The organism is Glutamicibacter sp. NPDC087583, assembly GCF_044743685.1.
In the GTDB taxonomy this organism is placed as follows: domain Bacteria; phylum Actinomycetota; class Actinomycetes; order Actinomycetales; family Micrococcaceae; genus Glutamicibacter.
In genome coordinates this window covers 1-55,347 of the sequence record NZ_JBIUWY010000011.1, presented here as the reverse complement: position 1 = coordinate 55,347, position 55,347 = coordinate 1, and the positions used below count along the sequence as shown (strand labels likewise).

General features: G+C 62.6%; 57 protein-coding genes and 1 tRNA gene (1 of these 58 only partly in view). 23 read left to right on the top strand and 35 right to left on the bottom strand.

Annotated elements, in window-relative coordinates:
- Together ACIOU9_RS17550 and ACIOU9_RS17545 are read left to right on the top strand one after the other, a co-directional pair.
- Positions 1-954: the 3' end of an ATP-dependent Clp protease ATP-binding subunit gene (locus ACIOU9_RS17550; RefSeq protein WP_105659016.1), read on the top strand. The gene continues 1,560 nt to the left of window position 1, outside the view; only the last 954 of its 2,514 coding nucleotides appear in the window; the start codon falls outside the window, past its left edge; it ends in the stop codon at positions 952-954.
- 90 nt (positions 955-1,044) lie between these two features.
- Positions 1,045-1,512, top strand: a complete 468-nt coding sequence (locus ACIOU9_RS17545; RefSeq protein WP_402697722.1) for a hypothetical protein — start codon at positions 1,045-1,047, stop codon at positions 1,510-1,512.
- A 32-nt stretch (positions 1,513-1,544) separates the two neighbouring features.
- Here ACIOU9_RS17545 and ACIOU9_RS17540 read toward each other — a convergent pair whose 3' ends face one another.
- Genes ACIOU9_RS17540 through ACIOU9_RS17525 form a run of 4 tightly spaced genes read right to left on the bottom strand, consistent with a single transcriptional unit; the run spans position 1,545 to position 4,078 of the window.
- On the bottom strand, positions 1,545-1,991 hold the full coding sequence (locus tag ACIOU9_RS17540) for an iron chaperone (RefSeq protein WP_402697721.1): 447 nt from the start codon (positions 1,989-1,991) through the stop codon (positions 1,545-1,547).
- Positions 1,988-2,410: a VOC family protein gene (locus tag ACIOU9_RS17535; protein ID WP_402697720.1), complete on the bottom strand. Its 423-nt coding sequence runs from the start codon at positions 2,408-2,410 to the stop codon at positions 1,988-1,990. Before ACIOU9_RS17535 ends, ACIOU9_RS17540 begins: the two co-directional genes overlap by 4 nt.
- A gap of 48 nt (positions 2,411-2,458) precedes the next feature.
- A complete protein-coding gene (locus tag ACIOU9_RS17530) occupies positions 2,459-2,803 on the bottom strand; it encodes a helix-turn-helix transcriptional regulator (protein WP_219844379.1) in 345 nt (114 codons plus the stop codon).
- A 57-nt stretch (positions 2,804-2,860) separates the two neighbouring features.
- Positions 2,861-4,078: an MFS transporter gene (locus tag ACIOU9_RS17525; protein WP_400344113.1), complete on the bottom strand. Its 1,218-nt coding sequence runs from the start codon at positions 4,076-4,078 to the stop codon at positions 2,861-2,863.
- 130 nt (positions 4,079-4,208) lie between these two features.
- Between ACIOU9_RS17525 and ACIOU9_RS17520 the strand changes: the two genes are divergently transcribed.
- Positions 4,209-4,718, top strand: coding sequence for an amino-acid N-acetyltransferase (locus ACIOU9_RS17520; protein ID WP_105659010.1), 510 nt, complete (start codon positions 4,209-4,211; stop codon positions 4,716-4,718).
- 5 nt (positions 4,719-4,723) lie between these two features.
- On the opposite strand, the gene ACIOU9_RS17515 is transcribed toward ACIOU9_RS17520, so the two are convergent.
- Entirely contained in the window at positions 4,724-5,524 is an 801-nt protein-coding gene (locus ACIOU9_RS17515) for a DUF1206 domain-containing protein (protein WP_105659009.1), read from the bottom strand.
- 64 nt (positions 5,525-5,588) lie between these two features.
- Complete coding sequence (locus ACIOU9_RS17510; RefSeq protein WP_105659008.1) at positions 5,589-6,497, bottom strand: A/G-specific adenine glycosylase; 909 nt, start codon at positions 6,495-6,497, stop codon at positions 5,589-5,591.
- A gap of 123 nt (positions 6,498-6,620) precedes the next feature.
- Here ACIOU9_RS17510 and ACIOU9_RS17505 point away from each other — a divergent pair, with 123 nt between their 5' ends.
- Positions 6,621-7,238 (top strand): hypothetical protein, encoded by a 618-nt coding sequence (locus ACIOU9_RS17505; protein WP_105659007.1) that lies wholly within the window; start codon positions 6,621-6,623, stop codon positions 7,236-7,238.
- Between the two features lie 6 nt (positions 7,239-7,244).
- On the opposite strand, the gene disA is transcribed toward ACIOU9_RS17505, so the two are convergent.
- Genes disA through ACIOU9_RS17490 form a run of 3 tightly spaced genes read right to left on the bottom strand, consistent with a single transcriptional unit; the run spans position 7,245 to position 10,811 of the window.
- Complete coding sequence (disA, locus tag ACIOU9_RS17500) at positions 7,245-8,318, bottom strand: DNA integrity scanning diadenylate cyclase DisA (RefSeq protein WP_105659006.1); 1,074 nt, start codon at positions 8,316-8,318, stop codon at positions 7,245-7,247.
- A gap of 34 nt (positions 8,319-8,352) precedes the next feature.
- Positions 8,353-9,747 (bottom strand): DNA repair protein RadA, encoded by a 1,395-nt coding sequence (radA, locus tag ACIOU9_RS17495; RefSeq protein WP_105659005.1) that lies wholly within the window; start codon positions 9,745-9,747, stop codon positions 8,353-8,355.
- 35 nt (positions 9,748-9,782) lie between these two features.
- The gene (locus ACIOU9_RS17490; RefSeq protein WP_286134711.1) at positions 9,783-10,811 is read right to left on the bottom strand and encodes an aromatic acid exporter family protein; all 1,029 of its coding nucleotides are present in this window, start codon (positions 10,809-10,811) and stop codon (positions 9,783-9,785) included.
- 326 nt (positions 10,812-11,137) lie between these two features.
- Here ACIOU9_RS17490 and pstS point away from each other — a divergent pair, with 326 nt between their 5' ends.
- The 6 genes from pstS (at position 11,138) to ACIOU9_RS17460 (ending at position 16,139) form a co-directional block, all read left to right on the top strand.
- Positions 11,138-12,253: a phosphate ABC transporter substrate-binding protein PstS gene (gene pstS, locus ACIOU9_RS17485; protein WP_402697718.1), complete on the top strand. Its 1,116-nt coding sequence runs from the start codon at positions 11,138-11,140 to the stop codon at positions 12,251-12,253.
- Between the two features lie 119 nt (positions 12,254-12,372).
- Positions 12,373-13,308, top strand: a complete 936-nt coding sequence (gene pstC, locus ACIOU9_RS17480; RefSeq protein ID WP_105659002.1) for a phosphate ABC transporter permease subunit PstC — start codon at positions 12,373-12,375, stop codon at positions 13,306-13,308.
- Positions 13,308-14,447, top strand: a complete 1,140-nt coding sequence (gene pstA / locus ACIOU9_RS17475; RefSeq protein ID WP_105659001.1) for a phosphate ABC transporter permease PstA — start codon at positions 13,308-13,310, stop codon at positions 14,445-14,447. Before pstC ends, pstA begins: the two co-directional genes overlap by 1 nt.
- Positions 14,448-14,494: 47 nt before the next feature.
- Entirely contained in the window at positions 14,495-15,274 is a 780-nt protein-coding gene (gene pstB / locus ACIOU9_RS17470; RefSeq protein ID WP_105659000.1) for a phosphate ABC transporter ATP-binding protein PstB, read from the top strand.
- Positions 15,275-15,477: 203 nt separating this feature from the next.
- The gene (locus ACIOU9_RS17465) at positions 15,478-15,942 is read left to right on the top strand and encodes a hypothetical protein (RefSeq protein WP_105658999.1); all 465 of its coding nucleotides are present in this window, start codon (positions 15,478-15,480) and stop codon (positions 15,940-15,942) included.
- Positions 15,942-16,139: a helix-turn-helix transcriptional regulator gene (locus tag ACIOU9_RS17460; RefSeq protein WP_105658998.1), complete on the top strand. Its 198-nt coding sequence runs from the start codon at positions 15,942-15,944 to the stop codon at positions 16,137-16,139. Before ACIOU9_RS17465 ends, ACIOU9_RS17460 begins: the two co-directional genes overlap by 1 nt.
- On the opposite strand, the gene ACIOU9_RS17455 is transcribed toward ACIOU9_RS17460, so the two are convergent.
- The 4 genes from ACIOU9_RS17455 to ACIOU9_RS17440 form a co-directional block, all read right to left on the bottom strand.
- Positions 16,136-17,164: an inorganic phosphate transporter gene (locus ACIOU9_RS17455; protein ID WP_105658997.1), complete on the bottom strand. Its 1,029-nt coding sequence runs from the start codon at positions 17,162-17,164 to the stop codon at positions 16,136-16,138. The two genes, ACIOU9_RS17460 and ACIOU9_RS17455, sit on opposite strands and share 4 nt — an antisense overlap.
- Positions 17,165-17,169: 5 nt before the next feature.
- Entirely contained in the window at positions 17,170-17,784 is a 615-nt protein-coding gene (locus tag ACIOU9_RS17450) for a hypothetical protein (RefSeq protein WP_286134404.1), read from the bottom strand.
- Between the two features lie 237 nt (positions 17,785-18,021).
- Positions 18,022-19,233 (bottom strand): MFS transporter, encoded by a 1,212-nt coding sequence (locus ACIOU9_RS17445; RefSeq protein ID WP_332727355.1) that lies wholly within the window; start codon positions 19,231-19,233, stop codon positions 18,022-18,024.
- Between the two features lie 63 nt (positions 19,234-19,296).
- On the bottom strand, positions 19,297-19,962 hold the full coding sequence (locus ACIOU9_RS17440; protein ID WP_105658994.1) for a hypothetical protein: 666 nt from the start codon (positions 19,960-19,962) through the stop codon (positions 19,297-19,299).
- A 160-nt stretch (positions 19,963-20,122) separates the two neighbouring features.
- Here ACIOU9_RS17440 and ACIOU9_RS17435 point away from each other — a divergent pair.
- A tRNA-Lys gene (locus ACIOU9_RS17435) sits at positions 20,123-20,195 on the top strand.
- 90 nt (positions 20,196-20,285) lie between these two features.
- Here the strand turns inward: ACIOU9_RS17435 and ACIOU9_RS17430 are convergent.
- From ACIOU9_RS17430 to ACIOU9_RS17400, 7 genes are all read right to left on the bottom strand, one after another.
- Positions 20,286-20,876 (bottom strand): dienelactone hydrolase family protein, encoded by a 591-nt coding sequence (locus tag ACIOU9_RS17430; protein WP_402697716.1) that lies wholly within the window; start codon positions 20,874-20,876, stop codon positions 20,286-20,288.
- A gap of 18 nt (positions 20,877-20,894) precedes the next feature.
- On the bottom strand, positions 20,895-21,146 hold the full coding sequence (locus ACIOU9_RS17425) for a hypothetical protein (protein ID WP_105658992.1): 252 nt from the start codon (positions 21,144-21,146) through the stop codon (positions 20,895-20,897).
- Between the two features lie 72 nt (positions 21,147-21,218).
- Positions 21,219-22,826 carry an ABC-F family ATP-binding cassette domain-containing protein gene (locus ACIOU9_RS17420; RefSeq protein ID WP_402697715.1) on the bottom strand — a complete coding sequence of 536 codons (1,608 nt, stop codon included), beginning with the start codon at positions 22,824-22,826 and terminating at the stop codon, positions 21,219-21,221.
- A gap of 212 nt (positions 22,827-23,038) precedes the next feature.
- A complete protein-coding gene (locus tag ACIOU9_RS17415; RefSeq protein ID WP_402697725.1) occupies positions 23,039-23,821 on the bottom strand; it encodes a CPBP family intramembrane glutamic endopeptidase in 783 nt (260 codons plus the stop codon).
- A gap of 159 nt (positions 23,822-23,980) precedes the next feature.
- Positions 23,981-24,682, bottom strand: a complete 702-nt coding sequence (locus ACIOU9_RS17410) for a demethylmenaquinone methyltransferase (RefSeq protein WP_133835047.1) — start codon at positions 24,680-24,682, stop codon at positions 23,981-23,983.
- A 58-nt stretch (positions 24,683-24,740) separates the two neighbouring features.
- Positions 24,741-25,712: an SRPBCC domain-containing protein gene (locus tag ACIOU9_RS17405; RefSeq protein WP_402697714.1), complete on the bottom strand. Its 972-nt coding sequence runs from the start codon at positions 25,710-25,712 to the stop codon at positions 24,741-24,743.
- 11 nt (positions 25,713-25,723) lie between these two features.
- Positions 25,724-26,062: a helix-turn-helix transcriptional regulator gene (locus ACIOU9_RS17400; RefSeq protein WP_105658988.1), complete on the bottom strand. Its 339-nt coding sequence runs from the start codon at positions 26,060-26,062 to the stop codon at positions 25,724-25,726.
- Positions 26,063-26,565: 503 nt separating this feature from the next.
- On the opposite strand from ACIOU9_RS17400, the gene ACIOU9_RS17395 reads away from it, so the two are divergent.
- From ACIOU9_RS17395 to ACIOU9_RS17365, 7 genes are all read left to right on the top strand, one after another.
- Positions 26,566-27,165, top strand: a complete 600-nt coding sequence (locus tag ACIOU9_RS17395) for a TetR/AcrR family transcriptional regulator (RefSeq protein ID WP_105658987.1) — start codon at positions 26,566-26,568, stop codon at positions 27,163-27,165.
- The gene (locus tag ACIOU9_RS17390) at positions 27,165-28,943 is read left to right on the top strand and encodes an alpha/beta fold hydrolase (RefSeq protein WP_402697713.1); all 1,779 of its coding nucleotides are present in this window, start codon (positions 27,165-27,167) and stop codon (positions 28,941-28,943) included. Before ACIOU9_RS17395 ends, ACIOU9_RS17390 begins: the two co-directional genes overlap by 1 nt.
- A gap of 93 nt (positions 28,944-29,036) precedes the next feature.
- A complete protein-coding gene (locus ACIOU9_RS17385; protein WP_332488511.1) occupies positions 29,037-30,257 on the top strand; it encodes a GAF domain-containing protein in 1,221 nt (406 codons plus the stop codon).
- A 163-nt stretch (positions 30,258-30,420) separates the two neighbouring features.
- Positions 30,421-31,944 carry an aldehyde dehydrogenase gene (adh, locus tag ACIOU9_RS17380; RefSeq protein WP_402697711.1) on the top strand — a complete coding sequence of 508 codons (1,524 nt, stop codon included), beginning with the start codon at positions 30,421-30,423 and terminating at the stop codon, positions 31,942-31,944.
- A 149-nt stretch (positions 31,945-32,093) separates the two neighbouring features.
- The gene (adhP, locus tag ACIOU9_RS17375) at positions 32,094-33,125 is read left to right on the top strand and encodes an alcohol dehydrogenase AdhP (protein WP_332488507.1); all 1,032 of its coding nucleotides are present in this window, start codon (positions 32,094-32,096) and stop codon (positions 33,123-33,125) included.
- A 168-nt stretch (positions 33,126-33,293) separates the two neighbouring features.
- Positions 33,294-33,719, top strand: a complete 426-nt coding sequence (locus tag ACIOU9_RS17370) for a DUF779 domain-containing protein (protein WP_013347532.1) — start codon at positions 33,294-33,296, stop codon at positions 33,717-33,719.
- A 9-nt stretch (positions 33,720-33,728) separates the two neighbouring features.
- A complete protein-coding gene (locus tag ACIOU9_RS17365) occupies positions 33,729-34,181 on the top strand; it encodes a pyrimidine dimer DNA glycosylase/endonuclease V (protein ID WP_105658982.1) in 453 nt (150 codons plus the stop codon).
- Positions 34,182-34,201: 20 nt separating this feature from the next.
- On the opposite strand, the gene ACIOU9_RS17360 is transcribed toward ACIOU9_RS17365, so the two are convergent.
- From ACIOU9_RS17360 to ACIOU9_RS17320, 9 genes are all read right to left on the bottom strand, one after another.
- The gene (locus ACIOU9_RS17360; RefSeq protein ID WP_332728308.1) at positions 34,202-35,185 is read right to left on the bottom strand and encodes a diaminopimelate dehydrogenase; all 984 of its coding nucleotides are present in this window, start codon (positions 35,183-35,185) and stop codon (positions 34,202-34,204) included.
- A gap of 114 nt (positions 35,186-35,299) precedes the next feature.
- Positions 35,300-35,458 (bottom strand): hypothetical protein, encoded by a 159-nt coding sequence (locus ACIOU9_RS17355; RefSeq protein WP_166650877.1) that lies wholly within the window; start codon positions 35,456-35,458, stop codon positions 35,300-35,302.
- A gap of 23 nt (positions 35,459-35,481) precedes the next feature.
- A complete protein-coding gene (locus ACIOU9_RS17350; RefSeq protein ID WP_105658980.1) occupies positions 35,482-35,760 on the bottom strand; it encodes a metal-sensitive transcriptional regulator in 279 nt (92 codons plus the stop codon).
- A gap of 27 nt (positions 35,761-35,787) precedes the next feature.
- Positions 35,788-36,132 (bottom strand): thioredoxin, encoded by a 345-nt coding sequence (gene trxA / locus ACIOU9_RS17345; RefSeq protein ID WP_105658979.1) that lies wholly within the window; start codon positions 36,130-36,132, stop codon positions 35,788-35,790.
- Positions 36,129-36,998 (bottom strand): sulfite exporter TauE/SafE family protein, encoded by an 870-nt coding sequence (locus ACIOU9_RS17340; RefSeq protein WP_332488496.1) that lies wholly within the window; start codon positions 36,996-36,998, stop codon positions 36,129-36,131. The genes trxA and ACIOU9_RS17340 overlap by 4 nt, the downstream gene beginning before the upstream one ends.
- 3 nt (positions 36,999-37,001) lie before the next feature.
- On the bottom strand, positions 37,002-37,541 hold the full coding sequence (locus ACIOU9_RS17335) for a rhodanese-like domain-containing protein (RefSeq protein ID WP_105658977.1): 540 nt from the start codon (positions 37,539-37,541) through the stop codon (positions 37,002-37,004).
- A 32-nt stretch (positions 37,542-37,573) separates the two neighbouring features.
- A complete protein-coding gene (locus ACIOU9_RS17330; RefSeq protein ID WP_402697709.1) occupies positions 37,574-38,959 on the bottom strand; it encodes a rhodanese-like domain-containing protein in 1,386 nt (461 codons plus the stop codon).
- A gap of 119 nt (positions 38,960-39,078) precedes the next feature.
- On the bottom strand, positions 39,079-39,531 hold the full coding sequence (locus ACIOU9_RS17325) for a hypothetical protein (protein WP_332728309.1): 453 nt from the start codon (positions 39,529-39,531) through the stop codon (positions 39,079-39,081).
- Between the two features lie 4 nt (positions 39,532-39,535).
- The gene (locus ACIOU9_RS17320) at positions 39,536-40,204 is read right to left on the bottom strand and encodes a GntR family transcriptional regulator (protein ID WP_105662720.1); all 669 of its coding nucleotides are present in this window, start codon (positions 40,202-40,204) and stop codon (positions 39,536-39,538) included.
- Between the two features lie 130 nt (positions 40,205-40,334).
- On the opposite strand from ACIOU9_RS17320, the gene ACIOU9_RS17315 reads away from it, so the two are divergent.
- Entirely contained in the window at positions 40,335-43,166 is a 2,832-nt protein-coding gene (locus ACIOU9_RS17315) for an FAD-binding and (Fe-S)-binding domain-containing protein (protein ID WP_402697707.1), read from the top strand.
- A gap of 122 nt (positions 43,167-43,288) precedes the next feature.
- Here ACIOU9_RS17315 and ACIOU9_RS17310 read toward each other — a convergent pair whose 3' ends face one another.
- Positions 43,289-44,749 (bottom strand): HNH endonuclease, encoded by a 1,461-nt coding sequence (locus ACIOU9_RS17310; RefSeq protein ID WP_388063525.1) that lies wholly within the window; start codon positions 44,747-44,749, stop codon positions 43,289-43,291.
- Between the two features lie 334 nt (positions 44,750-45,083).
- Between ACIOU9_RS17310 and ACIOU9_RS17305 the strand changes: the two genes are divergently transcribed.
- Entirely contained in the window at positions 45,084-46,565 is a 1,482-nt protein-coding gene (locus ACIOU9_RS17305) for an amino acid permease (protein ID WP_105662734.1), read from the top strand.
- A 68-nt stretch (positions 46,566-46,633) separates the two neighbouring features.
- Here the strand turns inward: ACIOU9_RS17305 and ACIOU9_RS17300 are convergent, their stop codons facing one another.
- The 3 genes from ACIOU9_RS17300 to ACIOU9_RS17290 all read right to left on the bottom strand — a co-directional run bounded on the left by ACIOU9_RS17300 (position 46,634) and on the right by ACIOU9_RS17290 (position 48,216).
- The gene (locus tag ACIOU9_RS17300) at positions 46,634-46,819 is read right to left on the bottom strand and encodes a hypothetical protein (RefSeq protein ID WP_388026044.1); all 186 of its coding nucleotides are present in this window, start codon (positions 46,817-46,819) and stop codon (positions 46,634-46,636) included.
- A gap of 265 nt (positions 46,820-47,084) precedes the next feature.
- On the bottom strand, positions 47,085-47,393 hold the full coding sequence (locus ACIOU9_RS17295) for a hypothetical protein (RefSeq protein ID WP_332489301.1): 309 nt from the start codon (positions 47,391-47,393) through the stop codon (positions 47,085-47,087).
- Positions 47,394-47,934: 541 nt separating this feature from the next.
- Positions 47,935-48,216, bottom strand: coding sequence for a hypothetical protein (locus ACIOU9_RS17290; RefSeq protein ID WP_388026047.1), 282 nt, complete (start codon positions 48,214-48,216; stop codon positions 47,935-47,937).
- A gap of 461 nt (positions 48,217-48,677) precedes the next feature.
- On the opposite strand from ACIOU9_RS17290, the gene ACIOU9_RS17285 reads away from it, so the two are divergent.
- The gene (locus ACIOU9_RS17285) at positions 48,678-50,348 is read left to right on the top strand and encodes a thiamine pyrophosphate-binding protein (RefSeq protein ID WP_105662732.1); all 1,671 of its coding nucleotides are present in this window, start codon (positions 48,678-48,680) and stop codon (positions 50,346-50,348) included.
- A gap of 73 nt (positions 50,349-50,421) precedes the next feature.
- Entirely contained in the window at positions 50,422-51,459 is a 1,038-nt protein-coding gene (locus tag ACIOU9_RS17280) for an endonuclease/exonuclease/phosphatase family protein (protein WP_105658970.1), read from the top strand.
- Here ACIOU9_RS17280 and ACIOU9_RS17275 read toward each other — a convergent pair.
- Both ACIOU9_RS17275 and ACIOU9_RS17270 read right to left on the bottom strand, forming a co-directional pair.
- Positions 51,456-52,757, bottom strand: coding sequence for a D-arabinono-1,4-lactone oxidase (locus ACIOU9_RS17275; RefSeq protein WP_402697704.1), 1,302 nt, complete (start codon positions 52,755-52,757; stop codon positions 51,456-51,458). The two genes, ACIOU9_RS17280 and ACIOU9_RS17275, sit on opposite strands and share 4 nt — an antisense overlap.
- Entirely contained in the window at positions 52,754-53,944 is a 1,191-nt protein-coding gene (locus tag ACIOU9_RS17270; RefSeq protein WP_402697702.1) for an alanine racemase, read from the bottom strand. The genes ACIOU9_RS17275 and ACIOU9_RS17270 overlap by 4 nt, the downstream gene beginning before the upstream one ends.
- 113 nt (positions 53,945-54,057) lie before the next feature.
- On the opposite strand from ACIOU9_RS17270, the gene ACIOU9_RS17265 reads away from it, so the two are divergent.
- A complete protein-coding gene (locus ACIOU9_RS17265; protein WP_105658967.1) occupies positions 54,058-54,822 on the top strand; it encodes a hypothetical protein in 765 nt (254 codons plus the stop codon).
- Positions 54,823-55,347: the final 525 nt, after the last annotated feature.

Here is a 55,347-nt window from a genome sequence, read left to right as displayed (position 1 = left end):
GGCCAGGACTCGGCGATCAAGGCCATCTCCCAGGCGATCCGCCGTACCCGTGCAGGCCTGAAGGATCCGAACCGCCCAGGTGGTTCGTTCATCTTCGCCGGCCCAACCGGTGTAGGCAAGACCGAGCTGGCCAAGGCGCTGGCAGAGTTCCTCTTCGGTGAAGAAGACGCGCTGATCACCCTGGACATGTCCGAATACTCGGAGAAGCACACCGTTTCCCGGCTCTTCGGTGCTCCTCCGGGCTACGTCGGCTACGAAGAGGGCGGGCAGCTGACCGAGAAGGTCCGCCGCCGTCCGTTCTCCGTAGTGCTCTTCGACGAGGTCGAGAAGGCGCACGCCGACTTGTTCAACTCGTTGCTGCAGATCCTGGAAGACGGCCGCTTGACCGACTCCCAGGGCCGTGTGGTGGACTTCAAGAACACCATCATCATCATGACCACCAACCTCGGTACCCGCGACATCTCCAAGGGTGTGATGACCGGCTTCCAGTCGGCCGCGGATACCAAGACCGGTTACGAGCGCATGCAGGCCAAGGTCCAGGAGGAACTGCGTCAGCATTTCCGCCCTGAATTCCTGAACCGTGTTGATGACACCGTGGTCTTCCCGCAGCTGAACCAGGACGAGATCGAAGAGATCGTCGACCTGTTCATCGCACGCCTGGCCAAGCGCCTGGAAGAACGCGAGATTACCATCGAGCTGACCCAGGCTGCCCGCAGCCTGCTGGCTCAGCGCGGTTACGATCCAGCAATGGGTGCCCGCCCGCTGCGCCGCACCATCCAGCGCGATATCGAGGACCAGCTCTCCGAGCGCATCCTCTTCAGCCAGATCGTTGCGGGCCAGAAGGTCACCGTCGACGTCGAGGGCGAAGGCGAGAGCCGCAAGTTCGTCTTCCACGCTGAAGGCGGCACCGGCCAGCTGGAAGGCGAGCCGGCACCGGCAGCACTGGAAAGCTAGGCCGCAGAGGCATAACCCATAGCCGTGGAACTGGCAACGTTCAGTTCCACGGCTATGGGCTTTAATCCGGCCATGTCGTAGGCTCAACACATGAAGAAGCGAAGCAAAGGGCAACAGCTGATTGCCGCTTCCTGCCTCGCAGTCATGGCCTATTCAGCCCTGTACCTTCTCCTCCGTCTCCAGCTTCCTGGACAATTGGTGCGCCATGCCGGCACCGACGGAGCCGGGTACGGCCCAACGTGGCTGGTGGTGCTGGTGATTGGTGCCGCGGGCACGCTCCGTATTGCCATCGGCATCATTGCCTACCGCGACTTCACCTCATTGGGGCACTGGAACCCGGGACCGAAATCGATTGTGGTCTGCTTCCTGGCCGCTGGCTTCGGAATCCTCGGACTGGGCGCTGCCATGCTTCTCGCTGCCATGGGAGAAGACGCCGCGCAGCAAGGCACCCTGCCTATTGGCATGGGACTGCTTGGGCTGATCGGGGTCTTCGCGCTGTCCGCCTCGCTGCTGGCAGAGGCATTGCCCCAGGCGGAACAAGAAAGCCTCGACGCCTGAAGGGCAATCGAATCCCTCCGGGCGTGCTGGGCTTAGCCGGCCACCGCCTTGGCTACCAACTCGGCAAGCATTTCTTCGAGCTGCCCATCAAGCGCGGTAATGGCGAACGAGGTGGGCCATAGGGTGCCCTCATCCAGCTGCGCAACATCGTTGAAGCCGAAAGTCAGGTAGCGGGTACCGAACTTCTTGGCATCCTGCATGAAGCACAAGATCTTGCCGTCCAAGGCGTAAGCGGGCATGCCATACCAGGTTTTCGGCTCCAATTCCGGAGCCGTCTCGGTGATGATCCGGTGCAGCTTCTGCGCAAGCACCTTGTCGTTGCCCTCGAAGGAAGCAATCTTCTCTTCCACTTCCTTGCGGGCCTGTTCCGCCTTCTCGGCTTTGGTCATGCGCTTCTTCGAAGTGCGCACCTCAGCGGCCCGCTCTTTCATCGCGGCCTTCTCAGCGGCTGAAAAGCCTTCTTGTTCTGAACTGCTCATGCTTCTTCTCCCTGAACTGCTTGGTTGATACGGACCATATTTCCCGAAGGATCGCGGAAGGCGCAATCGCGCGGACCCCACGGTTGCTCCATTGGCTCCTGCAGGACTTCAGCGCCCGACGCGCTCAAAGTTTCAAAGACCTTGTCCAGATCATTGGTGGACAGCACCAGCGGGCCGATCGCTCCCTTGGCTACCAGCTCGGCCAGGGCCTGCGCATCGGCAGCTGACCGGCCAGCGCCCGGAGCCGAAAGCACCAGGTTGGTGCCGGTGCCGTCGGAGCCGCCAAGGGACACCCAGCGGAAGCCGCCGTTGGCGACATCGGAGACGACCGTGAAGCCCAGCGCATCGCGGTAGAACGCGAGCGCCTCATCGACATCGAGCACGGTCAAAGGGACATGATTGATTGAAATGCTTGCCATGACTCCAGCCTAGGGAGCGCCGACCAGATAGCGCTTCTTCAAAACTGCTCAGAATCTCTCGGGACGCAAAAGGATCTTGGCGATGCAGGCAGGGATCTGCTCGGTGGCTGAATGGTCCCGTTCCCGGTATGACGAGGGAGTTTCGCCGACCACTTCGGTGAAGCGCGTGCTGAAGGAACCCAGAGAGGTCCATCCCACTTGCATGCAAGCATCTGTTACCGAGACCGATGCGCGCAGCAGATGCATGGCGCGCTCGATACGGCGGGTGAGCAAATAGGCATGCGGGGTCTCGCCATAGGCCCGCTTGAACTCCCTGGAAAAATGAGCAGGAGACATGGAAGCACGCTGGGCCAACGCAGGCACATCCAATGGTTCCGCATAGTGCCGGTCCATCAGGTCCCTGGCCCGGCGCAAGTGCGCCAGGGTTTTCAGCGCTTCGGCATCCACCGGCTAGCCCCGGTTCCTGGCTCGCAGGACAAGGAATGCACCCAGCACCGTTGAGCACAGGTAGATCCCGGTGACGGTGATCCAGCCCGCGGTGAAGCCACCGGCCGAGCCGACCAGCAGGCCCATGGCCAAGGGCCCCACGGTGAAACCGCCAAACTGGCCCGCCGAGACGATTCCGCTGGCACTTCCCAGGCGGCTTGCGGGGATCACCCGCAGCAAGCCCGCCATCAGCACTACCGAAACTCCCAGGGCCGAGGCCCCGTGCAGGCAGACCGCTAGCCAGAGCAAGGCCACCGAGTGCAGCTGCTGGGCCATCAGGAAGCTGGCACCGCCCGCAGTGGCCAGCGACGCCAGCAGCAGCAAGAGCTTAGGCGCTGATACGCCGCGTGACATCATCTGCCCCCATCCGACGCGGGCGGAAACGCCAATGACGCCAGCGACCGCGGCGGTCAGGCCGCCAGCGACCAAGGAGAAGTCCAGCTCGCGGACCGCAAAGAGCGCCAGGTAGACGTTGGTTGCCTGTACGCCGACACCGTTGATGAAACCGAATAGGGCCAGCGCAAAAATGACGAACTTCGTGGAGGGGGCGGCCGCAGCCACCGGCTGGCTCGCGCCCGCTGCCGCCTTCTGCGGGGCAGGCGCGGCGAGCACGGGGGTTGCGCGGATAACCCGTACAGCGATCACCGCGAGGACCGCGGCGAGCACGGCGCCGGCCAGCGATGCTCCGTTCCAGCCAATGAATGCAGCCAGCAGCGGGAACCCCACGCTGCCTACGAGCTGCGAAACCTGCACGCCAGACTGCTTGATGCCAGTCCACGTGATGCGCTGGGCACTAGGGACGCGCTGGGCCAGAATGCGGTTGGTGACCCCGTTGGGGAATGACTGGGCGAAGCCGGCCAGGCCGGAAGCCGCCAGGAGCAAGACGTAGCCTGCGGGAATGGCTGCCAAGCCCAGCGCGACCGCCGTCGTGCCGAAGATCAGCAGGACCAGCCTGGTATCCGGTTGCCTGTCGGAGAACTTCCCGAAGACGGCGTTACCCAGTGCGGCGCAGCCGAAGCACACTGTCGCCAACAGGCCGAACTGGGATTCGGTGATTCCCAAATCCCTGATGACCAGGTCGCTGGTGGCGTTCAACCCGTAATTAAGCAGGGGAGCGATGCCGACGGCGGATAGGAGGATGGCAAGCAACCCGAATCCGGGGCGTGCTGTTCTAGCTGGCATCCTCATCCTTGCTCCAGTGCGACTTCAATGTTCAAGTTTATCTTGGCACACCGTGTTGCGGGATGTTCCTTCAATGACATATCCGGCATCTGCTTCGATTCTGCAAACGGTGGGGCATAGGATTTAGAACGTGAACTCTTTTACCGTCCGCTCAGCCAGAACCAGTGATGTCAACGCTATCCGCAATCTTGTGCGCCCGTTGGCCGAGGAACGGATCCTGCTGGATAAGGAAGCGGTCACCTACTACGAGTCCATCCAGGAATTCCTGGTCGCCGAGGACGCGGACGGCAATGTTGTCGGCTGCGGCGGTTTGCACGTCATCTGGGAAGACATCGCCGAAATCCGTACCTTGGCGACCTCGGGCGAGCTGCGTGGCAAGGGCGTAGGCCATGTCCTGCTCTCCGAACTCTTGGAACGTGCCCGGGAAGTCGGGGTTGGCCGCGTCTTCTGCCTGACCTTCGAAGTGGATTTCTTCATACGCCAAGGCTTCAAGGTGATGGCTGACCAGAGCGCCGTGGATCCAGCGGTATACCAGGAGATCCTGCTCTCCCGGGATGAAGGCGTTGCTGAATTCCTGGACCTCGCCCGCGTGAAGCCGAATACCTTGGGCAACACCCGGATGATCATTACGCTGGACTGATACTTCTAGTCCATCCGGTCGTAGCGCGCACGGAATACCAGGTACAGCGCGTAGCAAACCAGGCCCGCACCGATAGCAACCAGGGCAACCGGCCCAAACGGCTGATCCTGGATGGCCTTCAGCGCGCCATCGATGCCGCTGGCCTCTTCCGGGTCGCGCTGTACCGTGGCCACGATGAAGAGCAGGCCCACGGCACCGAGGACTACGCCTTTGGCAGGATAGCCCAGCATGCCCGAGTACTTGATCGCGCGCGATACCTCGGTATTTCCGGAACCGGAGAGATCCTTCAAGAACTTCCGGGTGGCACCCTTGTAGATGTAGTAGCCGGCCATGGCCAGCAGCCCCAGGCCCAAGGCGATCAGCAACCCCCGGCCAAGTCCGGTCTTCATCATTTCTCCGCTGAAGCTGGTGGCAGTCTTTCCCGAATCACTGGGAATTCCCACCGCAAACCGCCCAAAGGTGAAGCCGACAGCCAAGAAGGACACCGAGATGGCCGCGGACTTGAGCCTGCCCTTCAGCTCGTTTTCGGGCAAGAAGGCCTGCGCCAAGGACCATAGGCCCAGCAATAGTGCGCCGATTGCGCAGATCCACAGCAAGACCATGCCGAAAGGCTGCTCTGCCAAGGCGCCCATGGCTCCGCCCTGATCGGCTTCCGCCTTGCCGCCGGCAGCGACGAAAGCTGCGAGGATTCCCACGGTTGCGTGAAGTACGCCGTTGGCGACGTATCCCAGGCGTGCGGCGCGTTCGAACCATGGGTGCTTGGCTACGTGGCGAACAGCAGCGGCCGGATCAACTGAAGCGTTCATGGGCTAAGCATAGGTAGGCATCAGGGCATAAAGCTAGCCGCTTCTGGCTCGTTCCGGGCCGATGCTACGAAGGCAGGCGGATTCCATCTTCTTCGGCGATCGCCAGGCCATCTTTGAGCAGCCCGGCCAGTGCCCGTTCACGCTGCTCCAATGGTGATTGCAATTGGTCAAGCGCCACATACCTTGCATGCGATTCATGGGACAGCTCGGCCAGGAAGGACTGCTCTGGCACCGCCTGCTCATGCTCGCGCAGGATCGCCATGATGGCGCCGCGGACCTGCCGGTCCGTACCCTTCCAAGCTTGTCCCTTCGGGATGTAGTGCGGGGCCGGCTGCCCCTGGGCAATCCATGCGCACTGCTGGAAGACCGGGCATTGCTCGCACTTCGGGCTGCGAGCGGTGCACACCAGGGCACCGAGTTCCATTACCGAAATATTCCACAGATTCGCTGCCTGATGATCCTCGGGCTGGACTTCTGCAGCCCGGGCGAATTCACTGGCACGCGGGCTTGGCTCGGGTAATGCCATGCCGCCAAAGAGCCGTGCATGCACGCGGCGAATGTTCGTGTCCACGACAACGGTGCGCTCGCCGAAGGCAAAGCAGGCAATGGCGGCCGCGGTGTAGGAGCCGATGCCCGGCAAGGCCAGGAGCTCGGCTTCGGTGCGCGGGACTTCGCCGTTGTACTCGGTGGTGATCTCCACGGCGGCGGCATGCAAGCGCTGCGCGCGCCGCGGATAGCCCAGCCGTCCCCACGCTTTCAGTGCTTCGGACAGCGGTTCCGCAGCCAGATCCTGCGGCCGTGGCCAGCGGCGCATCCATTCTTCCCAAACCGGCAAGACACGAACTACCGGAGTCTGCTGGAGCATGAACTCGCTGACCATGACTTCCCAGCCGCTCACTCCGGGGCGTCGCCAAGGCAGGTCGCGGGCGTTCTCTAGGTACCAGGTGTTGATGGTGTTGTGGATTTGCTGCACCCCACCACTCTAAGCCAGCGCACCGCCCGCCCGGAATCAGCGGGAATGGATTGCAGAACGTGATTTGCCCTGGATCCTACGCCATTACCGGCTTCGGGCAGGCAAATGAATTAGCCTTAAGCCATGAGCAACGCATCAGGGGGGAAACCATCGGCCAGCGTCTACCGGCGCAGGCGGATCACCGTGGCAGTACTTGCCCTGGTGCTCGTCGGCCTGCTTGTCTGGGGCGTCGTTGCGCTGGCCGGATTGTTCTCCCCTGATGAGAAGAAAACTGCAGGCAATGAGCCAAGCGCCCAGCAAACCCAGTCGGTTCCTTCGCCATCGCCAGAGCCGGAAGACGACGAAGCTGCGGCCAAGAAGTGCAAGAGCGACGAGGTCGAGATTACTGCGACTACCGATGCGAAAAGCTACGCCTCGGACAAGAAGCCGACCTTGCTGCTGGGCATCGAAAATGTTTCCAAGCGCGAATGCGAATTGAACGTCGGAACCACGCAGCAGGAGTTCCTGGTTTCCAGCGGCGCGGACCGCATCTTCTCCACCATCGATTGCCTGGATGGCGCAGAAGATGTGAATCTGGCCTTCAAGCCGGGGCAGAAGGAGAACGCGCGCTTCACCTGGAACCGCGAGCGTTCGGCTCCCGGGTGCAAGTCGGTCAGCGTGCAGCCGCGTCCGGGAACCTACAAGTTCACCGCCGCTATCGGCGACTTCGTTTCGGAGCCGGTCACCTTCACCTTGGAGTGAAAACGCCTAGATGTAGCGATCCAGCAACGAGGATTCGGCCATGCGGGCCAGCCCTTCCCGGATGGAGCGTGCACGCTGCTCGCCGACGCCCTCGATTTCCATGAGCTGGCTGGTGGACGCTGCCATGAGCAGCTGCAAGTTATCGAAGGACGCCACCAGGCGGTCCCCGACCAGCTTGGGCACCGTGCGGATCTGCGAAAGCAGGCGGTAGCCCTTCGGGGTCAGCTGGTCGTCTTGGCCAATGGTGGAGTGCGGGAACAGGATCTTGGTCAGGCCATCAAGCTCAATGAGCTGGGCATCGGAAACTTCATGCAGCGTCTCCAGGGCACGCTCGATATCCAGCTCCTGGCCTTCAGCGTCGGAATAGTCCCGCAGGAGCAACTGGTTATCCGCCTGGATGCCGGAGAGCAATTCCGCATGCTGGGCCGCCAGCAGGCGCCCATCGATGCCCAGCTCCAGCACGTAGCGGGAGATTTCTTCGCTGGTACGGCGCAGCATCTCGGTGCGCTGCAAGACAGCGAGCACTTCCCGCGCGGTGGCGACATCTTCAATTTCCGCAGCTGACAGGGCGCTGGTGACCTGGTCCAGGCGGTGGCGGTACCGTTCCAAGGTAGCAATAGCCTGGTTGCCGCGGGCCAGCAGGCGCTCGGCTGGCTCGAGCACATGGCGCTCGCCGTCGGCATAGAGGGTGATGGTCTGCATGGACTGCGAAACCGAAATCGTCGGGAACCCGGTTTGCGCGGCTACGCGTTCTGCCGTGCGGTGGCGGGTGCCGGACTCCTGGGTTTCAATCTGCGCATCCGGCATCAGCTGCACGCCGGCCTGCTGGATCTGGCGTCCTGTGCCGTCCAGAATGATCGCGCCGTCCATCTTGGCCAGTTCGCGGATGCGTGTAGGCGTGTATTCGGTGTTGATCCTGAAGCCGCCGGAGCTGATCGACTCCACGAGCCTGTCATGGCCCAGCACTATGAGAGCGCCAGTACGGCCGCGCTGGATCCGTTCAAGACCCTGGGCGAGCTCGGTACCCGGGGCAATCTGGGCCAGAACGGCAAGGAATCCGGGGGTTGGGTGCGCTTTCAACTTGCGTCCTTTCGGCGGGCAGCAACAATCAAGTTTATCCTGCGGGCTTCTGTCGCTGGTTAAACGCAATATCCAGCGCCTGCGCGATGTTCTCCACCTGGAATACGCGGATGCCCTCGGGGATATTCTTCAACGGTTCCGGGGTGGCCGGAGCCATCGCGAAAGAGAAGCCCAGACGCTGCGCCTCGGTGATGCGCCGTGAGATTTCCGGTACTTGCCGAACTTCGCCGGCCAAGCCGACTTCGCCGAAGGCCACGAAGTCCTGCGGCAGCGGGAATTCATTCATCGAAGAAGCCAATGCCAGCGCGCAGGCCAGATCCGAGGCGGGTTCGGCAATTTTCACGCCACCCACGGTGGCGATATACGAGTCCATGGACGACAGATCCATATGCGCGCGGGCCTGCAGCACCGCCACAACCATTTGCGCCCGCGCGGCATCCAAGCCACTGGTGGCCCGGCGGGCAGCAGGGGCATTGCTGCGCGAGAGCAAGGTCTGCACCTCGGCAACCAGCGGCCGGCGGCCCTCCATCGTGACGGTGATGCAGGTGCCCGGCACCGGGGTGCGGGTTCGGGTGACGAAAAGCTTGGAAGGATCGGTCAGCGATTCAATGCCGTCTTCATTCAAATCGAAGCAGCCCACCTCGTCGGTGGCTCCGTAGCGGTTCTTCAGCGCGCGCAGGATGCGCAACCGCGAATGCTTCTCGCCATCGAACTGGCAGACCACGTCCACCAGGTGCTCGAGCAGCCGTGGGCCGGCGACCGAACCTTCCTTGGTCACGTGGCCGACCATGATGGTGGACATGGCTCGGGTCTTGGCCGCGTTGATGATCGAGGCAGCGACTTCGCGCACCTGGGAAACGCCGCCGGCAGCGCCGTCCACCTCTGCCGAGGAGAAGGTCTGCACCGAGTCCAGGATCAGCAGCTGCGGATCGATCTCCTGGATCTGGCCCAAGGCCAGAGCCAGGTCGGTTTCGGCGGCCAGGAACAGCGTATCGGCGATGGCGTTGATGCGTTCGGCGCGGGACTTTACCTGCGCGGCGGACTCTTCACCGGTTAGATAGAGCACGCGCAAGCCGGTTTGCGCGGCTTTCGCGGCAACGTCCAAGAGCAGCGTGGACTTGCCCACGCCAGGTTCGCCGGCCAGCAGGATCGCGGCTGCCGGAACCAGGCCGCCACCGAGCACGCGGTCAAGTTCGGAGACGCCACTGGGGCGGAAGGCCGCTTCGGAGCCGTCAATCTGCGCGATCGGCTTGGCTGGGTGGGCCACCTTGGCCGCGGCTACGGTACGGGCGGAGACGACACCCACTTCTTCGACAGTGCCCCAGGCCTGGCATTCGCCGCAGCGGCCCACCCACTTAATCGTGGTCCACCCGCATTCAGAGCATTTGAACGATGCGGAAGACTTGCTGCGAGTGGAGGTTTTGGCCATGGCTCAATGCTATCGAGCTATGCGGACATTTTCGTTCAGGACAGCTTGGGCAGCACTTCGATGGCTTCTTCGTGTTCGCGGCCTGCCGCTTCGAGCAGATCCACCACCATCGGGCGCAGCAGCAAGACCAGGCCTTCGCCCTGGAGCCCCTCAACTCCCAGGGCGCGCGGATCCAGCTGGGCGGCGACGCCTTCGAGCTGCAGCTGGGCGGCCTTCTCGTATTTGCGTTGGCCAGCCACCGTGGTTTCGCGCACCGAGTGCGCCAAGGTGTTGACCGCCTCGGATAGCTCGCGCATCAGGGGAGCCAAGGTTTGCGCGCCTTCCGGGGTCAGTGCGCTGTTGCTGAGCACGGAGGCAAGGCGCCGGGCGAAGACCCGCGAGTTGCGGGCGGCCCAGTCGTAGTGGTTGAAACGCTTGGATAGCCGGTTCAGTTCATGGCGGTGGCGACGCCCGGTGGGGGAAATCGTTGCGATTTCCTTCGAAGCGCGGAAGGCGGCTGGCAGCATATCCAGGTACTTCTGGGTTCCGCGAGCCTTGATCAGTGCGTGGAAGGCTGCGCGCCGGTCATCGTCGCGGATGGCCCAGGCGCATTCCAAAAGCGCTTCGGAGAGCTCCTTGAACAGATCCGATAACGCGGACACCGGGCTGCGCCGCGGGTCGGTAGGCCAGAAAATAATCACCAGCAGGGCAAGCAGGGACCCGGTCAGGGCATCGATGGAACGGGCAAATGGCCCATCCGCGCTGATGGGCAGCAGCACTACCAGTGCCGATTGCATGCCCAGCTGGGTGGAGAAGATGGCACCGGAATCCAAATAGCGGGCAATGACCAGACTCAGCGACATCACCAGTGCGGCCTGCCAGATCCCCTGCCCGAACCAATGCATGAGGGTATCGCCCAGCGCCACCCCCAGGGTGCACCCCAGGGCGACTTCGGCGGTTTTGCGCACGGTGGTGGAGGCGCCGAAGCCCAGGGAAACCAGTGCGCTGGTGGCTGCGAAAATCGGCTGGGAATGTCCCCAGATGCTTTCGGCGATCCAAAAGGCTCCGATTGCGCCAAGCGTCATGCGCAGGATTCTAGGCAGGGAGTTGCGCGAGCGTATCAGCCCAGCGCGATTGCGCTGCGCTATGAATCCGAATAGATGCGCTGGCATGCGCTTCACTTTCCGCCCAGTTGCCATGGCTTCAGTCTTCCACGTGTTCGGCGGCAGGTGGCAGAAGCTGCCGGGATATTGCGCTGGTGAGCAGGATCACTTGGCTTCGGGTATGTTGTTAACCTTATGTTCACCTTTGCCGGGGGAGCTGGTTACTTTCGATCTTTAACGTCGTAGATGAAGCGGGAAGAAGCCGCTGAAGGTTTTACATCGATCTACCAACATGGGGAGTAAATCTCGTGAAGCTCAATCGCTTTGGCAGCGCAGCTGCTGTTCTTTCCGTAGCGGCGCTCGCGCTGACCGCTTGCGGCTCGGATAACCCAACCGCCGCAGCAGGTTCTGAAGGTGCCGAGGCGTCGGCAGCATCCGGTGTCACCGGAACCCTGACCGGCATCGGCGCATCCAGCCAGAACTCGGCCATGGAAGCATGGACCACCGGCTTCAAGACCGCCAACCCGGAAGCCAACGTGCAGTACTCGCCAGATGGCTCCGGCGCAGGCCGCGAAGCATTCCTGGCCGGTGGCGCGCAGTTCGCCGGCTCGGATGCATACCTGAAGGAAGACGAAGCCGAAAAGGCCAAGGAAGTTTGCGGCCCAGAAGGCGCATTCAACATCCCGGCCTACGTTTCGCCGATCGCGATCGCTTTCAACCTCGAAGGCGTTGAAGAGATCAACATGGACGCAGCCACCATCGCCAAGGTGTTCAAGAAGCAAATCACCAAGTGGAACGATGAGGCTATCGCCAAGCAGAACGAAGGCGTTGAACTCCCGGACACCGCAATCACCGTGGTGCACCGCAATGATGAGTCCGGTACCACCGAGAACTTCGTCGAGTACCTGAAGGCCGCAGCGGCTGACGTTTGGAGCTACGATGTTTCCGGCGACTGGCCAAGCGACATCCAGTCGGAGAATGCCAAGGGCACCTCTGGCGTGGTTTCGACCACCACCTCCACCAACGGCGCAATCACCTACGCCGACTTCTCCGCAGTGGGCGGCCTGTCCACCGTGAACGTGAAGGTCGGCGAGGAATACACCAAGATTTCTGCTGAAGCAGCTGCCAAGGCCCTGGAGACCGCAACCCCAGTTGAAGGCGCAGCCGAGAACGACCTGGCTCTGGACCTGGAGCGCGACACCACCGAAGCGGGCACCTACCCAATCGTCCTGGTTTCGTACCACATCTTCTGCAGCAGCTACAAGGACCAGGCGACAGCCGATCTGGTCAAGGCCTTCGGCAACTACGTCATCTCCGAAGATGGACAGAAGACCGCGCAGGCTTCGGCAGGCAACGCCCCGATCTCGGCAGCCATTGCCGAGAAGGCAAAGAAGTCTATCGACGGCATCACCGTCGCCGAGTAGTACCCCGCCGGGCAACCGGCACCAGGTGCGGGTGGACGAACTCACCCACCCGCACCAGCAGTACCCCTCCACCCCCGCAGTGAAAACTGCACCACCCCCGTTTCGTAAAGGCTCTAGCCATGACTACCAATGCTTTGACAAGCAAGTCATCGACTTCCGGCCGCGCTGGTGACAAGATCTTCTCCGGTGCCGCCCTGGGCGCCGGTGTCCTGATCCTGATCACGCTCTTCGCGGTCGCGGTCTTCTTGCTGATCCAAGCCCTGCCGACGTTCTTCGCCGATCCGGCGGAGATTTCCGGCGGCGCAGGATTCTTCGCTTACATCTGGCCGATTGTTATCGGCACCGTGATCGCAGCGGCTATCGCGCTGCTGATCGCCACCCCGATCGGCATCGGCGTGGCGCTGTTCATCTCGCACTTCGCTCCACGCAAGGTCGCAGGCCCGCTGGGCTACCTGATCGATCTGCTCGCCGCGATCCCCTCGGTGATCTACGGCGCGTGGGGCTACATGGTGCTCGCTCCGGCTCTGGTTCCAGGCTACGAATGGCTGGCCAAGAATCTGGGCTTCATCCCCATCTTCGAAGGCCCCGCCAGCCAGACCGGCAAGACCATGCTCACCGCCGGCATCGTGCTGGCCGTGATGGTGCTGCCGATCATCACCTCGCTGAGCCGCGAGATCTTCTTGCAGACTCCCAAGCTGCACGAGGAAGCCGCGCTGGCACTGGGCGCAACCCGCTGGGAAATGATCACCACCGCGGTGATCCCGTTCGCCCGTCCGGGCATCATTTCCGCCGTCATGCTGGGTCTGGGCCGCGCCTTGGGCGAGACCATGGCCGTTGCGCTGGTGCTCTCCACCGGCAACCTGATCCCATCGCTGATCAAGACCGGCAACCAGACTATCGCCGCGGAAATCGCCTTGAACTTCCCTGAGGCCTTCGGCCTGCGCCTGGCAGAGCTGATCGCCGCCGGCCTGGTCCTGTTCCTGATCACCCTGGTCGTGAACATGATCGCTCGTGGAATCATCGCCCGCCACAAGGAATTCTCGGGAGCTAACTGATGAGCACCATGACTACTAACCAGAGCAACAGGCCCGGGGCCCCGACTCCACCGGTGCGCAAGCGCAACTCCTTGGCCAAGGGCAAGCTGCCGAAGTGGGCCATCTGGGCGATCGCCGCAGGCGCCATCATTGTCGGCGCGGCAGCGTCCACGCTGACCGGCTTCAACGTTGCCTCCTTCGCCATCTACTCGGCGCTCATCTTCCTGGTGGCCGCCTCCGTGATCACCACCGCAGCTGAAGGCAAGCGCCGCGGCAAGAACGCGATGTGGACCTACCTGATCTACGCGGCGTTCATCGTCGCCGTGATCCCGCTGGTATCCGTGCTCTATACGGTGCTGGAAAAGGGCATGCCGGGCCTGAACAGCCACTTCCTGTTCAGCTCCATGAACGGCGTGACCGGCGCGGTGGACAATGAATCCGTCGCCAATGGCACCCCGGTAGTCGGCGGCGCGTACCACGCGGTGATGGGCACCTTGCTGATCACCCTGTGGGCCACCTTGATCTCCGTTCCAGTGGGCATGCTGACCGCTGTCTACCTGGTGGAATACGGGCAGGGCAAGGCGCTGTCCAAGGCGATCACCTTCTTCGTCGACGTGATGACCGGCATTCCTTCGATCGTTGCCGGCCTGTTCGCAGCGGCCTTCTTCGGCATGATCCTGGGTCCGAACGCCCGCATGGGCATCGTCGCGGCGGTCGCGTTGAGCGTGCTGATGATCCCAACGGTGGTCCGCTCCACCGAGGAAATGCTCAAGATCGTTCCCAACGAACTGCGTGAAGCTTCCTTCGCGCTGGGCGTGCGCCGCTGGCGCACCATCTTGAAGGTCGTCATCCCGACCGCGATCTCCGGCATCGCCTCGGGCGTCACCCTGGCCATCGCCCGCGTGATCGGCGAGACCGCGCCAATCCTGGTCACCGCAGGCATCGCAAGCCAGATCAACATGAACGTCTTCGCAAACTGGATGTCCACGCTGCCGACGTTCATCTACTACCAGATCCTGACTCCGACCAGCCCGACGAACATCGACCCGTCGGTGCAGCGCGCCTGGGCTGCTGCCCTGCTGCTGATCTTCATGGTCATGGCTTTGAACCTCATCGCCCGCCTGGTCGCTTCGATCTTCGCCCCAAAGAAGGGCCGTTGAGCTAAGGCTCCGGTCCGGACAAACCCGAACTTTTCAAGGATTACATCATGGCAAAACGCATTGACGTCAACGACCTGAACGTCTACTACTCCAAGTTCCTCGCCGTTGAAGGCGTCTCGATCAACATCGAGCCGAAGTCCGTCACCGCTTTCATCGGCCCCTCGGGCTGCGGCAAGTCCACCTTCCTGCGCACCCTGAACCGCATGCACGAGGTCATCCCGGGCGGCCGCGTCGAGGGCCAGGTCCTGCTGGACGGCGATGACCTGTACGGCGCCGGCGTCGACCCGGTCACCGTGCGCAGCCAGATCGGCATGGTCTTCCAGCGTCCGAATCCGTTCCCGACCATGTCCATCAAGGACAACGTGCTCGCCGGAGTGAAGCTGAACGGCCAGCGGATTTCCAAGTCCGATGCCGATGCCCTGGTCGAGAAGTCGCTACGCGGCGCCAACTTGTGGAACGAAGTCAAGGATCGCCTGGACAAGCCGGGCTCGGGACTCTCCGGCGGCCAGCAGCAGCGCCTGTGCATCGCCCGCACCATTGCGGTCAAGCCGGACGTGATCCTGATGGATGAGCCTTGCTCGGCATTGGACCCGATCTCCACCCTGGCTATCGAGGACCTGATCAACGAGCTGAAGAACGACTACACCGTAGTGATCGTGACCCACAATATGCAGCAGGCTGCACGCGTGAGCGACAAGACCGCGTTCTTCAACATTGCGGGCACCGGCAAGCCGGGCAAGCTCATCGAGTACAACGACACTGCAGCCATCTTCTCCAACCCGGAGCAGAAGGCCACCGAGGATTACGTCTCCGGACGCTTCGGATAAAGATTTCGGATACCGCCGCTCCTTGAGCCGGCGGTAGACGGACCGGAAGGGGGGTCTTCCGGGGATCCTGGAGGGGATCACCGCCAGCGGCGCACCGATTACGGTGCGCCGCTGCACTTTAACTATTCATGTAAAGCACCCTTGACTGTAAAGCACGCTTGTCAGTAAAGTGTGGTTTACATCAATAGGGATAGGGGACAACGATGGATTCAAAAGCAGTTGGCCAGAGCAAATGGGGCCGTTCGCGCTTCGGTGGCGGGTCGGGCGCCCTGATTGCCGTCAGCCTCAGCGCAGGGGCAGTGCTTTCAGCCGGTGCAGGTGTGCTCTTCGCCCGGCTGAACGCCCCGGAGCATTTCGTCTTGGCAGCGTTGCTCATGGCCGCTGGCTTGCTGCCGGTGCTTTCTACAGCTTGCTGGGCGTTGCTGCTGGATCGCGACACCCTGCGCGGTGCCACAAGGAACCCCGAGATATCGGTGGAGAGCCAGTGGTATGACCGAGCTGCCATCGGAGTGTTCCAGGATTTGCTGTTAGTTTGCGGCCTCGGTGGTGCAGTGTTTTCGTTCATTCAGATCCAAGCATCACTTGGCCTCGTTCTGGCTGGTGTCGTGCTGCTGGCGTTGCTTGACTTCGGAATCCGCTATTTCATCATTAAGCGGGCAGAAAGCTAGTGGAGAACAATCTCAGTGCATACCGCAGGGAACGCGGGTTCTCCCAGCAAGCATTGGCCGACCTGCTGGGCGTCTCCCGGCAGACCGTCATCTCGCTTGAAAAAGGCCGCTACGACCCGTCCCTGCCGCTGGCATTCAAGCTCTCGGCGGTCTTCGGCTGCAAGATCGAAGACCTCTTCATTCCGGGCGAAGACTAGGCGTTGCCCAGCAGCGGGTGCACCGCCAGGGTGAGAATCGCGCCGCAGGCAACGCAGGCAATCGGGGTCAGCACCCAGTGCAGCAGCACCTTGGTGACATTGCGCCACACCACCGATTCGAAAGACTGGTTATTGCCGGCACCGACGATGCCGCTGGTTACCGCCTGCGTGGTGGACAGCGGCAGGTGCAAGACGAGCGAGCCGAGGAACAGCATTGCCGCGGCTACGCCCTGGGCGATCATGCCGCGCAGCGGATCGAAGTTCACCAGCCGGCGGCCGAGCGTATAGGTGATGCGCCATCCGCCCAGGAGCACGCCAAGCCCCAGTGCCGAGGCCGCGGCCAGCTGGATAGCCCATGTCACGGGCCCCGGGTCCATTGCATGACCGGTGATCAGCACCAGTGCGATCATCGCGCCGGTGCGCTGGCCATCTTGCAGCCCCAGTCCCAGAGCCACGGCGCAGGCGGTGATGGCCTGGCCTGCGCGCGAGCCGTTGTTGACCGAACGCGAGGAGTTGTGGCGCATCAGCCAGGTCGCCGGAATCACCAGCGCATAGGACAACAGGTAGGCGATGACCGGGGTGATCAGCATGGGCAGCAGCACCGAGCCGAGCAGCAGACCCCAGGCCCCGGACATCGACAGGTCGCCCATGAAAGCCGAGGCGCCGCTGGCGCCCACCAAGCCGGAGAACAGCGCATGGGTGGAACTGACCGGCAGGCCGCGCCACCAGCAATACAGGCCCCACGCGCCGGCGGTCAGCAGGCCGCAGATCAGCAGCTTCAATCCGACGACGCCATCGGGGAGATTGAAGTTCAGCTTGTCCACCAGCGCCACGCTCAGCCCCGAGGTCGCCAAGGTGCCGAGGAAGGCGAATACCGCCGCCACAGAGACCGCAATGGCCGGGCGCAGCGCCCTGGTGCGGACGGAGGCCGCAACGGCCGTAGAGGAATCCCTGAAGCCGTTGAGCACGCCATAGCCCAGGGTCAGGACGATCGCGAATCCGGTGAGGACCGAAAGGATGGTCATTTCCCCTAGGACTCCTTCACCAGCACGCGACCCAGGTGGTCGGCGAACTGGCGCAGGGTGTTGGCGGTAAGCATCAGGTGGTCGGCCACGCGCTGGTGGCGGTGGATGGTCCCTGGCTTGGCGAACTTCGCGATCTCATTGACCCACACCAGGTGGGTTCGGGCCGCGCGCTTGGAGAACTGCAGCATCTGCAGCCAGTTGTCTTCCAGGTCATCGAGGTTATGCAGGCGCTGGACCGAATCGGAGGCCAGCTCGGCCAGCTGCGAAATGAGTTCAAGCTGCTCCGAGGAACGCTCGGAAAGCGGGGTGGAGCCAACGGTCATGATCAGTTCGCCGGTGCCGCGCAGCTGTTCCATGGTTTCGTGCAGCAAGCGCGAAAGCGTGTACATGTCTTCGCGGGGAAGCGGGCTGATATAGCTGGTTCGCAGGTGGGTGAGCACCGCGTGCACCAGATCGGAGGCCTCGGCTTCCGCGGAGGCCAGATCCCGCAGCTGGTCCGCACGGGTATCGGGTGAGCCGATCATCTCGGCGACATTGGCAACGGAGGTGCGAATGGTCGTCGTCAACCCGCACAGCAACTCGATGCCGCGCGAGGCGGAGGGAAAGATCTGGAACTTCACTTTACGGCGCACCATTCGATTCGACGGCTATTGGTACCAACGCAGAACAGTTTACGACCTGGAAGTTAACACCGGGTATTTGAAGGTGCCGGACCGGGAACGCCTCTCGGCGGAAGGCCGCTCGAAGCGGCAGAATTTTGGAGCCCGGGGTTACCAGCGGCCCGGCACCGTTACCTAGTGTTCTCGCCCTACCGGTGTGCTGTCAACCGCAGGGCGGCGCTCGTGCGTTTTCTCACGCTAGCGGCGCACGCTCTTCTCCGCTCCGCTCAGGCAGAGCAGCGCGCAGCAGAACCAGATCGCTCCCGCCGGCCCCAAACCCGCGGCGACCGTACTCGAGATGATCGGCAAAGCTACTTGTCCGACCCGGTTTCCCATGAGCCGCACGGCCAATGCGGCACCGCGGTCCACCGCCGGCACCGAGGTGGAAATCATGGTCATGGTCATCGGCTGGCCCAGGCCCAGGAAGAAGCCGCCGACCAGCAACGCGGCCCCGGAGGCCCACAGCGAATCGATGAAGATCGGGGCCAGCGCGATGGCTATGCCCGAAATGTACAAACTGGTGACCAGCAGGTGGTTGCGTTCGAAGTGGGCCGAGAGCTTGGGGATGAACAGCCGGGAAACTACCGAAGCGAAACCTCGAATGGCCAAAAGCACACCAACATCTTCGGGTGTGACGCCATGTTTCTCCGCCACCAGCGGCAAGAAGGCCGTGAGGATGTCCAGCATGGCCAGCAAGGTCATCGAGGCGAACATGTGCGAAGCCATGCCCTTGATGCGCAAGACCGAGGGAATGGAGGCTTCGGACTTCGCCGGGCGGGTTTGCGGCGCCGTCTTGGAAATCCTCGGCTGCCAGCTCGGAAGCAAGAAGGGGACAGCTAGCAGCGAGCACCCGGCCGCAATCCACAGCGACAGGCTGATGCCGGCGATGCGCTCAGGGGAGACGGCATCGGTACCGGAGCCGAGCACCAATCCGCCAATCAGCGGCCCGATGAATTGCCCAGCCGCGTAGGCGGCCGTGAACCAGCCAAAGCCCTTGTCCAGATCGCTGTCGGGGAAGAACCGGGCGATGGAAGATTGCCCGCCAATGGTGAACATCAAGTGCCCGAGCCCGAGCACGGCACTGGCCAGCGCCACGGTCAAGGCATTCGGGGAGAAATTGATGCCGATGCCGCCAGCGGCCAAGAGGGCCACGCCGGCAACCATCAGGAACCGGATCCTGCGGATTCGCGAACTGGCCCGGCCCAGCATCATTGCGGTGAACAGCGGGAGGATGGCATAGGCCGCGGTCACCACGCCGACGGTGAACTCGCCGGAGCCAAAAGAGATGAGCTTATAGGTGGTCACCGGACGAATGAGGTTCAGCGCCGTTTGGGAAAGCAACGCCGTTGCGATCAAGATCAGCAACCAGCGTACCAGCCCTGAAGAGTTGGTCCTCGATGCGGCGCCCACACCCACCTGCCTAAAATTGAGGGGCAACTTCCTCAACCCATCCTAAGGGCGCGGGATCATGTTTCAGTCCAATGCGTCCTGGCGCCAAAGCCGGGCGCAGGCTTCCAGATCCACGGCGGTGCCCATCAGGGCCTTGGCCTGCTGGGTCAGCTTGGTTCCCCGATCGCTGCTGGAAAAATCCGCGGCATCGGCATGCTCGGTCATGCCCAGCGCCAGTACCCGGCAATAGGCGGCGGTGCGTTCCAAGGCGTGGGCGAAGTCGCCGTCGAAGGCGCCGGAGAGAATCGACCCGGTCATCTTCTTCATCTCCTCGGCGGTCGGCGGCTCGGCCACTCCGGCGACGATGCGTTCGACCTGGGCACGATGGGCTCCAGCCTGGAAGCGTGCAGAATGCACCTCGGGCTTGCTCATTGTTGCCGCGCGAACCGCATACAAGCGCCACAGGGCACCTGGCAGGGAGCGGGCCGGAGCCTCGCTCCACAGCTGCGCGAGCACCTCCAGCCCTTCTTCTTCGGCCACCGCAATCAGCCGGCGTGAAACTTCGGGGTCGTTGTTGGCAATGCCGCGCTGCACGAAAGCCTGGGCGGATAGATGGGCTGCCTCGGATACGCGCGCCGGATCAGCGCCTCCCTCGTAGGGCTCGAAATCTGCCGGGGCGAAGGGGCGTGGTTTGTGATGGCGGAATCCCGCATCCTGGGCAACTTTTGATCCTGCACGTGCACCTCTCATGCGCTCCAGAATACTCGCTGATCCTGAGTTCTGCGCCAACAAGTGATTTAGCTTGCAAACCCCAAGATCCAGCGGAAATTACGGGCTGCCGAATTGCGGAATACGCCGATTAATACTCATGCCGGTCCATCAGGTAGTATGGATTTTGGCCTTGTGCCGTGCGCCTTTAGCTCAGCTGGTAGAGCACTGGACTTTTAATCCATTGGTCGCGGGTTCGATCCCCGCAGGGCGCACAAAATGAAACCGGACCCGGCTTGCTAACGCAAGCCGGGTCCGGTTTTTCGATTTATTGTCCGGCATGGAACCAGCGGACTGCCCTCGTGCTAGACGTAGGGCTGAAGGAACTTGACCATGCGTTCCATCACCAACGCGCGAGCTTCTGGATCATGCGAGCGAAGCGAGCTGTCGGTGAACAGGTGCTGATTGCCAGGGTAGGTGAAGAGCTGGGCGATATCGCCGCCCTCTGCTTCAACGAAGCGCTGAGCTGCCTCCAGGTCGCCTTCCTTCGCGAAGAACGGGTCCTGGTCCATGCCATGGATCTGCACCGGGACATTTTCCGGCCACGGCCCGAAGCTCCAGTCGGCGTCCAGATCCACGAAGGATTCGAGCAGGATCGCGGCGATGGCGCCGGGACGTTGCTGCGCGCACTGCTGGGCCAGGGCCGCGCCCCAGGAAGTGCCGATGTAGACCAGCTCTTCGGGCAGTTTGCCAAATAGCTTGTCGACGCGTTCCTGGATCTTGTCCGCGGTCAGCTTGCCTGCCATGCGCATCCCGGCATCGAAATCCTTGGGCAGCTTGCCGGCGTACAGATCCAGTGCGTGCACGGTGTGGCCAGCGGCGCGCAATTCTGCGGCCATCTCCTGCACCCCGGGGGTCAGGCCCTGGACGTGATGGAAAAGAACAATCGTAGCCATGGGTGCTCCTAGCGGTTTCTAGCGTTCGTCGACCAGGTTCTCGATGCGCTGCGGCAAGTGCTCAATGGCCATGTCCCAGCCGGGCATCTGGCTATTGATCTCCACGCTGTACCCCTCGACCAGCATGAATTCTGCGCAGGTGAGGATTTCCTGGCCGGAACCGGTTTCATAGATGAAGGCACGTTTGATGTCCTGCCAGAGCAGGGTTGCGGACTGGTCGATCACGAGGCCGCTCTTGACGACTTCGACGGTGCGCTGGGGGTAGGACATACTCAACTTGCTTTCGGGGTCCTTGGCGGTGTGCTTTGAACAAGTCTAAACCGGCAGCACACCGCCGTGGGGTTAGCAAACTGGATTCGGGTAGGACTTCGCCAAGGTTCCCTGCGCATCCAGCTCCAGCAAATAGTCCAGATCCAGCTGCGACAGGAAATGCTGATCGTGGCTGACTACCAGCAACGCACCCTTATAGGCGCCCAGTGCTTCACTGAGCTGGCGCACGCTGTCCATATCCAGATTATTCGTCGGCTCATCGAGGATGAGCAGCTGCGCAGTTGGTTCTGCCAGCAGCAGCGTCGCCAGATAGACCCGGAAACGCTCGCCGCCGGAAAGCACCGCCAATGGCCGGTCGGCGCTGTCACCGCGCAGCAGCAACCGGGCAAGCATCTTGCGCACGTCGTTCGCGGTTGCTTGTGGCGCCACCGATGTCACGTTCTGCATGGCGCTCAGTTCCCCATCCAGGCCGTCCAGGCGCTGGGGCAGATACCCAACCCGGTCCAGGAAGAGCTGTCCGCCCAGTCCGGGGCCGGGAGCTTCGCCCGCGAGCATCTGCTGGAGCAGCGTGGTTTTCCCGGAACCGTTGGGGCCGACAAGGCCCACGCGTTCGGGTCCCTGGATGATGAACTGGTGATCCGCTGGACCCAGCGCCGCGACCTGCTTGCCCGAGGGCAGCCGCGGATCGGGCAACTCGATGTTGATGTGCTCTGCCTGCCGAACCCGCTGATCGGCATCATCGAGCCGGGCCTGTGCCGAATCGACCTTGCCATCCAGGTTGGAACGCATCTTCCCGGCGTTTGCCTCGGATTTCTGGCGAAGGTGGTTGGCCAGGATCTTCGGCATGCCTCCGGAAAGCTGGGTGGCCCGCCCCTTGCGTTTGGCACGCGCCAATTTCGTTTCGGCTTCTACCCGTTGGCGCTTTTCCACTTTCAGGGACGCCTGGGCGGTTCTGGCTGCCTGCTCGGCTGCCTGCTGTTCGGTTTCGAGCTGCTCCCGGTAAGCGCTGTAGGGCCCTCCGAAAACGCTGAGCTTCCCGTCGTAAAGCTCCACCGTATGCTCCATGAGCTCGAGCAGCTCGATATCGTGGCTGACCACGACCAGCGTGCCCTTCCAGGCGCGTACAAGGTCGTAGAGCAGTTCACGGGTGGGGCGATCGAGGTTATTCGTCGGCTCGTCGAGCAACGTGATGGGTGAATCGGCGATGCGCAAGCCGATCACTGCCAGCAGCATTGCTTCCCCGCCCGATAGCGTGGCTACCTTGCGGCCCAGATCCAGCCCGTCGAAGCCCAGCGGCGCCAGTTCAGCTCGAACCCGGGCTTCCACATCCCAGTTCGCGCCCACCGCATCGAAATCCGCTGGGTCGACACTGCCGGACTCGATAGCTTCCAAGGCCGCCAGGACCCGATGAACCCCCAGCAGCTGGGCGACGGTTGCGTCCTGTTCCAAAGCCAGCGTTTGCGGAAGGTAGCTCAGCGGCGCGCTCGTTTCTGCCGTTCCGCTGGTTGGGTGCAGCTGCCCGGCGATCAGCTTGAGCAGCGTCGATTTGCCGCTCCCGTTGGCGCCGATCAACCCGGTCCGTCCGGATGGAAACGTACCGTCCAGATTGGCCAGGGCGCGTTCTCCCGAGGGCCAGGCGAAGCTGAGGTTATTCAGGGTAATTGGTGGTGTCAAAGACATGCAGGTTCCTCCCGCAATTGCGAAGGGGCTGCCGGCTTGGGGGATCGCAGAATTGGCTCAACCCCGCAGGGGAGCCGGAAAGGAAAAGGATACCGAAGCCGGTAGCCGAAATGAACAAGATGCACCGGTCGGAATCGGTGCGGGGTCATTGGCTGGCTCAGTAGGTATCCATGCCAACGAGTGTAGCAGGGAGGAATTCAGGTGTTAACCCCTCAGTACAAGAAGACCGGGAGCCATTCCCGGTTGTGCGCGTGGACCAGCGCGAGGAACAGGACAAGGTCGAAGATCAGGTGCACGCTAACTACGTAGGACAGGGACTTCGTCAGCTTGAAGGTATACCCCTGCAGCAGGGCGAAGGGGAAGGTCAGTAATGGCCCCCAGGATTGGTAGCCGATCTCCCACAGGAATGACGAGAAGATCACCGCTTGCAGGATGTTGGCCTGCCAGTCCGGGAAGTGCTGGCGCAGCAATGAGAATGCCGTGCAGATGAAGAACAGCTCGTCCCAGATGCCCACCGCATTAACTCCGAGGAAGAGCCGCCAGAAGATGGCTGGGTCCGAGGCGTCCGGCCAGTTCTGGTAGACACCGGTGCTGATCAGGTACACCGGGAGGATGAAGAAGCCCAGGGCCACCACCCCCAGCAAGTACAGCTTCGCCGCCAGCGGCCACTTGCGGCCGGTATTCACCGGGAACTTGATGATCTGCTCGCGCAAGGCGAAGCGCGAGATCAGCCAGGGTAGCAGGGCTGCGGCGGCCAGCGCTGCGCCCATCAGCGCCATGTGGCCCAGGTCCAGATCGGCGTTGAGCGGAACCAGGCTGATGATCACCAGCCCTGCAGCGATCAATGCCAGATGCCGAGCGAGCCTGCGCTGGATGACCGCTGCGCACAGCAGGCTCAGGGCCAGCAGGCCGTAGCCCACCGGGTCGTTGCCGGCGCCGAAGAGCAGCACTGCGGACCCCGAGAGCAAGGAGGCAGGCAGCAGCTTCCAGCTCATAGCGGAGCGGTGCGATTCGGTAGGGGTCTGGCTCACGGACACCAGCATGCCAGCTGGGCGGGCAGAAAAACACCGTCCGGTTTCGCGGATCAGGCGCTTAAAGGATTTTGGCCCGCCTCCACCAGTGGATGCGGGCCAAAAGAGAACTCTGGGGAAGCGCTACTTCCAGGCGCGGTGGACGGCGACGATGCCACCGGTCAGGTTGCGGTATTCCACGTTCTTCCAGCCAACGTTGACGAACTTGGCACCCAGCTCGTCCTGGTCTGGCCAAGCCGCAATGGATTCAGCCAAGTAGGCGTAGGCGGTCGGGTTAGGGGAAACCAGGTAGCCCAGCGCGGGAATGGCGCGCGGCAGGAACTGCTTGTAGGCCACCTTGATCGGGGCGACCGTCGGGGTGGAGAACTCGGCGACGACGATGCGTCCGCCGGGCTTTATCACGCGGCGCATTTCGGACAGGGCCTTCTCGGTGTCTGCGATATTGCGCAGCCCGTAGGAGATGGTCACTGCATCGAAGGTGTTGTCCTCGAATGGCAGGTCGGTTCCGTCTCCGTAGACGAAGTTCAGCTGCGGGTAGCGCTTGCGCCCCTCATCCAGCATGCCGTGGGACATGTCGCAGGCGGTGACGTCAGCGCCGGCTTCCGCGAGCGGGACCGAGGAGGTGCCGGTGCCTGCGGCGAGGTCGAGAATGCGCTCGCCGGGCTTTGGCGCGATCGCTTCGGTGGTGATCTTGCGCCAGTAGTTCACGATGCCGCCGGTCATCAAGGTATTGAGCAAGTCGTAGCGAGGAGCCAGCTTGTCAAACATTTCCTGAACCTGATCGGCCTTCTTATCCAGGCCTGCGCGCGCATTCTGAGAACTCATGGGTCTAAGTCTTTCATATTTGCGCGCGCGAAGGCGCCGGATGTGGGGCGAATCGCCCTTAGAGAATCGATTCGAGCCGGGCGTAGCTGGCCTCCATTCCGTCGGTCATTCCGGTGGAGAGCACCATGTCGCGGGTTTGCGCGTCTGGGTAGGTGATCAGGATCGTCAGCAGGGTGCCGCCCTGGTTCGATGTCAGCGTTAATTCATTCACCGTGGCCGGGTACTCGGTGCCGATCATTTGCTCCGTGGTCCGTTCATAGGACTGGGGCAACGTTTCAAGCACGGTTCCGGTGAAGCCGAAGCCGGACCCGGCATCGGCAGATAGCGGTTCCCACCAGTATCGGTAGGTCTCGCCGACCTCTTGCGCCGTCACGCATTCAGCCAACTGCCATCCGTCGGGGCCGAGCATCCAACGTTTCATGAGCTGCTCGTCATGGTGAGCCTGCCAGACTTGCGCGACTGACCCGCGCACCAAGCGGGTAATGCGCACCTGGGTGTCCGACAGGATCTGTGCATCGGTGAGGAAATTTTCAGCGTAATTGCGCAGGTCGATGAGGACTTGCTCGATCTGGCTCATGGCCGAACGGGTGCCATCGATCATGCCCATGGAGACGACTTGTTCCAGCTCCTCAACGGAATCGAAAACTGCTGTAATCGTCAGTTTTGATCCTTCAGGCGTCGGGTCGAAGGAGAAAACCATGCGGTTGAGGGGCAGGTCGGGGTTCGGAGTGCCGTCGGCGTGCGCAAAGCCGTCGCTGACCTCAAAGAATTTGTGCTCGACGACTTCATTCCAGATCCAGTAACCGTGGAATTCTTCGCCTTCGGGAGAAGTCATGTGGTAGTTCGAGCGGCCACCAGGGGTGGCATCGTGCCGGGTGAAAGTTGCCGGGTATTCCACCGGCCCCCAGAATTTTTCAAGTTGCCGGGCGTCCAGGTAAGCATCCCACAGGCGGGAAACCTTGACCGGAAATTCTGCGTGGACAGTCAGTGAGAGTGCTTCGGAATCTTTGACAACGGATGTGACAGGCATGGGAATGCTCCTTATTTGTCCCCATCGGCGAGGAAATCATCGAGCCGGCTGATGCGTTGGCGCCAGATGTCTTCGAGGGAAGAGAGTAGCTCTTGCGCGTGCCGGATGGTATCCGGCTGCCCGCGAACTATGCGTTCGCGACCACGTGCGATTTTTGTGACCAGACCAGCGGATTCCAATGCCGCGACGTGCTTCTGAACTGCCGCAAAAGACATGTCATAGCTTGCAGCAATTTCCGAAACGCTCACCTCGGCGTTTAGCGTCCGCCGCACGATGTCTCGTCGTGTGGCATCTGCCAAGGCGCGGAAGACCTTGTTTGCCTGTTCTTCGCTCAACTCATATACAACCATTTGGTTGTATGTTACGCCCGGAATGGGCTGGAAGTAAAGAGGTGGATCAAAACTTTTGGAGGGTAGTGTACTTATCCCCTATACAATCGACATTGTATAGGTGATATGTCACCTGCGAATTTTAGCCTTGGGATTGCGCGCCGCGGGGCCGCCCCCATGCCACTCGCGAGCAGCCGTTCCCATGTCGGGAACAGGGTGCTGATGCGCATCGTGCGCGGATTTCCGATTTGCCGAACCCGAGGCGGTGGCCGATGCGATCGCATCCCTTGCCTCGGCGAGGCGTCGGGCATGAGCGGAGCGAATTCCCCAGTGCGCCCTGAGGCGACTGCTTGCGCAAAGCCTGGACGGGGCAAGCATCATCCATGGCTCCGGTGATCATGATTCAGCGCTTCTGCAGCGTCGCGCCCAGGATTGCTTGGGCGCGCGTGGCAAGTGGATGCGCTGCCCGGGGCGTTCGCGAGGCCGGATTGTAAAAATATATAGACTGGTCTATTTTTAATTGTATGACTTCCAAAGGAGACCTCACCAAGGCACGGCTCGCAGAGTCCATGCTTGAACTCATCCAGACCAGCGGATACAGCGGCACCGGCCTCAATGCAGTGATCGAGCACGCTGCAGCACCAAAGGGGTCGGTCTATTTCCACTTCCCCGATGGGAAAGAGGGGCTGGGCGTGGCCGCAGTAGAACTGGCCGCCAAGCAATTCGAGACCATGATTATCCAGGTCGCCCAGAGCGCAGGAGGTGCTGCCGAAGCCGCCAAGCTTGCTATCCAAGCGTTGGCCGCCATCATCAGCGATAGCGGCTTCCGCTTAGGCTGCCCCGTGTCAGTGGTGACCTTGGAAATGGGAGACTCAAGTGAACGCCTGCGGCAAGCCTGCGCCACCGCATTCGAGTCATGGATCACTCCGACCACTGCCCTGCTCGAAGCCGATGGCGTGGGCAATGCCCAAGCGAAGTCCCTGGCAACTGTTATCGTCTCGACCATCGAAGGGGCCGCCATCGTTTCCCGGGCGATGAAAAGCACCCGGCCGCTTCTCGCCGCCGCCGACGCGGTAGCCGACCTCATTGGCCTGCGCCAACAGGGCGAAGGGGACCAGAATTGATGCACGGAGCCAACCTTCGCCATGCGCTGGTTTTCGGGGCATCGGGACTAATCGGCAGGCATCTGATCCTTGCTCTCCTCGACGCCCGAACGCAGGTAACCGCAGCTGTCCGGAATGCTGAATCCGCAGCGAAGGTCAAGAATTGGCTGAGCCAGCACGGACTGGAACAAGAGATCAATACCGCGATCGTCGACTTCGACGCCCCCGAAATCCTGGCTGGCGGACCTGCGGCCTTCACCAGCGTCACCGAAATTCACAATTGCGCCGGCACCTACCGATTCGGCATGAGCCCGCAGGAAGCCCGCAGCGCTAATGTTGGCATCGTCGAGAAGCTGGTGGATTTTGCTGCAGCGCTGCCAGAGCTGCAGCGCATTGTGCATATTTCCGGCTACCGAGTCGGCGGGCAGGATCCCTCGAAGGTTCCGTGGCCGCAGGACTACCGCGATCATCTCTACCGGAAACTAGGCGCATACGAAGCCTCGAAAGTGGAGTCCGACGCGGTCTTCCAAGCCCTCGGCAAAGAACACGGAATCCCTTGGACCATCGTCAATCCGGCCAGCGTCATCGGCCACAGCATTACCGGGGAATCCGACCAGCACATCGGGCTGGCCGGCACCATTGAGCAGCTCTGGGAAGGGAAAACCGCAGCTCTTCCCGCAGGTGACTCGACTTTCTTACCGGTGCTCACGGTCGACTATATGGCTGCGTTCATGGCGGCCGTGGCCATTGCGCCGGAGGCGATAGGCAAATCCTACTGGCTGCTGGATGACGCCACTGCGCCACTGGGGCGCTTGCTGGCCGAAACTGGCCGGCATCTTGGCGCGAAAGTCCCCAAGCTGCGCTTGCCCGTGGGACTAATCAAGGCTCTTCCTTCGTGGATCACCAAAGCCGATCCGGAAACGCTCCACTTCATGTCCGCGGACCGCTATCCGACCGGGCCCGCGATCGAATTCGCCAACCGGCACGGAATCCAGATGCCTGACGTTGGTTCCTCTCTGGAGCGCTGGGCCGACTATCTGGCCGCCCACCGATTCGGGGCCGCGGCATCTGGGGCACGCCGCTATGTAGATGTCGGGGGAGTGAGAACTTTTGAGCTGGGCGACCGCGAGGAACGCCGGTTGATCTTCCCTGGCCTTCCGGTAAATGCCGATACCTGGGCCACAGTAGCTCAGGGCATTGGCGGACGGGCCGTTGACCTGCCAGGGCTTGGGCTCAGCGGCGGACGGGGCGTCCCGGATTGGGACCGGTGGCTTCCCGCTCTCCTGGCAGGCGGCCCGGTGGATCTGATCGGGCACTCCATCGGGGCAGCCGCCGCCACGCTCGCCGCGGGTCGACTGCCGGGCAAGGTCCGCTCGCTGACCTTGGTTGCGCCGTTTTTCTTGCAAGGGCCCGCAGGGAAGGCGCCAAGGTTCCAGCCGCTGGTCCGCGGCTATTTGCGCCATGCGACCGCGGAGCAACTCTCACGTCAATTGACCGGCAACGAGGCGAGCTCAACTGCCTTGGTCTCCAGCGTCAGCGATCTGAAGCGAAGTACCGCCGCCGCGGTAGCTGGCCATCTCGCCCTGGCGAGTTCCAAGCAGTGGCGCCGGCAGTTGCGGGAGATGCTCGATCGCTATGACGGTCCGCTCCGAATTATCTGGGGAGCCGAAGACCCATTGGACCCCGCCGCAATCCGGCAGCTGGAGTCCCGGCCCGAGGCTGGACTGCACTCCATTCCCTCCGCGGGGCACCACCCGCAGCTGACCCACGAGGATGCCCTGATTGAACTGTTGAAGTAGGGGTTGGAGCACGCCTCTTCTCAAGCATCCCCTCTTCGCCTAGTCTGGTTGGAACTGCACAGAACCATCTTTCCGACGGGGTGAAGGGGGAGCGTGAGCACATCTGCCATCGACTGGTCCAACGCAACTCGCCGCGCACAAAAAGCCCGCGAGCTGCTCTCCTCGCAGGAAACCGGACTGGGCGACCTCCCATTGCGCAATGACGTGCGCGAATCCTGGAAACGGTCGCTGGCCCAAACAGGCTCGGTTCAAGAACCGCCGGTTCTGAGCAACGACCGGTTGCGCCTTGCCCGCGAGCGCAGCGAGCTCCAGCGGATTTGGCCTGTTTTCGAAAAGCTCCTTGTTCCCGCCGCAACCGACGCCAATCTCTTGGTCGCCCTTGCGGATGCCGGCGGAACCTTGTTGTGGGTTGCGGGAAGCACCAGTTCGATGAGCCAAGCCGAGCACGTGGGCTTCATGGCAGGTGCCGACTGGGCAGAAAAGAGTGTTGGCACATCCGCGCCGGGAATGGCGCTGGCAACCGGGGCCGGTTCGCAGGTCTCGGGGGCTGAGCATCTCTATGAGCAAGCCCAGCAGTACAGCTGCTCGGCGGTACCGATCCGCGATCCGCGCACTGGTCAGGTAATTGGCGCAATCGACCTGACCGGTGGCCCGGAAGCCGTTGCCACGCACTCCTTGCCGCTGCTGCAAGCGGCGGTCATGGCTGCGGAAACGCAGCTGCTCTTGCCGGGTGTCGGAGTCGTGGCCGATCCCGACTACCTGGACTTGGGGCGCTCTGATGGGGCCCATCTGGGATCAGTGCCGATTTCCCTTCGCCATGCAGAAATATTGACCCTTCTGGCGCACTACCGGGAAGGCCTGAGCACTGCCCAGCTGGTGGAAGAGCTGTTCGAGCGTCCCGATTCCGCGGCCGAGGGCACGGTCCGCGCCGAAATCGTCAGGCTGCGCAAGGTACTCGCGGGCCCAGGCGGGCGTGCCTTGACTTCACGCCCGTACCGCCTTCAGTGGGACCTGCATACGACCCTTGGCCGCCTATGGCGTGCACTGGAGCAGGGCGATCTCGATTCCGCCCTGCCGCTGTACTCCCCGGGCCTGCTGGCCCGCTCCCAGGCGCCAGGCATCGTCTCGCTGCTGTACCGGACCGAGGCCGCGCTGCGTGAAATGGTGCTGGATCGAGGAACTGCGCATCAGCTGCTGAACCTGGGCCGCCAGTTGGCTGACCCTGGCCTCTTGCGAGCTGCCTTGCGCGAATTGCCTGCGCAATCGCCAGCGCGCTCACTTGTCGTCGCCGAGGTCCAGGCCCTCGAGAACTAGGTTCCTTGCCATTGCCGTTCCTCCCGCCAGGCACGAACATGCCATTGCGGTCATCTGGGACCCGTTGCAACCTGCCTGCAACCTTTATGTGACTAGAGTCACAAGCATGGTTCCGCGATGATGCCGTCGCGGCCAGGACATCCGATTAAGGAGACGTGGAGCAATGGCGGTTTACGCAAACCCGAATACCGATGGAGCACTGGTCAATTTCAAGCCGCGCTACGAGAACTACATCGGCGGTGAATGGGTAGCCCCGGTCAAGGGCATGTACTTCGAGAACATCACCCCGGTCACCGGCAAGGTCTTCTGCGAGGTGGCCCGTTCCACCGCAGAGGACGTCGAAGTAGCACTGGACGCGGCGCATGCGGCGGCTGGCGCCTGGGGCAAGACCAGCCCGGCCGAACGCGCAGTCATCCTGAACAAGATCGCGGACCGCATCGAGGAAAACCTTGAAATGCTCTCCGTGGCCGAGACCTGGGATAACGGCAAGGCGATCCGCGAGTGCCTGAATGCCGACCTGCCGCTGGCAGTTGACCACTTCCGCTACTTCGCCGGCGCCATCCGCGCCCAGGAAGGCAGCCTCTCCCAGCTCGACGAGGACACCACCGCGTACCACTATCACGAGCCGCTGGGCGTGGTCGGGCAGATCATCCCGTGGAACTTCCCGCTGCTCATGGCCGTGTGGAAGCTCGCCCCGGCCCTGGCTGCCGGCAATGCGATCGTGCTCAAGCCCGCCGAGCAGACCCCGGTCTCCATCCTGGTTCTCATGGAACTGATCGGCGACCTGTTGCCGGCAGGCGTGCTGAACGTGGTCAACGGCTTCGGCGTGGAAGCGGGCAAGCCGCTGGCCTCCAACAAGCGCATCCGCAAGATCGCCTTCACCGGCGAAACCACTACCGGCCGGCTGATCATGCAGTACGCGTCGGAAAACCTGATCCCGGTCACCCTGGAACTGGGCGGCAAGTCCCCGAACATCTTCTTCGAGGACATCGCTGCCAAGGATGACGCCTTCTACGACAAGGCGCAGGAAGGATTCACGCTGTTCGCGCTGAACCAGGGTGAAGTCTGCACCTGCCCATCGCGTGCGCTGATCCAGGAAAGCATCTATGACCGCTTCATGGGCGATGTGGTGGCCCGCACCAAGGCCATCAAGCAGGGACACCCGCTGGATACCGACACCATGATGGGTGCCCAGGCATCCAACGACCAGCTGGAGAAGATCCTCTCCTACATGGACATCGGCAAGTCCGAGGGCGCCAAGGTGCTGCTCGGCGGGGGACGGGCGGATCTGGGCGGAGAGCTCTCCGGCGGCTACTACGTGCAGCCGACCATCTTCGAGGGCACCAACGACATGCGCATCTTCCAGGAGGAGATCTTCGGGCCGGTGGTAGCGGTGACCAAGTTCAAGGACTACGACGACGCGATCTCCATCGCCAACGACACCCTGTACGGGTTGGGTTCGGGGGTGTGGAGCCGCAATGGCAACGTGGCCTATCGTGCCGGCCGCGCCATCCAGGCCGGACGCGTTTGGGTCAACCAGTACCACGCCTACCCGGCGCACTCGGCCTTCGGCGGATACAAGTCCTCGGGTATCGGCCGCGAGAACCACCTGATGATGCTGGACCACTACCAGCAGACCAAGAACCTGCTGGTTTCCTACTCGGAAGACAAGCTGGGCTTCTTCTAGGAGCAGTAGCTGCCACGAGCAGCATGAGATGACAACAGACCTCGAAGGTACGGGGCCAGCCGGGACAGCGTCCGGGGATCGATTGGCCTCATCCCCCGAACACCAGCCGGCACCCCGCACCTTCGAATGCCATGCAAAGGACAAAGTACATGAGCAAGATGAAAGCTGCAATAGTCGAGGGCTTCGGCGAAGAGTTCCAGGTGAAGGACGCCGCGATCCCCGAGCCCGGCCCCGGCCAGGTGCTGGTGAAGCTGATCGCCTCGGGCGTCTGCCACACCGACCTGCACGCCGCCGAGGGCGATTGGCCGGTCAAGCCGAAGCTTCCGCTGATTCCCGGGCATGAAGGCGTGGGCATCGTGGAAAAGCTCGGCGAAGGAGTCACCGAGGTCGCGCTCGGGGACATGATCGGCAACGCGTGGCTGGCTAGCGCCTGCGGGCACTGCCAGTACTGCCGCACCGGCTGGGAGACGCTGTGCGAAGCCCAGTCCAATGGCGGGTACTCCGTGGACGGTTCCTTCGGCCAGTACATGCTGGTGGATTCCCGCTATGCCGCGCACATCCCGGAGGGCTCGGATCCCCATGAAATCGCGCCGGTGCTGTGCGCGGGAGTGACTGTCTACAAGGGCCTGAAGATGACTGAGGTCAAGCCCGGCCAGTGGGTGGCTATTTCGGGTATCGGCGGACTGGGCCATATCGCGGTGCAGTACGCGGTGGCCATGGGCATGCGGGTGATCGCCATTGACGTGGCCGATGACAAGCTGGCGCTGGCCTCGAAGCATGGAGCGGAAATCACCGTCAATGCCTTCGCCCAGGACCCGGCCGAGATCATCCAGCAGAAGGTTGGCGGAACGCACGGCGTGCTGGTTACGGCGGTGCATCCAAAGGCGTTCGGGCAAGCGATCGGCATGACCCGGCGCGGCGGAACGATCGTGTTCAACGGGCTGCCCGCCGGTGATTTCCCCGCACCCATTTTCGACATCGTGCTCAAGGGCCTGACCATCCGCGGATCGATCGTGGGAACACGGCAGGACATGATCGAGGCGCTGGAATTCTATGCGGCAGGGAAGATCAAGCCGACCTTCCATACCCGCCCGCTGGAAGACATCAACGCCGTATTCGACGAAATGCGCCATGGCAAGATCGATGGGCGCGTTGTCATCGACTACGCCGGCAGGGCGTAGCCGGATCCGCAACGGTTGATGGCACGGTACCGGATGCGGCTTTTCGAAGCGGCATCCGGTACCGGTGCCCTGGCCGCCCTGGCCGAGCGATGGACGGTGCGGCCCAAAAAGAGGACACTGGCCACAACGAGATAAATCCGGACGTGGACAACGAGGCAGGAGCAGGACATGAGCACCGTAACCGAAACACGCGCCGCAATCGAGGGCGAAGAGTTCTCGCGGGTGGCCTTCACCTCCGAAGCCCTGGACCTGCTGCGCAAGCTGTGGGGGATCCATGGCCCGCTGATGTTCCACCAGTCCGGAGGATGCTGCGACGGGTCCTCGCCGATGTGCTATCCGGCCGGCGAGTTCCGCACCGGGGGATCGGACATCCGGCTCGGCGTGCTTTCCCTGGACGGCGCTGATGGCACCGCCCTGGGCGACATTGATTTCTGGATGTCCAAGGAGCAATTCGAATACTGGAAGCACACCAAGCTCACCGTTGACGTGGTCAACGGGCGGGGATCCGGTTTCTCCGTCGAAGCCCCGGAGGGCAAGCGCTTCTTGATTCGCAGCGAGATCATCGAGTTCCCGGCTGGCCCGAACCCCGACTAGGCTTGGCCCATGCGACTGTGGTCCCTGCACCCCTCATTGCTCGACGCCAAAGGGCTGGTTGCCTGTTGGCGTGAAACACTGCTGGCCCAGAAGGTGCTCGCCGGCCAGACCAAGGGCTATACAGGGCACCCGCAGCTTCTCCGGTTCAAGGCGCAGCCCGCCCCGCTGGTGCATATGGGCGGCTATCTGCAGGGCTTGTGGGACGAAGCGGCTGTCCGGGGCTATCGCTTCGACGCCGCGAAGATCCTGCATCCGGCAGCCGCCGCGCAGCTGGAAAAGATCCCGGTCACCCAGGGGCAGGTGCACTTCGAGCGCGAGCACCTGCTGCGCAAGCTCTCCGTCCGGGATCCCGCGCGCATCGCCCGCTTGGAACCGGCAGGGCAGGTGGCCCTGCATCCGCTGTTCGTGCAGGTCCCGGGGCCAGTGGAGGCCTGGGAGAAGGATGCGCTCGCCAGCGGGTGAGCTGCTGGCCCGGCAAAATCCTAGAGCAGCTCCGCGCGCAACTGTGCGGGGGATTTGGGCGAGAGCAGCCCCGGGGCCACATCGTAAACGGTCTGCGCACCGGTGATGCCGCGCTGGTTCATCCGGAAGGCGGCCCGGGCGTAAGCCACCAGCACGCTGGAAGTGAATTCCGGGTTGGAGCCAAGGGCCAGCGAATACTCGATGACCTGCTTCTGCTCGTCGCTGGTATTGCCCGAACGGATCACGAACCCGCCATGCGGCATACTCGAATGCTCGGCGGCCAAGGTCTGCTCGTCGATGAACTGCACCGTGGTGTCGTACTGGTCGAAGTAGTACTCCATGGTCACGATGGCTTCGCGCACCGACTCCGGATCGGCACCGTCTTCGAGCACGACAAAGCATTCGCGCTGGTGCTTCTCGCGGGTGCTCAAGGAAGGGCGCTCGCCGGCCCGGACCCGGTCGATAGCCTCCTGGCTCGGGATGGTGTACTGCACGCCGGCGGCGACGCCCGGGACGCGGCGGATCGCATCCGAATGCCCCTGGCTCAGCCCGCGGCCCCAGAAGGTGTAGGTTTCGCCGTCAGGCAGCAAGGCCTCCCCGAAGACCCGGTTGATCGAGAACATGCCCGGATCCCAGCCCACGGAGAGCAGCGCGGTCTTGCCAGCTGCCTTCGCCGGGCCGTCGATGGACGCGTAGTACTCGGGGATGCGGGCGTGGGTATCGAAGCTGTCCACGGTGTTGAACAGCGCCGCGAACTTCGGGCCCTGCTGCGGCAAGTCCGATTTCGAGCCGCCGCAAAGGATCAATACGTCGATCTGCGCGGCGTGCTTTTCCAGCTCATCGATGCCGAACCGCGGTGCCGGCTGAGCCAGCTGGAGGGCCTGCGGATCACGGCGGGTGTAGACGCCCACCAGCTCCATATCCGGATTCTTGGCGATCGCGGCTTGGACGCCGCGTCCCAGATTCCCATAGCCAGCAATACCGATGCGGATCTTTGAAGTCATGCCTGCCGTTTCCTTGGGGGAGTGAAGTTTGCTCAGCCGCGGATGGGCTAAATACTTCGGATTATGCCAACGAATCCCGGGGCAGTGAAACCCTTGACCCTCTATGACCCCGGCTTAGCCGAACAGGCGCTTGAAGAAGCCCTTCTTCGGTTCGGCTTCGTGGCCCTGGCAGCGGTCCTTATTGGGGACATTGCGCATAGTTGCTTCAACGTGCTGGCCGCAGCCAGCCCACGTGGTCTTCTGGCAGATCTTGCATTGAACCTGGCGGCACATAATTTTTTCCTTTTCGTCAGTAATCAGGACAGGGAGAGGAAGAGCTTTTCGAGTTCTTCGACGCTCAGGCCGTCTTCTTCCTCGGAAGCCTTCTCGGGATCGGCGATGCAGTACTGCATCGCGGTGGAGACAATGGCGAATCCGGCGCGGTCCAACGCGGTGGAGACGGCGGCCAGCTGAGTGACTACCTCTTTGCACGAACCATCGGTTTCCACGGCGTTGATCACCGCATCAAGCTGGCCTCGGGCACGCTTAAGGCGGTTGAGGATCCGCTTGCGGGTCGCTTCGTCAGCAGTACGCATCAATTTCTCCTTGGTACGGGTAGCGGGTTAGTCGTCTTCTGCAATTTCGGCATCCAGGTGTTTGAGTTGGACGAGCAACTGCTCCATAGCGCCAGAGCTCAACGCTCCGGGTTTTGAATGTACAAGTATCCCATCCTTGAACGCCATGAGCGTCGGTATGGATGCAATCCGGGCTGCCTGCGCCAAATCCGGCTGGGTTTCGGTATTCACCTTGGCGAAGGCGATTTCAGGATGCGCCGCGGATGCTTCGTCGAAAATCGGGGCAAAGCCGCGGCAAGGACCGCACCAAGGCGCCCAGAAATCCACGAGCACCAGCCGGTTCCTTGCGATGAACCCAGCGAAGTTCGAAGCTGACAATTCAAGCGGCTTCATCGGGTTTCTCCTTTCAGAACGAGCGGGCAGCGCGCCCCCATCGCCGGAATTTTGTTGCACAGCAGCACCAATGCGCCCGCGAGGGCTGCAACCGCAACTACGACCAGCCCGCCGGGAGCCGGCAGTTCCTGGCTGAGCACGAACACGCCCATGGCCAAGACGAAGTAGCCAAAACCCTTGCGCAAAGCGCGTTCGTCGATCCTGCGCGAAAGCCGTGCGCCGATCAACGAACCGAGGATCGCGGTGGTCGCCAGCCCTGCGGCCAGCGGCCAATCCAGTGCAACTGAATTCAACTGCCCGGCCAGGCCAGTGATCGAATTCAGGGTGATCACCAGCAGGGAGGTGCCCACCGCCTGTTGCATGGACAGCCCGGCCAGCAAAGCCAGTGCAGGGACGAGCAGGAAACCGCCTCCGGCACCGACCAGGCCGGTGACCATGCCAATGCCCAAGCCGACCGGGGCGGACAGCCACAACGACTGTGTTGCGCTGCCAGTGTTTTTCCGTCCGCGGATCATCCCGCGGGCACTGGCCAGCATGATGATCGCGAAACCGAGCATCAGCAGCTGGGCAGGGATCCCGCTGGCCAGCAGCCCGCCGCCAAAGGCGCCAAGCATGCTGGTGGCCGCGAAGACCATCCCCTGTTTCCAACGCACATTGGCCTTGCGGGCATGCGGGATCAGGCTCGTTGCCGAGGTCGCACCGACCACCAGCAGGGAGGTGGCGATCGCTTCCTTGGCGGGCAACCCGGCTACATAGCTGAGCAGGGGAACCATCAGGATTGAACCGCCGCCGCCGAACAGTCCCAGGGACAGCCCGACGATGCTCGCTAGTGCAAGGGCCAGAACCAGCAGCGGTCCGAACTCCATGGCCTACTTCTTTACTTTGTTCCAGGGCATCTTGCCCAAGAAGCTGATCATCGGGCAAGAATCCCGCAGGGCTGAGAACACCAGTCCGCCACCGATGGCCGCCGAAAGATAGGCGAACTTCGGGGAGATGAACTTCGCTCCGAGCAACCCGGCGAGCACCACGGAACCTGCGGTCATGCGCATCTGGCGGTCCAGCGCCCAACGCTGCACGCCGCGCACCATGGTGCCGCCGGCATTTTCGTAGGCGGTGACGCCGCCAAGCAGTACCGTGCTGTGCTCGATCTGTTGCTCCTGCAGGGCACGCTGCGCCTTGGAAGCACGGTTGCCGCTGTGGCAGATCAGCACCGGCTTGCCTGGAATCTTGGCGAGCACCTCGGTGGCGTTGGCGGTGAATTCTTCGAGCGGCACGTTGTACGAGCCGGGAATGTGGAGGGTTTCGAATTCGCCCGCGGTGCGCACGTCAATCAAGGCGAGGTCCGTGTCGGGGGCTTCCACCAGGCATTTAAGTGCTTCGGCGTCCATGGTGGTCAAAGGGGTAGTCATTGAATGCAGTTCAGCTTTCGTGGCGGGGGTGGCTAGTTGGCGAAGGAGGACCAGCCGAGGTAGCTGCCCTCAAGCTCGACGACGTTGTAGCCGGCATCGCGCAGTGTGCTGGCGGCCACGGCATTGCGCATGCCGCTTTGGCAGTAGGTGACGATGGTGCCGCCGGCGGGCAGCTGATCGAGATTCCACAACACCCGTCCGCCGGACAGCTGCTTGGCGCCCGGGATATGCCCGGCGGCGAACTCGGTCTTGTTGCGGACATCCAGCAGCATCTCGTACTCGAAATCGTCCAGCTGTGCCGGGGTGATCGACTTCGGCTTCACCGTTGGCAGGCCTTCCAAGCTGGTGGTGAAACCCTTGACCGCGTCGATGCCCACGCGCATTAGGTGGGCGCGGATCGTCGCGGCGTGTTCGCCGGTCTCGGCCAGCACGATCAGGGCGCGTTGGTCCTTTTCCGGATCGTAGGCCCAGGCGCCGAAGCTGGCGGTCTTCGCCGTACCCGGGATGGACAGCGCGCCGGGAACGGTGCCTGCGGCGATCTGGGTGTGCCCACGGGTATCGACGAACACCGAGACCCCCGCCTCCAGCTGCTGGAGGAGCTGCTGGACGGGTATTTCAGCTAGGGGGTCGAGCTGGCCCAGGATGGCTGGGCCCAGGCGGTTCTGCCGCTTCATGCGGCCGAAGTAGGCGTGGGCGTCAGGCTGGCCGTTGAGCAGTTCGGCGATGAAGCCGTCCTGGTCGTCGTTGGCCAGGTAGGTGCTCCACCAGGCGAACTCGCGTTCGTAGCCCAACGTGGTGGAAGGGACCGCGCCCAGCGCTTTGCCGCAGGCGCTGCCCGAGCCGTGGCCTGGATGCACCTGGATGTAATCGGGCAATTCTGCCAGGGTTTTCTTCAGCGAAGCAAAGAGATCGCGGGCGCCTTCGAAGCGGGTATCGACACCGCCGGCGGCCTCGTCCAGCAAATCCGGACGGCCTAGGTCGCCGGCGAAGATGAAGTCGCCTGAGAGCAGGTAGCCAGGGTCTTGGCTGAAGGCTCCGTCGGTGATGGCGTAAGCCAGGTGCTCCGGGGTGTGGCCCGGGGTGTGGCGGGCGGCGATGCGCAGGTTGCCCAGCGTGATGATATCGCCATCCATCAAACGTTCTGCCTCGAATCCGTACTGCCAATCTTTGCCGCCCTCGCCCGAAACGTAGCTGGTGGCGCCGGTGGCGGCGGCTAGTTCGCGGGTTCCGGAAAGGTAGTCGGCGTGGATGTGGGTTTCAGCGACGGCCGTGATGCGCATGCCGTGCTTGGCAGCCAGGGCAAGGTAGTCGGCGATGTCGCGGCGCGCGTCGACCACGAGAGCTTCGCCTTTGGCCTGGCAGCCGATGAAGTAGCTGGCCTGCGCGAGATCTTCGTCGTAGAGGCGTTCAAGCAGCATGGTTGGTTCCTTTCAAGGTGGATTGGAACCAGACTAGTCTATACCCCCGGGGGTATGTCAAAAATACGGGTGGGGGTATGTGCGGAGGCCCGCAATGCCGCTAGGCGGGAAAGGTGTTTTTATGCCCGGGTGAAAGTGCGCAGCCAGCCGGTTAGCCGCAGCTGCTCCGCGGGGTCCAAGGTTGCCAATAGCTGCAGGGTGCCGTCGTCTGCGGGGCGCAGAATACCCAGGTGATCGGCTGGAACATCGGACATCGCCTCACCAGCCGGGGAATCGGGCGATGCGCTCGCCGCCCTGGAGATGAAGACCTCGTCGGGTGAACCGTTCCAACCCTCGAGGATCGAGATGGTGCCTTCCAGCAGGCGCAGGGCCTCGTGCGCGTGGATCCATGCGCTGGCATCCTTGGCAGCCAGCTCGAACCCGGCTTCGGGAACAATCTTTCGCAGGCCCGTGGCCAGGACGCGCGCTTTCGCGCTGAGCCCCTCGGCCTGGAAGGCGGCTACCGCATCCAGGCGCTGTGTCATGCGCGCGAAGTCCTGCTCAATGCTTTTCCTGCTTGCGAAAATGCCCATGCTCCTATCTTCGCCTACCTTGCGAAAGGCTGTCGAGGTGCTCGGCCAATCGGGTGCTGGCGCGGGAGAGGTGCTGGGCCAAAACCTCTGCCGCGCCCTGGGCATCGCCGGCGGCGATGCATTCGAGCAGGCGTTCATGTTCGCTGGCGATGTCCGCGGTGTTCAGCAGCGTTGCATCCTGGACGTGGGTCATGCACAGGCGGATCTCATCGCTGAGCTGGCCGTAGATTGCGCTGGTACGGGTCGAATCCAGGGCCTGGACCAGTGCGGAGTGGAAGCGGACATCCGGATTGACGATCTGGATCGGGGAAGCATCGCGCAGTGCGGTGATTTCGGCATTGGCCTCGCGTGCAGCTTCCGGGACCTGTCCGGTGCTGGCCAGCAGCCGCACGGCCTCTGCTTCGATGATGGCGCGGGTGCGGTAGATGTCGCGGGCGTCGGCGGATGAGAGCAGCGTGACTTTCGCGCTCTGATGCGCGTTGCGCGTCAGCAGGCCGCTGGCAACGAGGTTCTCCAGCGCGGCCTTGGCGGTTGGCCGGGCCACTTCATAGTGCGCGGCGACGTCCACTTCGCCCAGCGGGGTGCCGGGAGACAGTTCCCCGCTGAAAATCCGGGCACGCAGGGACTTGACGACGGCCTGAACCACGGAAACCACACCTAAACGGGCCGCCATCAGGGTCCTTTCGAGCCGCGGAAAATTTACCTAACAAGTATCCCATGAATAGTACTACTATGGCTTGTGTACTTGTAAGACAATTTCCGTATTCGGCAAGCGCCGCTTGCCAACTGCACAGGAGCGCACCATGGCATTGAGCACGCCAGCACTCGGAGAAACGACGGTTTCATCCGGCATCCTCGATCTGGTCGGCGACCAGGATCGCGTCAAGACCCGATCCATCGACCGCGTTGCCTACGCCTCGGATGCCTCGCACTACCTGTACACGCCGCAAGCTGTCGTGCTGGCCAAGGACGCCGCGGAAGTCTCCGCGCTGCTGGCTGCGGCCGCGCGCGGCAACCAGCCGGTCACCCTGCGCTCGGGCGGCACCTCGCTGGCCGGGCAAGCCAGCGGCGACGGACTGATGATTGATGTGCGCCGCAACTTCCGCGGCATCACCGTGCTCGATAACGGAGCGCGCGTGCGCGTACAGCCCGGTGCCACCGTCCGCCAGGTCAACGCACGCCTGGCCGTCTACGGCAGCAAGCTGGGGCCGGATCCGGCCAGCGAGGCGGCCTGCACCATCGGAGGCGTGATCGCGAACAACTCCTCGGGCATGGCCTGCGGCACCGAGTTCAACACCTACCGCACCCTGGAATCCATGACTTTCGTGCTCCCCTCGGGCACCATGATCGACACCGCGGATCCGCAGGCCGACCGCAAGCTGGCCGCCGCAGAACCGCAACTGGTCGCCACGCTGGACAAGCTGGGCCAGCGCGTGCGCAGCAACCCGGCCTCGGTCGCCAAGATCGAGAAGCACTTCGCGCTGAAGAACACCATGGGCTACGGCATTAATGCCTTCCTGGACTACGACACCCCGGCAGAGCTGATGGCCCACCTGATCATCGGCTCCGAGGGCACCCTGGCGTTCGTCGCCGAGGCCGTCTTCCGCACCGTGCCGATCCGCAAGCTGGCCATCGCCACCTTGGCCGTCTTCGATAACCTGGATCTGGCCACCCGGGCGCTGCCTGAACTCGTGGATTCCGGCGCCGCCACCCTGGAACTGATGGATTCCACCTCGCTGCGCGTGGGCCAGTCGCTGCCCGGCGTGCCGGATGCCATCATGGGCTTCGACGTCGACCAGCAGGCCGCCTTGCTGGTCGAATACCATGCGGACACCGAAGAGGAACTGGCCGGGCTGCGCTCCGCTGGCCAGTCGCTGCTCGACGCATCGGCATTGCGCGCCCCAGCGGTGCTGTCCCCAGATGCGAAGAACCGCCAGGCCGCGTGGAAGTTCCGTAAGGGCCTGTATGCTTCGGTAGCCGGTGCCCGCGCCACAGGCACCACCGCGCTGCTCGAAGACGTCGTGGTCCCGGTAGAGTCCCTGGCCGAAACCTGCGACAGCCTGCAGGAGCTGTTCACCGAGTACGGCTACGCGGATTCGGTGATCTTCGGCCACGCCAAGGACGGCAACATCCACTTCATGCTCACCGACCGTTTCGAAGGCGATGCGGCGTTGAACCGGTACAACTCCTTCAACGACAAGATGGTCCAGCTGATTCTGGACAAGGACGGCAACCTCAAGGCGGAGCACGGCACCGGCCGCGCCATGGCGCCGTTCGTGCGCGCGCAGTACGGCGATGAGCTCTACGAGGTGCACCTGGAGCTGAAAGCCGCCTGCGACCCGCGCCTGATGATGAACCCCGGGGTGATCATCGACGAAGACCACGCCGCGCACATCCGCAACATCAAGCTCAACGAGACCATCGAGATCGAGGCCGACCACTGCGTGGAATGCGGCTATTGCGAGCCGGTCTGCCCGTCCAAGGACCTGACCCTGACCCCGCGCCAGCGCATCGTCGTGCGCCGGGCCATCGCCAAGGCCGAGGCCGAGGGCAACGCCGAGCTGGCGGCCGAACTGGAGCGTGACTACGAATACAACGGCGTGCAGACCTGTGCCGTGGACGGCATGTGCGTCACCGCCTGCCCGGTGGGCATCAACACCGGCCTGCTGGTCAAGCGCCTGCGCCGCGGAGACGCGCACCCGGTCCTGGAAGCCGGCTTCAAGGCCGCAGCCAAGGGATGGGGACCTGCCACGCGCGCTGGTTCGCTGGCCCTGAGCATCGCCGATAAATTCCCTGCTTCGCTGGTCCGCGGTGCCACCGATGCTGCGCGCAAGGTGGTCAGCACCGACACCATGCCACGTTACGATGCCGACCTGCCTGGTGGCGGCAAGGCGCGCAAGCCCATGGCCGGCAACTTGGGTGCAGCTGGCACCGAGCCGCTGGCCATCTACCTGCCAGCCTGCGTGAATTCGATGTTCGGCCCTGCAGGAGACGGGGAAGGAGTCGCCCCGGCGTTCACCAAGCTGCTGCACGCTGCTGGCGTCTCGGTTTACGTTCCCGAGGGCATTGAATCCACCTGCTGCGGTACCCCGTGGACTTCCAAGGGCTACGAACAGGGCCATGAGGTCATGGGCCAGCGCGTGCTGGAAGAAGTCCGTGCGGCCATGCCGGGCAAGGTCCTGCCGATCATCTCCGATGCCTCCAGCTGCACCGAAGGCTTTGCGCATACCCTGGCCGAGCATGGCTACGAAGTGGTTGACCTGCTGGCGTTCACTTCGCAGCACTTGCTGGAGAAGCTGCCAGCGCTCGAGAAGATCTCCTCGGTCACCTTGCACCCAACCTGCTCGTCCACGCAGATGGGCCTGAACCCGGACATGCAGAAGATCGCAGAGGCTGTGGCAGATACCGTGAACACCCCGGTGAACTGGGGCTGCTGTGGTTTTGCCGGTGACCGCGGCATGCTGCATCCGGAGCTGACCGAGTCGGCTACCGCTCGCGAAGCTGCCGAGGTTCGTGAACTGGATGCGCAGGAACACGCTTCGTGCAACCGCACCTGTGAACTGGGCATGACCCGTGCGACGGGCAAGGAATACCGCCACATCGTTGAACTGCTGGCAGACGCCGCCAGCAAGTAGAGGTCGGAGCAAAGCCGCTTGGAAAGTAGTTTCCAGGCGGCTTTGTCGCAGGATGCTGCGCAAAGCCGGTGGCGTCGAGCGGCATTAAGCCATGAGTACGCGCAATGGTTGCTTGCCGGGAGTCAGGCTGCGAGGTCTTCAGGGCCATCCTTGGGCTTCAGCCGTTCCTTGAGTTGCTGTATCCATTTCGAGTCGCGTCTCAATTGCGGGAACGGCTTGTGCGCGTACCCCGTGGCTGGTGGGGCGGTGGACTTGTAGGACATCGCCGAGCCGGGGCAGATCATGATGGTGTGGCCGTTGCCGTAGGTCGTGTATTCGTACCAGCCGGCGGCTTCCTTGGCTTTGTTGCAACTAGCGCAGCGGCCATCGCCGTTGAAGACGGTGCTCTTGCCTCCGCGGGCGTATTGCTTGACGTGGTCTATTTCCTCCACGATGCCGTCGCAGAACGGGGTGCGGCAGTGCCGGTCGCGGATCGCGATGAACTTCTTGAGCTTTTCCGGGAAGATCCGGGCTTTGGAGTCCATGGCGATCAGGTCCTGGTCGCCGGGTGCTGTGTAGAGGCGGGCCAGTTCGGTGCGCACGTCGAGCTGTTCGATCAGCTCCGTGGTGGGTTTGGCATCCATTTGGTCGAAGGTCAGGCTGTTGGGGATCTGGTGCCCGCTGATCCATTCGCGCACGCTCTGGGCGGGGATGAAGCCGTAGCCTTCCAGATAGGCTGGTTCGCGTTCGCCGGCGAACAGGGCCCGGTCGGTCATGACTACCGCGACTTGCAGGGCGATGGGCATCTTGGAGGGTTCGCCGACCATCATGTAGCTGAAGAGCAGGTCGGCGCGGATCTGGGTGCGGGTGCGCGGGTCGCCTTTTTTGCGCAGGGTTTTGGATTCTTCGTCGAGGTAGCGTTTGAGGCACATGCCCTGCAGCAGGGGGTATTCGCCGTGGATGATGATGCGGCCGTGCTGGTCGTCGATTTTCAGGGTGAGGTTGCGTTGCTCTTCGACGGTTTTCTGCTTGATGGAGTCGGGGTCGGAGATGTAGGCCAGGGCGAATTTTCGGACTGTTTCCTTGATTTGGGTGGTGCCCATGGATTCGAACATGTGCGGGTTCTGGGCGTAGAGCTGGTCGAATTCGGTGCGGCGCTGGGGTTTGAGGTTTTGGAGCGGGGTGAGGATGGCTTGGGTTTGGGCTTCGGTGAATTCGCCGCGGGCGCAGGCGGCGGCGAGGTTCGGGGTGTCTTCGAAGAGGATGCGGCAATTGACCAGGTAGTTGCGCATGCCGTGGGGTGATTGCTTGCGGGCCAGGGCGACGCAGGCGGCTGCGCCGCGGGTTTGGTCATCGAGGTGGATGCCGCGTTCTTCGTGGTCGCGGACGTATTCTTTTTCGATTTGGTGGGCGAGGCCGGCTTGTTTGCAGCGTGCTGCGGAGATGAGGGCTTCCAGCAGTTCGATGCCGTGGGCGCAGTCGGCTTTGCTGCCGTGTTCTTCGAGGGCGGAGAGGTCGTTTTGCACGGTTTGGACGTGGAGGTCGAATTCCTCGGGGGGTGCTGGTGGGGTGAGGCTGTTTCCGTGCGCCTTTGCTTCGGACATGTTCTAATTATACTTCGCTTGTTCGAACATGTCTTCTAATAGTGTGGAAAACTTCAGGGGTTTTCGATAGGCGAGAGTGCGCGAAGCGGAATAAAATGCATAAATATGCATTCCTGATCATGAAATCCATCTCAAAAGCTGACTGCCGAGCGATGCGCAAATACGGCTAATGCCCAAGAAGAAGCGGGAATTAGTGCGAACCCGCCGGATTCCTGAAAAGTCGGGACCAGCTGGATTATGACATGATATTCCAGTTCAGAACTTCCACGCGCAGCGCCCGGCCGCATCCTAGGCAGGGGCGAGGCAGCACCACCATTTCCCTTGAGGATCCGCGATGAACCGCAAACCGTCCGTGAGCTCCAGTCCGGCCACCCTGCTGGGCGCGCAGCTGCGCCGCCGCAAGTCGATCACGAATATGATCGCCGAAGCGGAAACCAATGCAGGGGCAGGCCAGCTGCGCCGCACCTTGGGCATGTGGCAGCTGACCATGATCAGCGTCGGCGCCACCATGGGCACCGGCATCCTGGTGATCCTCGGCGATACCGTGCCGATCGCCGGTCCGGCCATCTGGATCTCGTTCGTGATCGCGGGCATTACCGCGCTGCTTTCGGCGGTGTCCTATGCCGAAATGGCCGGCATGGTTCCGGTTTCCGGCTCCAGCTATTCCTATTCCTATGCCACCATGGGCGAAGGCATCGCCTGGATCTGCGGCTGGTGCCTGGTGCTCGAATACGCGGTGTCGGTGGCTGCGGTGGCCGTGGGTTCGGGCCAGTACGTGAACGAAACGTTGCGCACCTTCGGCATGGAGCTGCCCGAGCTGCTGGCTGGCGGCCCGGCCGACGGCGGAGTGGTGAACCTGCCGGCGCTGATCGTCGTCGCACTGGCCACCTTGCTGCTGGTGCGCGGGGCGCGCGAGTCGGCCATCGTGAACTCGATCGTCGTGGCCATCAAGGCCGGCATCCTGCTCTTCTTCTCGGCCGTCGCCTTCAGCGCCTTCAATGCGGGCAACTTCGAGCCGCTGCTGCCAATGGGCGCCGCCGGCGTGACCGCGGCGGCATCGAGCGTGTTCTTCTCCTATATCGGCTTCGACGCCGCCTCGACGGCCGGCGAGGAAGCCAAGAACCCGAAGCGCGACCTGCCCCGGGCGATCATGCTCTCCATGCTGATCGTGACCATCAGCTACGTGCTGGTGGCCGTTTCGGCGATCGGCGCGCGCGAATGGAACTGGTTCGAAGGCGCACAGGCGCCGCTGGTGCAGATCATCGGCGAACTGACCGGGCAGCCGATCTTCGTGCTGGTCTTCGCGGTCGCCGCCGTGCTGGCCATCGCCTCGGTAGTGCTCACCGTGCTCTACGGCCAGACCCGCATCCTGCTGGCCATGTCGCGCGACGGGCTGGTGCCCGCGGTGTTCGGCAAGGTCTCGGCCCGCACCGGCACCCCGGTCGCCGGCACCTGGATCACCGGCATCCTGGTGGCGGTCACGGCCGGGTTCATCCCGCTGGGCGCACTGGCCGACGCCACCAGCATCGGCACGCTGTTCGCCTTCGCGCTGGTGGGCGCCTCGGTGATCTACCTGCGCAGAACCCAGCCCAAGGCCGAGCGCACCTTCCGCGTGCCGCTGTACCCGCTCACCCCGATCCTGGGCATCTTCGCTTGCCTGTTCCTGATGAGCCAGCTCGGTTGGCATACCTGGCTGGTGTTCATCATCTGGATGATCGTCGGCGCAGCGCTCTACCTTGGCTACGGCCGGCGCCGTTCGCGCCTGGGCCAGATGAGCGCGCAGGACTACGCGGCCAGCCACGGAAACGAAAAGTAGCTGCGCGCAGCACGCAGCAAGCGGGCGGGACCCGGCAGCCACAGGCATGCCGGGTCCCGCCCCTTTAACTACTTGCCCTGGTAGCTGAGCCCGAAGCCGTAGTCGAAGAGCGCTCCATCGGCAGTTTCGCCGTAGCCGGGCAGGTCGCTGAACTGCTCGGTGATCGCTTCGCGGGTGCCGGCCAGCGCGAACGGCATGCGCCCCTGCGGGGCGAACTTGCCCGAGAGGATGTCCATCAGCGCGGTGTCGGACATGCCGAAGCCGGCGACGATCGAAAAGCCCGCACTCTCGGATACCCCTTTCGGGGATATGTTGGGTTTTGAGGGATGACTTTGAAATCGTCGAATCTGTCTCAATTCCACGTCGCCAATTTGAGCTCACTAGCAAAAGTTCTGCAGCGCTTCCTCATCGCCGACGGCTTGGCCGCGAAAGATTGGCAGCCGCGAGTACATCGGCACTGTCATCAACAAGAGGGGGCGCAATGCTTGAAGTGGTCTGGGGTTCTTCTCTGCCTATGAATCAGGAAGCCCAGAACTGGAAGACCTTCTGCACCTCCGTATGCCAAGGCCGGATGCCATCAGTCCACCCACTGCCTGGCGCGCCCGTGTCTTTATTGACGATGAGCGCTGCCAGCGAAGGCTCTCCACGGTTGATGCAGTCATCGGAAAGGTCGTCCAGGACGTGCCTCAATTCGTAGAAGACGCCTACTCCTTCGATACCGATTGCCTTGCCCAGTTCGCCGTAGGTAACGATCGTGCGCCGCATAGCAGCCATAATCAATGCCGCTCGGGCCTGAGCGACGTCTACAGTCCTGTCTTTTCTAGCCATGAGCTAATCATCCCCCCAGCGCGACGGTAAAGCTATCGACGGCGCCGTCAAAGAATGTCCACGCTCCATCTTCTAGAGTTGGGCAGCTGACGGTTGGTGACGGGGTAACGCGCATGACCATCCAGATTCCTCCGGGCGTGGAGGCAAGCCTCGAAGCCGTGCTCGACACAGCCATGGCAGTCGGGAACTGTTGAACATGGTCCGTATTGTCGAGGCCTTCGGAATCGCCCTGAGGCTGCGGGAGGCGCCACGAAGCGTTCAGCCGGTCCTCCAGGCGGGTGATGGACGAGTCGGCCTGTGTTTAACTACTTGCCCTGGTAGCTGAGCCCGAAGTCGTAGTCGAAGAGCGCTCCATCGGCAGTTTCGCTGTAGCCGGGCAGGTCGCTGGCCTCGTCCATGACGAATGGCTGGCGGATCGCACCGGGCGCTTAATGCCCGTCGGGCTGTTGAATTCGCCGTTCGCCGCATTTGAGGAGCTGCAGGCGAGTTCCGCGAAGTTGGGGGAGGGTGCGGCTTTCCGTACCGCCCCCAGCTCTGGCCCCTAGATTTCGCAGGTTTCGGAGGGCGCGTTGCGGATCAATCCGCGCTCGGCCACCAGCGTGCTGATGAGCAGAATGGCGGCGGCCGCGTTCCAGGGAACGAGCGGCAAATAGCCTTCTGGCGGCAGGTCGGAGAGCAGCCAGCGGGTTACCAGGAACGTGGCCAATCCCAGCGCAAGCGAAATGGCGAATGCGATGCCCCGGTGCTTCTTGGAGACGCCCTGCCACGCGGGGATTGATCCGTCGGCAGGTGCTTCAGAGGTGATTCCCAAGAACTTCAGCATGCTTTCCTTCTCTATAATGTCCGATAGTTGTCATATAAAGATCAAGTCAACTAAGTGTTATTTCGATAGTATCGAATCTGAAAATTGCTGTACATGGTACTTTCGGATGACACTTCGACTTCGAACACCGAGCCCGGGTGAAACTTTTGGCCCCGTGCACGGCGCGCAGGCCACGGTGGCGCCATTCGGCGTCCGGTGCAGCCAAGCGCGGGGGCAGGACCGAGGTGCGTGGGCGCATCGCTCGGAACGCTGCGAGATCGCCCCCGGGGAAGTGTTAATGGGAAGGCGCACTAGCGGCCTAGCGCCAGGCGCGGTTCCTGCCTTATCATCAGTGAGTCAGGAACATGGCCCCGCCAGGTTCCGGCGCTCTCAAAAGGGGCGATACCCGTTGCGGTCCAGCAACCGGTAACGGCAGACATATATGGAATTTCTTCAGCACGATTTCTTGAAAAGAGTCCATAATGTCTAGCGTTTCAGCTGCCATTGCCCACGCCCTCAAGCCGCTGGCCCCGCGGATCTTCGGATTGATGGGCAACGGCAATGCCCACTTCCTCGACGCCGCAGTGCGTGCAGGCTTCGACTACACCGCCGTGCGCCACGAATCGGCCGCCGTTTCGGCCGCCGACGCCTACTTCCGCATCTCCAATAAGCTGGCCATCGCCTCCACCACTTACGGTGCCGGCTACACCAACACCATCACCGCACTGGCTGAAGCCGCCGCGGCCCGGACCCCGCTGCTGTTCGTCACCGGCGACGCGCCAACTTCCGGCCTGCGTGGATGGGACGTCGACCAGGCCGCGATCGACACAGCAGTGCGAGCGCCGCGCTACGTCGTTGACCGCAACAACCCGGGTGCCATCGCTCTGGAGGCGGCCGCCCTGGCGTTGCGCGAACGGATGCCGGTTGTTTTGGCGATCCCTTATGATTTGGCCGCGGTGGATTCGCTCGAAGAGCAGCTGCCTGATTTCGCCTCCCTGCGCAGCACCCCTCCGGCACCGCAGCTGAACTCCACCCAGCTGGAGCAGATCGCTGGAAAGCTCAACGCCTCGCAGCGCACCCACATCCTCTATGGCCGCGGCGCGATCGATGCCGCGGCGCAGGTCCAGTCGCTGGCGCAGAAGCTGGACGCCACCACCTCGGGTACCCTGCTGGCCCGCGACCTGCTGGACTACGAGTTCGATTTGGGCATCACCGGAGGCTTCTCCACCGAGGCCAACGCCCGGATCATCGCGCAGGCCGATACGGTATTGGTGCTCGGCGCCTCGTTGAACCAGTTCACCATGCGTTTTGGCGATCTGGTCGCGCAGGATGCCAGCTTGATCCAGATCGACCTGGGGTGCGCCGCCACCAACCCGCGCGTGGACTATTTCGCCACCGCCGATGCGACCCTGGCCGCCGCGGACCTGCTCGGTGCGGTGGAGCAGGCGCAGGGCGGATGGCGTTCAAGCCTGGACCTGTCCAATCTGCGCACCCGTCCGGCCGGTGACGACCTGGCCGCCGACGGGCAGCTTGATCCGCGCCGCGTGGCCAGCGAACTGGAGAAGATCCTGCCGGCCAATCGCGTGCTGGTGCAAGACGGCGGCCACTTCATCGGCTGGGGGCCCATGTACTGGTCGACCACCGGTGCACGCTCCTTGAGCTGCGTGGGCACCGCGTACCAGTCCATCGGCCTGGGCATCGCTTCCATGGTGGGCGCAGGCCCGGCGGCGCAGGGGCGCACGGTCGTGCTGGCCGCCGGCGATGGCGGCTTCCTGATGGGCCTGGCGGACCTCGAATCGATCGTTCGCACCGTGGAAAGTGGCGTAATCGTCATCTACAACGACTCCGCGTACGGAGCGGAAATCCACCAGTACGGATCCGTCGGCCTGCACGAAGACCCGATGCTGATCCCGACCGTGGATTTCGCCGGTATCGCCAAGGCCATGGGAGCCACCGGAATCCGCGTTGACACGCTCGAAGACCTCGCCGGGGTCCAGCAGTGGGTGGATGCCGGAGCCCGGGGCGTGTGCCTGGTGGATGCCCGTGTCTCGATGCATGTGCGTGCTCCTTATATGGACGAGGTCCTTTCCGCGAACAAGAAGGCCGCCGCGGCTGCGGCATTACAATCCGGTAAAGGTGGTGGCAAGCGGTAGCCGAACGTCGTAGGGTGGTTGAGTGCGCAAGTTATTAGTCGGAACAGCAAGTCTGGGTCTAGGGGCACTTTTGATGTTCCCCGCAACCGGCGCTTTTGCTGCACCCACTGGCCCTGGCGACTCGGCGGGTGCCAGCGCAGCGCAGCTTTCCGAGACCTCGCTTCGCGTGGCAACCATCCAGGCAAATCTCAGCGGCGAAACCCCCCAGGAGCTGCCCGCGAACCTGATGCGCGGATCCGACCGCCAGGCGGCGCAGGTTGCAGACAAGATCAGCAGCGCCAATGCGGACGTGGTGGTTCTGACAGATATGGACGCCACCCAGGACGCGGTTGATGCACTGAACGACCAGTATCTGAACAATCCCGACGATGCCCGCGCCGATGTGGAATACGGGTATTCCTACCTGGCCGTGGGCTCCAAGGGCCTGCAAAGCGGTGCCGATCTGAACGCTGATGGCGTCATCGGCGGCGCCGAGGATGCGTGGGGCCAGGCCGCATTCGCCGAGCAGGGTTCGATTGTCGTGCTATCGAAGTACCCGATTGCACAAGACCAGGTCACCAGCGTTTCCCAGCTCAAGTGGCAGGACGTTGCCAACGACATGATGCACCACACCGACTTCTCTGGTGTGCTGGCCGCCTCCATTCCGGTGATGAGCACCGGGCTGTGGGACATTCCCATCCAATACCGTGGCGAGCCGGTGCATATTCTTGCGACCCAAACCCAGCCAGATGCACAGGACCAGGAATTCGCCAAGGCACGCCAGGCTGATGAGTTGAAGGTTCTCACCGGCTACCTGGCCGGAGAGGACTACGTTCGCACCGATGAGGGCGAGCAAGCAGAAGGAGTCGGCGAAGACCGCTATGTCATCGCCGGCGCACTTGGCTTGCAGGAGAACGCGGCAGATCGCGTTGAACCATTCCTCCAGGGGCTCAAGCGCGCGAACGCTTTGAATGATTCCGGAAGCTACCTGGTCCCCAGCGCAACTTGGCAGGTATTGGGCCAGGGCCGCATCCAGGAGCATCCGCCAAGCAGTTCCCAGCCCCTGCCCGGAACGGTGCCGGACTTGGTGAAAGCATCAAGCCCGCTGATCTGGACCGATGTCCAGTTCTAGATGCCGAGCAAACCCCGCAGATAAGGATTGAGGAATCGTCCCTCCGGATCGGCAGTTTGGCGCACCCTCGTGAAATCGCTGAATTTCGGGTAGAGCTGCGCCAAATCCGCTGCTTGCAGGCTATGTTCCTTGCCCCAATGCGGCCGGCCGCCCAAAGAACGGAAGATCTCTTCCATGGCCGGGAAGTATCCCGGAGCCTTATCCCGAATGTAGCGGTGCACGGCAATGTACGCTGTCTGCCTGCCGCTGGCGGTACCCAACCAGGTGGAGTCCTCGGCCGCGGTACGCACCTCGACAGGGAAGGAAACTCCAACTCCCGAACGCCTGAAGTACGCTCGCACCTTCGCGAAAGCTTCATCGAAGCCAGCTAGCGGCAGCGCATACTCCATCTCGGTGAAACGCACCCGTCGCGCACTGGTGAAAGCTTCATTCCATGGCGCGATGCTGCTGCGCTCCGGCAGGGCGGCGCAAGCCACCTCATTCAATTTGGCAGTGGTCCGGGGGACCGCTGCGCTCAGCGAGCTGAGCAGCTGCAACGCGCCATTGGAGAGCAGCTCATCGTTCAGCCAGCGGGCCACCGCAGGCGGTTGATCGGCAGGGACCTGGCCGTCGAGCCGGGTATTGATCTTCACCTGGGCTTTGCTGGTGCCCGGGAACCAGAAGAATTCCAGATGGTCTTCTTGCCGGGCACGATCAACAAAGCTTTCGGCGATCTGCCCGATGGGTTCGATGGATTCGGCCGCACGCATCATGTAGTAGGGAACGCACCGCAGCCGGACGTGGGTGAGTACCCCCAGTACTCCCAGGCCAAGCCGGGACGCCTCGAATAATTCGCTATTCTCCTGCGCGCTGGCGCGCAGATGGGTCCCATCGGCCAGCATGAGCTGCACTCCGGTGACCGTTGCGCTGAATCCGCTGAATTCCAGGCCCGTGCCGTGGGTGCCGGTGCTGATTGCTCCAGCGACCGACTGCTTGTCGATATCTCCCATATTCTCCAACGCGAGGTTGAAGGGCCTGAGCAGGGCGGGGATCTGCCAGAGCCGGGTTCCGGCGCGGAACGTCACCTCGTGGGTGCGAGCGTCGACTTCCTCGATGCCGCGAAAGCCATCCAGATTCAGCAAGATCCCGTCGGTATCTGCCAGCGGAGTGAAGGAATGGCCTGCGCCGACGGTGCGCACCGGCTGGTGCTGGTCGGCGGCCTGCTCCAGGCTCTGTGCTAATTCTGCGATGCTGCGCGGAGAATGGACAGCTGCTGGGTGGGAGACCACGGTGCGTGCGAAATTCCTGAAAGTACTCACAGGAATGCTTTCCCTTCTCCACGGTAAGTAGACCATTGTTCGACGATCCTGCCCTTGGAGTACACCGCCGCCTTATTAACGCGTTCGGCCGGTTCGCCGGACTTGGCATGGCGCAGCCACACGGTATCGCCAATGGCAATGCGATGCGCCGAGGGGCCAGTGAGCGGAGTCTGCACTTCGCCGGCGCCTTCCATGGCCAGGTAGCGAAGCTTCTTGGGGTGCTCGATGGTGGGCAAGCGGTCCTTGCCGGCTGGACCCGATGCGGCCCATCCGCCACCAAGGATGGTGACCGTTCGCTCATCGGGACGGCGTACTACCGGGAACCCCAGGTACAGGGCAGGGGTGGGGCGGAATGCGCGGTAGGAATCGAAGAGCGCGGGCGCGAATAATCCTGAGCCCGCGGCGATTTCGGTTACCGCTGGTTCTTGGATGGTGCTTTCTACCGAACCGGTACCTCCGGCATTTACAAACCGCAGGTCGCCGAGCTCCCGTACCAATTCCACGGTTTCGGCCCGGCGGTCCGCCAGTTCGGCGGCGCTGGCTTGGCGCAGCTTGCGGGCGATCAGTGCCCTGGGGCTGAAACCCCCATCGGGGACCGAAGCGATTTGGGATTCGTAGCCCATCAGCCCGTCCAAGATGAAGTTGCGCCGGCGGTGCACCTGGGCGGCCAGTTCGGCGACCTGTTCCGGCCGGGTCAGCGGGGAACGCGCGGCGCCGATACGGAGGTTGCTGCTGGGGTAATAGGCAGCATCCAGTTCCAGGGCGACCTTCAGCGGCCCGTGCCCCGGTGCGATCCTGTCGATCAAATCCAACTGCTCTTGGGTATCCACCATGAGCGTTACCTCTTCGCGAGCCTGTTCGCTGGCGGCCCACCGGCTGATCGCTTCGGCATCGGTTTGCGGGTAGGCAACCACCAAGTCCTTCAAGCCATGGCTGGCCAGCCATAATGCTTCGGCCAAGGTGAAGCAGAGAACGCCGCGGAAACCGGGCTCATCCAGGACCCGTTCCAATGCCTTGCGTACACGCAGGGATTTGGACGCGATGCGAATCGGCACACCTCCGGCCCGTTCGCGCAGGGCGATCACGTTGGAATCGAAGGCATCCAGATCGAGCAGCGCTACCGGATGCTCCGAGATCCCGGCGCTTTTCAAGGCGTGGTTATACCGTTTGGCCTGAGCGTTCTTCATAGGCCAACTCTTGCACCAGCGTCGGGGAGTTTCAAGGAATTTTTCAAGACGCTTGCTTGAAAGCGCAAAGCCCAAGGTAACTCTCAGGGTCTTGCGGTTAAGCTGGAGCCATCATGAAAAACGATCCGATTTCAATGACTTTGATTGGCAAAGATGGAAAGCCGCGCTCCGGCGTGCAGGACGCCATCATGAAGGGCATCGGCGTGCAGCGCCCGCTGGTGCTTGCCTACATCAAGCGGCTGCGCAAAAAGCACCCTGACGCTACTACTGCCCAGCTGGCAGCTATTGTCGAGCGCGATTACCTGCGCGTAGTTACCGGTTCCGGTGCAGCCGTGGGTGGAACCGCAGCCGTTCCCGCTGTTGGTACCGGTATCGCCCTGGGCCTATCCATAGCTGCGACCCTGGGCTTCCTGGAAGCCTCGGCGCTGTATGCGCAAAGCCTGGCAGAGCTGCACGGCATAGCCATCGACGATCCGGATCGTTCACGAGTCCTGGTTATGGGCATCATGATGGGCGATGAGGGCAGCTCGATGATTGCCGGATTGACTTCCCAGGCCGCAGGTCGCGGTGGGGGTCCAATCCAGGGATGGGCCAAGTCCTTCGGTGCCAGCAAGTCCACGAGCATCTACTCTGCAATGCAGCGCACCATGCAGAAGAAGTTCCTGCGCAAGATCATTGGCACCCAAGCGGCTAGCACCATCGGCCGTTTGGTTCCGTTTGGGGTCGGCGCAGCCATCGGTGGCGTAGGCAATCGATATATGGCCAAGCGCGTGATCGAGAATGCGGCAGTGGCCTTCGCCGGCATTCCCACGGTGGCGCCAAGCTCTCTGCCCCTGGATGATCCTAGAGTCATTGACGCAGAGATCGTCGAGGACTAGCTGAATCGCGGTAGCCGGCCACTGAGGTGGTCGGCTACCGGCTTTTAAGACGAATTTTTATGCGTTTTACAGATTTTTGCGAGCACCGAACCGCATGAACCCGGGCTTTAATCGGCGCTCAGGAATTAAGTGTGCACGGTCACCGTCAAAAACCACCCACCCGATTTGCAGGACCCCCAAAACCTGTGTATAGTTTTTCCTTGTCGCCGAGAACAAAACGGAAGAAATAACCGGATGTGAAACGGTGGCAGAACCCCAGAAAATCAAGGTTTTTCCACAGTCTTGTGGACAACAATTGAAAAGAATGGGAACTGGGAATACTGGTTCAAATCACAAACAATGGATTTGACTTTCAGGAATTCGAAGTTATAGAATATGAATATAACGCTGGACGAAATTACCGCCTGGAATGGTGGGTAAAGAACCGGTAAGTGTTTGTTGTTTGAGAACTCAATAGTGTGCCAAGTTTGTTGATACCGAATATTTTTATTTGGTGAATACATAACATTTGCTTGAGGCATTGCA

Coding starts and splice junctions, on each gene's coding strand:
- ACIOU9_RS17545 (WP_402697722.1), top strand. CDS start 1,045: ATGAAGAAGCGAAGCAAAGGGCAACAGCTGATTGCCGCTTCCTGCCTC.
- ACIOU9_RS17540 (WP_402697721.1), bottom strand. CDS start 1,991: ATGAGCAGTTCAGAACAAGAAGGCTTTTCAGCCGCTGAGAAGGCCGCG.
- ACIOU9_RS17535 (WP_402697720.1), bottom strand. CDS start 2,410: ATGGCAAGCATTTCAATCAATCATGTCCCTTTGACCGTGCTCGATGTC.
- ACIOU9_RS17530 (WP_219844379.1), bottom strand. CDS start 2,803: ATGGACCGGCACTATGCGGAACCATTGGATGTGCCTGCGTTGGCCCAG.
- ACIOU9_RS17525 (WP_400344113.1), bottom strand. CDS start 4,078: ATGCCAGCTAGAACAGCACGCCCCGGATTCGGGTTGCTTGCCATCCTC.
- ACIOU9_RS17515 (WP_105659009.1), bottom strand. CDS start 5,524: ATGAACGCTTCAGTTGATCCGGCCGCTGCTGTTCGCCACGTAGCCAAG.
- ACIOU9_RS17505 (WP_105659007.1), top strand. CDS start 6,621: ATGAGCAACGCATCAGGGGGGAAACCATCGGCCAGCGTCTACCGGCGC.
- radA (WP_105659005.1), bottom strand. CDS start 9,747: ATGGCCAAAACCTCCACTCGCAGCAAGTCTTCCGCATCGTTCAAATGC.
- ACIOU9_RS17490 (WP_286134711.1), bottom strand. CDS start 10,811: ATGACGCTTGGCGCAATCGGAGCCTTTTGGATCGCCGAAAGCATCTGG.
- pstC (WP_105659002.1), top strand. CDS start 12,373: ATGACTACCAATGCTTTGACAAGCAAGTCATCGACTTCCGGCCGCGCT.
- pstA (WP_105659001.1), top strand. CDS start 13,308: ATGAGCACCATGACTACTAACCAGAGCAACAGGCCCGGGGCCCCGACT.
- pstB (WP_105659000.1), top strand. CDS start 14,495: ATGGCAAAACGCATTGACGTCAACGACCTGAACGTCTACTACTCCAAG.
- ACIOU9_RS17465 (WP_105658999.1), top strand. CDS start 15,478: ATGGATTCAAAAGCAGTTGGCCAGAGCAAATGGGGCCGTTCGCGCTTC.
- ACIOU9_RS17455 (WP_105658997.1), bottom strand. CDS start 17,164: ATGACCATCCTTTCGGTCCTCACCGGATTCGCGATCGTCCTGACCCTG.
- ACIOU9_RS17440 (WP_105658994.1), bottom strand. CDS start 19,962: ATGAGAGGTGCACGTGCAGGATCAAAAGTTGCCCAGGATGCGGGATTC.
- ACIOU9_RS17430 (WP_402697716.1), bottom strand. CDS start 20,876: ATGGCTACGATTGTTCTTTTCCATCACGTCCAGGGCCTGACCCCCGGG.
- ACIOU9_RS17425 (WP_105658992.1), bottom strand. CDS start 21,146: ATGTCCTACCCCCAGCGCACCGTCGAAGTCGTCAAGAGCGGCCTCGTG.
- ACIOU9_RS17420 (WP_402697715.1), bottom strand. CDS start 22,826: ATGTCTTTGACACCACCAATTACCCTGAATAACCTCAGCTTCGCCTGG.
- ACIOU9_RS17415 (WP_402697725.1), bottom strand. CDS start 23,821: ATGAGCTGGAAGCTGCTGCCTGCCTCCTTGCTCTCGGGGTCCGCAGTG.
- ACIOU9_RS17410 (WP_133835047.1), bottom strand. CDS start 24,682: ATGAGTTCTCAGAATGCGCGCGCAGGCCTGGATAAGAAGGCCGATCAG.
- ACIOU9_RS17405 (WP_402697714.1), bottom strand. CDS start 25,712: ATGCCTGTCACATCCGTTGTCAAAGATTCCGAAGCACTCTCACTGACT.
- ACIOU9_RS17400 (WP_105658988.1), bottom strand. CDS start 26,062: ATGGTTGTATATGAGTTGAGCGAAGAACAGGCAAACAAGGTCTTCCGC.
- ACIOU9_RS17395 (WP_105658987.1), top strand. CDS start 26,566: ATGACTTCCAAAGGAGACCTCACCAAGGCACGGCTCGCAGAGTCCATG.
- ACIOU9_RS17390 (WP_402697713.1), top strand. CDS start 27,165: ATGCACGGAGCCAACCTTCGCCATGCGCTGGTTTTCGGGGCATCGGGA.
- adh (WP_402697711.1), top strand. CDS start 30,421: ATGGCGGTTTACGCAAACCCGAATACCGATGGAGCACTGGTCAATTTC.
- adhP (WP_332488507.1), top strand. CDS start 32,094: ATGAGCAAGATGAAAGCTGCAATAGTCGAGGGCTTCGGCGAAGAGTTC.
- ACIOU9_RS17370 (WP_013347532.1), top strand. CDS start 33,294: ATGAGCACCGTAACCGAAACACGCGCCGCAATCGAGGGCGAAGAGTTC.
- ACIOU9_RS17365 (WP_105658982.1), top strand. CDS start 33,729: ATGCGACTGTGGTCCCTGCACCCCTCATTGCTCGACGCCAAAGGGCTG.
- ACIOU9_RS17360 (WP_332728308.1), bottom strand. CDS start 35,185: ATGACTTCAAAGATCCGCATCGGTATTGCTGGCTATGGGAATCTGGGA.
- ACIOU9_RS17355 (WP_166650877.1), bottom strand. CDS start 35,458: ATGTGCCGCCAGGTTCAATGCAAGATCTGCCAGAAGACCACGTGGGCT.
- ACIOU9_RS17350 (WP_105658980.1), bottom strand. CDS start 35,760: ATGCGTACTGCTGACGAAGCGACCCGCAAGCGGATCCTCAACCGCCTT.
- trxA (WP_105658979.1), bottom strand. CDS start 36,132: ATGAAGCCGCTTGAATTGTCAGCTTCGAACTTCGCTGGGTTCATCGCA.
- ACIOU9_RS17340 (WP_332488496.1), bottom strand. CDS start 36,998: ATGGAGTTCGGACCGCTGCTGGTTCTGGCCCTTGCACTAGCGAGCATC.
- ACIOU9_RS17335 (WP_105658977.1), bottom strand. CDS start 37,541: ATGACTACCCCTTTGACCACCATGGACGCCGAAGCACTTAAATGCCTG.
- ACIOU9_RS17330 (WP_402697709.1), bottom strand. CDS start 38,959: ATGCTGCTTGAACGCCTCTACGACGAAGATCTCGCGCAGGCCAGCTAC.
- ACIOU9_RS17325 (WP_332728309.1), bottom strand. CDS start 39,531: ATGGGCATTTTCGCAAGCAGGAAAAGCATTGAGCAGGACTTCGCGCGC.
- ACIOU9_RS17320 (WP_105662720.1), bottom strand. CDS start 40,204: ATGGCGGCCCGTTTAGGTGTGGTTTCCGTGGTTCAGGCCGTCGTCAAG.
- ACIOU9_RS17315 (WP_402697707.1), top strand. CDS start 40,335: ATGGCATTGAGCACGCCAGCACTCGGAGAAACGACGGTTTCATCCGGC.
- ACIOU9_RS17310 (WP_388063525.1), bottom strand. CDS start 44,749: ATGTCCGAAGCAAAGGCGCACGGAAACAGCCTCACCCCACCAGCACCC.
- ACIOU9_RS17305 (WP_105662734.1), top strand. CDS start 45,084: ATGAACCGCAAACCGTCCGTGAGCTCCAGTCCGGCCACCCTGCTGGGC.
- ACIOU9_RS17300 (WP_388026044.1), bottom strand. CDS start 46,819: ATGTCCGACACCGCGCTGATGGACATCCTCTCGGGCAAGTTCGCCCCG.
- ACIOU9_RS17295 (WP_332489301.1), bottom strand. CDS start 47,393: ATGGCTAGAAAAGACAGGACTGTAGACGTCGCTCAGGCCCGAGCGGCA.
- ACIOU9_RS17290 (WP_388026047.1), bottom strand. CDS start 48,216: ATGCTGAAGTTCTTGGGAATCACCTCTGAAGCACCTGCCGACGGATCA.
- ACIOU9_RS17285 (WP_105662732.1), top strand. CDS start 48,678: ATGTCTAGCGTTTCAGCTGCCATTGCCCACGCCCTCAAGCCGCTGGCC.
- ACIOU9_RS17280 (WP_105658970.1), top strand. CDS start 50,422: ATGTTCCCCGCAACCGGCGCTTTTGCTGCACCCACTGGCCCTGGCGAC.
- ACIOU9_RS17270 (WP_402697702.1), bottom strand. CDS start 53,944: ATGAAGAACGCTCAGGCCAAACGGTATAACCACGCCTTGAAAAGCGCC.
- ACIOU9_RS17265 (WP_105658967.1), top strand. CDS start 54,058: ATGAAAAACGATCCGATTTCAATGACTTTGATTGGCAAAGATGGAAAG.